The following is a 56,088-nucleotide window of genomic DNA, read 5'->3' on the forward strand; positions in this document are numbered from 1 at the left end:
GGTCGTGCGTTCGGTCCTGCGCTCGTCCGTCCGCGAGGGAGCGCCCGACGAGGCGGTGAGCCGCACCGCGACGGGCCTCGACGTGGGCCTGGACGCGCCCGCCACCGAACAGTTCACGACCTGCTTCCACGTGCACGTCAGCGTCGACGGGATCGCGCGTTGGGTCGACGCCGGGCACGGCCTGACCCTGCTGCTCCGTGCGGACGGCAGCCACGAGTGGCTCCGGAGCGTCGACCTGCCGATCGGTGTCGGGACGTCCTGGACGACGCAGGAGACGGTGCTCCGTCCGGGCGACGTGATCCTCAGCGTCAGTGACGGTGTCCTCGACCTGTTCGGCGACGGCCTCGACGCCGTCGACCGGTTCGCGGAGTTCGCCGTCGCCGACCCGGACCCCGACCACCTCGTCGAGCGGCTCGAGGAGCGCGGTCGCGCCGGCCACAACGAGGACGACGTCACCGTGCTCGCGATCCGGTACGACCCGGAACTCGAGGTCTCCCGGTCCTAGGCACCACCCGGACCGGCCTGCGCCCCGGACCGGCCAGCGCACCGGACGGCTGCGCCCCGGACCGGCCAGCGCACCGGACCGCTCGGTGCCGGCGGCCCTGCGCGGTCAGACCGTGGTGCCCCCGCCGACCCGGGCCCACCGGAGCGCCTGCACCACGAGCAGCCCGTGCCGGTGCGCCCCGAGCTCGTCGAGTGGCACCCACCGCGCCATGTCCGTCGTCCCCACCGCTTCGTGGCGCAGCGCTCCCCCGACCACCCGAGCCCGGTGCACCACCTGCACCGCCTTCATCGGTCGACCGTTCTGGTGCTTCCGACGCTCCGACGGCACGACGTGCGACCGGATCCCGAGCAGCCCCTCGACCACGACGTCGTACCCGGTCTCCTCGCGGACCTCACGGACCGCACCCTCCTCGACCGTCTCGTCCAGCTCGACCCCGCCGCCGGGCAGCGTCCAGAGCCCGGCGTCCGGCCAGCTCAGCCGTGCGAGCAGCACCCGGTCGCCGTCGGTGACCACGGCGTAGGACGCCAGCCGGGTGTCGTAGTCCGTGTACTCCATGACCCGACCATCGCAGCAGGCGGGCCGATGCCGGCGAGCCGCGCCGTGCCTCCCGTCCAGCGGATCGTGGCTGGTCCGGCGGCACGACCGCCGCCGCCTGCATCGGAGGATGCAACCTCCCCGGGTCCCACCCTTCGGCCCTCGGCCGCGAGCGCTCGCGTTCCTAGCGTGGACGACGCACGCCGTCCCGCACCGTCCTCGTCAGGAGTCCTCGTGTCCACAGTCCTCTCACCCGCCCGCACCAGCACCGCCGTGCACCTCGACCGGGTCACCAAGACGTACCCGAACGGCCCGTCGACCGTGACCGCGCTCGACGGCGTCTCGCTCGACATCGCCTCCGGCAGCTTCACGGCCGTGATGGGTGCGTCCGGGTCCGGCAAGTCCACGTTCCTCAACTGTGCCGCCGGTCTCGACACCCCCTCGAGTGGCCGGGTGGTCATCGGGGGCGTCGACCTCGGCGCGTTGCGCCCGGACGCCGTGACGCGGTTCCGCCGCGACCACGTCGGCTTCGTGTTCCAGGGCTACAACCTCGTGCCGCACCTGACCGTCGGCGAGAACGTGCGGCTGCCCCTGACACTCGCCGGGACCCGCGCCGACGAGCACCGGATCGCGGAGCTGCTCGACGCCGTCGGCCTGGGGGGCATGACCGGCCGCCTGCCCGGGGAGCTGTCCGGCGGCCAGGCGCAGCGCGTCGCCATCGCGCGCGCCCTCGTCGCCGGGCCGGACGTCGTGTTCGCCGACGAGCCCACCGGTGCGCTCGACACCGCGACCGCGGAGCGGATCCTGCAGCTCCTGCAGCACGCGGTGCGGTCACTCGGGCAGACCCTCGTGCTCGTCACCCACGACCCCCGGGCCGCGGCCTTCGCCGACCGGGTCGTGTTCCTCGCCGACGGTCGGGTGCGCGACGAGCTCCACTCCCCCACGCTCGAGTCGGTCACCGCCCGCGTCCTCGGCCTGGGGCGTTGAGCCGTGCGCGCCGCTCTCCGCTCCCTGCTCGTCGTCAACCGCGCGGCCGTCGTCGGCGCCGGTGTGGTCGTCGCCCTGGCTGCCGTGCTCCTCGCGGTCACGGGCGCTTGGCTCGAGGCCGGCATCCGGCATCCGGACGCCCCGTTCCTCTCCACCGTCGCGGGCTCCTTCGCCGGGACACTGCTGCTCATCACGGTGTTCATGGTGGCGAGCGTCTTCGCGGGGGTCCTCCGCGAACGGCGCCGCGAGTTCGCCCTGCTCCGGGCGATCGGTGCGACCGCCGGGCAGATCCGCGGCACGGTCCGCACCGAGGTCCTGGTCCTGCTCGCACTCGTCGCCCCGCTCGGTGCCGTCGTCGGCACGTTCGTCGCACCGCTCGTCACGCCGCTGCTGGCGTCGAGCGACCTCGTCCCCGCGGGCTTCACCCTCGCGCCGACGGTCGTCCCGCTGCTCAGCACGCTGGTCGTCCTCGTGCCGACCGGACTGCTGGCCGCGGCGATGGCCGCGCGCGCAGCGACCCGCCCGAGCCCGACCGACGCCGTCCGTGCGAGCACGACCGACGTCCCCACGCTCTCGCGCGGTCGACGGATCGCAGCCGGGGTCACCGCGCTCGTCGGCCTCGCGACCGCGACCACGCCCTTCTTCACCCCCGGCCTGGTCGGCAGTGCGACCGGCGCCACCTCCGCGATCGTGCTCGTGGTCGCGGCGGCCCTCGCCGGGCCGCTCCTCGTGCAGTGGGGTGCGCGGCGCGCCCTCCGCGGGGCCTCCGGACCGGCGGCCACGCTCGCGCTCCTCAACGCCCGCGGGGCCTCCCGCCGGCTCAGCGCCGCGGTGGTGCCGCTCGCGCTCCTCGTCGCGCTCGGGACGGTGCAGACCGGGACGGACGCCGCCGTCCAGCGTGCGACGGGGGACCAACTGGGGGCGGGCCTCCAGGCCGACCTCGTCGTGATCGGAGCGGACGGCGTGACCGCTGCCGAGGCGGACCGGATCGCGGCGATGCCGGGCGTCCGCGCGACGACGACGATGCGGGACACCGCCGGCTCGGTCCAGATCGAGCAGGCCGACGAGGACCTCCCCGCCCTCGGCGACCTCGAGTGGGAACCGACCGTGATCCGTGCACTGTCGGGCGACGACGGTCGCGTCGACCCCGCCGTCCGCGCCGGTTCCCTCGACGCGCTCGACGAGCCGGGCACCGTCGCGGTGAGCACCGACGTCATCGCCCTCACCCCGACCGGCCTCGGGGACACCATCCGGATGCGGACGGGTGACGGACCGGCGACCCCGGCGCGCATCGTCGCGGTCTACGACCGCGGCCTGGCGTTCGGTGACGTCCTCGTGCGCGACCGGACGAGCCGCCCGGCTGGCACGCTGCTCGTCGACACGGCCGCCGGTGACCGTGCCGCCGTCCGGGAGGCCCTGCTCGCCACCGGCGTCGGCGTCACCTCGGTCGACGGGTACGTCACGACCGCCCTCCGGTCAGGGGACGGCGACCGGCGACTGTCCCTGGTCCTCGTCGTCGCCCTGCTCGCCTTCGTGGCGGCCGCCGCGGGCAACACATTGCTCACCGCCACCCGGGGTCGGCGGGACGAGTTCGGGCTGCTGCAGCGGACCGGTGCCACCCGCGCCCAGCTGCTGCGGATGGCCGGGGTCGAGACCGCCTACACCGCGGTCGCAGCCGTGGTCATCGGGACCGTCGCCGTCTTGCCGGCGCTGGTCGGCGTCGGGTACGGCCTCGCCGGTGCTCCGGCGGCCGGGTTCGACCTCGCGTCCTGGGCCGGGTTCTCGCTCGCGGCGGTCGTCGTGGCGGTCGTGGGGGTGCTGCCGGTGGCGGGGCGGATCGCGCGGGGGCGGTGACGGGTCAGCGGGAGTGCGGCGCTGCCCCGGACGTGACCGGGGCAGCGCCGCTGGCATACTGACGGCATGACGATGGCGCAGCCCGTCATCGGGCGCGAGCGGGAGATCGCGGCCCTCCGCACCGCGATCCGGGACGTGGACAGCGGTGGTTCGGCGTTCGTGGTCGACGGCGAGGCGGGGATCGGCAAGTCGTCGCTCGTCGCCGACGTGGTCGAGTACGCGGACAGCCGCGGCGTGCGGGTCCTCACGACGACCGGCACGCTCGACGAGTCGGCGGAACCGTACGCCGCCCTCCACATGCTCCTGTACCCGCTGCGTGCGGGCATCCCGAGCCTGCCGGCACCGCAGCGGCGGGCGTTGGACGTCGCGTTCGGGGTCGAACCGGGCGTGCAGCCGTCACCGCTCCTCGCGACGGGTTCCGTCAAGCCCCGGCGAACCGCGCCGACTTCTTCCGTGCGGTGGCCTCCGGCCCCTTCTACGGCTACAACCGTCCCGGTGTGACGCCGTCGGAACCGGTCATCGACAACTGGTGGCGTCAGGGCATGACGGGCAGCGCCGTCGCGCACTACGAGGGCATCAAGGCGTTCTCCGAGACGGACCAGACCGAGGACCTCCGCGCCATCACCGTGCCCGTCCTCGTCCTGCAGGGCGACGACGACCAGGTCGTGCCGTACCAGGACGCCGCCGTGAAGCAGGCCGAACTGCTCAGCGACGCCACGTTGAAGATCTACGAGGGCTACCCGCACGGGATGCTGACGACCCACGCGGACGTCATCAACCCCGACATCCTCGCGTTCATCCGCGGCTGACACCGCTCGCTGCGTCCGCAGCGGTCCGGACTGGAGGCGCGGTGCAGGAGGGCCGACCGGCTCACCCGCACCGCGCCTCCCGTCGCGTACCGCCAGGACGACGACCCCGACGCGTTCAGTGCTGCTGCGCCGGCAGGCCGGACCCCGGAGTTGCGAGGCCCGGCCACGCGGTCACGCGACCAGCGCTCGTGCTTCGTGGTCGAGTCGCTCGAGACGCCAGTCCGCGACGAGGACGAACGCACGCCGGAACACGACCAGCAGGGCTCCAGCGTGTTCGAACGCGTGCGTGACCACGGACGCCCCGTCCGCTGTTCGGTCGATCAGCCACCGCCCGGTCTCCTGCGCGCCGGCTCCCTCGAGCCGGTACTCGACGGCGGTCTCGTCGACGCGTGTGAAGGTCACGACCGCGGGGAGGAACCCGCGGATGACCGTCCGGTACGGCCTCCCGACGACGACACGGGCGTCTGCCGGACGGATGGGCCCGAGCGCTGGGTTCCAGGCAGCGAGTGACCGCGCATCGGAGAGGACCCGGACGACCACGGCCGGCGAGACCGCGATGCGTCGTTCCGCTGTGTGCATCACGACAGCAGGGCCCGTCGATCGGGTGTCGGGCGCGAGCGGAGGTACGACAGGCACTGGGCCAGGTCACGCTCGACGCGGCTCTTCGTGGTGCCCGGGGCGATCAGCGCGAACATCACGTGTCCCGGGAGGCGGAGGTCGGCCGAGGGATCAGCGCTGTCGAAGGTGACCGGTGGTCGCAGGAGGGAGGGGTGTGCCGTCCACCGTTCCTTCTGCTCTGCAGCGAACGTCTCCCCGCGACGTCGGGTCTCGTACGGGAGCCAGTCGTAGTGGTCGACGCAGACCTCGACCGGGTCGGCGGCGTTCTGGCCGTCGGGCGGGGAAGTGGGGAGCTCGTTCGCCAGTGCTTCCACCCGGATCGGCTCATCGGTGGTGATGACGAGCGAAGTCCCCCCGTTGTCGAGATGCGTCTGCAGGGCTCGGCGTTCCTCGATGTCGGGCCAGGGGTCACGGAGGATCCAACCGGTGGTGGTCCGCCGCCACCGGATCCGGGAGACGTCGTCGAACACCACGGCGACGTCCTCGATGAGCACCAGACTCTCTGCGTTGACGGTCGCCCTCATCGTCGACCTCCGACGAGCGCCGAGGACTCCACACTGCCCTCCGTCTTCAGTGTCGACAGCCGTGCGCGCGCTCGTTCGACTCGCGCGGCGTCCCGAGTCCCCGGTTCAGCGCCGATGTCGCAGAGGGTGCGGAGGGTGCGAACGAGGTCGTCGGTACGTCCGAGAGCGGCGTACGCCTCTGCGAGGCCGGCAAGCGCCCTGGTGTCCCCAGGAGACGATGCGGCAGTGCTGGCGAGGAACGCGTCCACTGCCACGAGGGGACTCCCCCCGAGGGCACTGGGCATGCTCAAGTGCCACCGGCCGAGCAGGTAGTTCGCATCCCGGTGCGACGGGTCGTGGTGCAGAACGGCCTCGGCCGTGCGGCGGACCGACCGGGCGGGCAGCGGGCGCAGTACCGCGGGGAGCGCGAGCAGCCGGAGTCCGAGCAACCGAGCCCGTTGCACGCTGATGTGGTGCGGCCGCGTCTCGAGCGGCGCAAGCAGACTCGTGAGGAGCCGCATCCGCCGGTGTGCACTGCGGCTGAGCTGCCCGTGCTCGTCCAGCGCACCCGTGATCCGCCCGTCGAGGAGCCGAGTAGCGGCCTCGAGTGCCGTGTGCGGCGCGCCGAGGTCCCTGCTCGCCTCGGCGCGTTGCACCAGGTCCTCGATCGAACGGCGTGCCTCAGCGGCCATCTCGTCGGCAGCCCGCTGTTTCCCGGCCGACCGGTCCACGACCAGGGGCGTGCCGAAGACCAGGTGCACCCGGCCACTCGACCGGAACCATCTGCGCCCCTTCGGCAGGACCTCGTCCGTCCCGGTGATGCCGACCGGGATGACCGGTACGTCTGCGGCGAGCGCGAAGCGGAACGCCCCGCTCTTGAACGGCAGGAGCGCGCGATCGGTGTTCCGCGTGCCTTCCGGGTAGACGCAGAGGACGTCACCGCCGGTCAGCACGCGCTTGACGGTCCGGAGGGTGTCCGGTGCGGGAGCGTCGCGGTCCACCGGGATGCCGTACCAGGCCCGCGTCCACAGGCGGGGCAGCGTCCGGTCGAAGCTCTCCCGCTTGGTGAGGAACCAGACGGGACGTCCGGTCACGGCGCCGACGAGTATCTCCATCACGAAGTGGTCGAAGTAACTGCGGTGGTTCGGGGCTAGGACGAAGGGTCCGGTGGTCGGGAGGTGCTCGAGTCCATCGACGGATCGCAGGTGGCGGCGGACGCGCCCGGCGACGAAGGCGTGTGAGACCGACCGGACCGTGTTCTCTCCGCGCATGTCACGCCACCGCGGATGCGAGATGCTGACGGAGGAGTTCGATGCTGGTCATCACGAGGCCGTGGTGATCGGCGAACAGTCGCAGGCCGTCGCGCCGCAGCATCTCCCCGTCCGGTCCGATGATCTCCACGATCACTCCGGCCGGGCGGCACCCGGCTGCTCGCGCGAGGTCCACCGATGCCTCGGTGTGGCCGACGCGGGACAGCACCCCTCCGGCTCGCGCGATGAGGGGGAAGACGTGACCGGGGCGTTGGAGATCGCCGGATCCTCCCGACATCGCGATCCCGATCGTCTTCGCTCGTTCCGCTGCAGAGATCCCCGTGGTCACCCCGTGGGCCAGAGTCGCGTCGATGCTCACCGTGAAGGCTGTGCCCATGTGGTCCTCGTTGCGCGGGATCATCGGCGGCAGCGCGAGTTGCTGCGCGCGCTCCTCGGTCAACGCCAGGCAGACCAAGCCCCGTCCGTGGGTGATCATGAAGTTGATCGCCGCCGGGGTGACGTGATCGGCGGCGATGATCAGGTCGCCTTCGTTCTCACGGTCCTCGTCGTCGACCACCACGACGATCTCACCTCGTCCGATGGCGGCGATGGCGTCCGCAGCGGGCGAGAGGAGTTGCTGCTCGCTGATGGCACTGGTCCTGTCGATGTTCAGAGTCATGGTCCCGTTCCCCGTCCTCGTGGACCGATCGAGCGATCAGCCCCCCAATTGCATGCGATAGCACTACATGCTGTCGCATCTACTGCGACAGCACCGAAAGTACGGCCAGGGACCCAACGGGTCAAGACGTGGGATCGCGATATTCGAGGTTGTTACCTGCCGTACACATGACGCAACATCCGTGTTGTAGCATGTGTGTTACGTCACGATTTGGAGGACCCCATGCGACGTCTGCTCGACGTACCGATCCGCTTCCCTCGCGTAGTCATCGCCGTGTGGTTGGCCTTGTTCGTGGCGGGAGGGGCGCTCGCACTGCACCTCGATGCCGCCCTGTCAGGGGGAGGCTTCACGAACCCGCGAGCACAGGCACTCGTGACGCAGGAGGTGGTCGAGGAGCGCTTCGCCCAGTCACCGAACCAGCTGGTCGTCGTGCTCGACGGGGCCACGACGGTGACGGACGGGACGATCTCCCGGGTGGTCAGCATCCTCCGCCAAGAGGGTGCCGATTCCGTCACCACCCCGGAAGACGACCCCGACCTCGCCTCGGAGGACGATCGCGCGGCCGCGGTGATCGCTGGTTTCGACGGGAGTGCGACCGCTACCCAGAACCTCGTGCCCGGTCTGCAGGAACAACTGGAGGACGCCCGGCTGGTGGATGACGTGTACGTCACCGGCCAACCAGCGCTCGACTTCCAGCTCAACGCACACTCGAAGGCCGACGCCACACGAGCCGAACTGATCGTGTTCCCGCTCCTGATCGTCGTCCTGCTGTTCGTCTTCCGATCGGTCGTCGCGACCGTCCTCCCGCTGCTCGTCGCGGGTTCGTCACTCGCCCTGGCCCTGGGCATCGGCTTCCTGCTGACCCGCGTGACGGAGGTGTCGAACCTCTACACGAACATCGTGTCCATGATCGGTCTGGCCGTCGCCGTCGACTACTCCCTGTTCATCATCAAACGGTTCCGGGAAGAACTGGCGACGGGCAAGGCCACCCCGGTCGCCGTGCGAGCGGCCATGTCCACCGCCGGGCATTCGGTCCTCTTCAGCGGCGTCGCAGTGGTCCTGGCCCTCGCGGCGTTGCTCATCCCCCGGGTGATGGCGCTGACGAGCATCGCTCTCGGTGGCATCGTCGTCGCGGTGGTCGCGCTCGTCATCACGATGCTCGTCCTGCCTGCCGCGCTCACCCTGATCGGACCGAGGATCGACCGCTTCGCCGTCCCGTTCCTGCGCCCTGCGGCGCCTCGAGCCGTCCGCACGGTGCGGTCGCGCATCCGGCGCCCGGCACTCGTCGGCACGGTCGGGATCCTCGCACTCGCCGCGTGCGCCGTCCCGATCGCCGGCCTCTCCCTGCAGTCCCCCGTGGCGAGCGCCACCGTCCTGCCCGCTTCCGACCCGGCCCGACAGGGACTGGAGACCCTCGACGAGCGGATCGGTCAGGAAGGACTGTTCCCCGTCGATGTCGTCCTCACCCTCCCAGCTGACGTCGGGACCGCGGCGGCGCTGGAACAGGTCGAACGTGCCAGCACCTGGCTCGCACAGCGGCCCGGTGCCGATGACGTCACCTCTGTCACCGCCCTCGGACTCCCCGCGGGACAGCTCACCACCCTGCTCGACCAGGCGGACACACCCGGTGACCTCCGGAAGCTGTGGGACGCACGGGACGACGTGATCACCGCGCGGGTGTTGGTCACCACGGCCCAGGGTCCGGACTCCGTCAGCGCTCACGACCTGGTCGAGGAGGTCCGCGCGGACCTCCCTGCCGAACTGACCGACGGCACGCGCGTGGCGGTCACCGGCGCGACCGCTCAGGGCGTGGACTTCGACACCACCATCGTCCGCAGCATCCCGTTCGTCGCAGCGGTCGTCCTGCTCCTGACGTTCGCCATGCTCGCGTTCGCCTGGCGCTCGGTCGTCCTGCCGGCTCTCGCGCTCCTCTTCAACCTCCTCGTCGTCGGCGCGAGCGTCGGATCCCTGACCCTGGTGCAGCACGCCGTCTCGGACGCCCCGCTCAACTCCGTGACCCCGATCCTGCTGTTCGCGGTGATGTTCGGCCTGAGCATGGACTACATGGTCATCATCATGTCCCGCATGCAGGAGATGTACCGGGCCGGCATCCCGTACGAGCAGGCCGTCCTCGGGGGCGCGGACCGGACCCGCAGCATGATCAACAGTGCGGCGCTGATCATGGTCGCCGTGTTCCTCTCCTTCATGACGGCGCAGATCAGCATCGTCCGCGAGATCGGGATCGGACTCGCGATCGCCGTCGCGCTGGACGCGGTCGTCATCCGCATGGTCGTGATGCCGAGCGTGCTGCGCGCCATCGGTCCGCGGGCCTTCGGCCGAGCACGACCCGCGCCGGACACGACGGTGGGCGAGCCGTCGTCCGAGACGCCGGCGGAGTCCGGGGCGCTCATCGGTACCTGATCAGCCGCCCGTGCCCAGGGCCCGCAGACCGATCGCAGGCCCTGGGCGACGACCTGACAAACTGGACGGGAGCAGCATCCTCTGCTCCCGTCACGACTGGATCGCACATGACCACTCCGGTACCAGCGCACACTCCCACTGCGCCGACGCTCGCGCAGTTCGAGCTGCGCTACCTGGTCCTCGCGGCGCAGCGGGAGGGCAACCGGGCGCTCGGCCGACAGCTCGCCGACCTGGGACTGACGACCTCGCAGTTCGAGATCATCCTCGTCCTCTCCCAGTACGGACCCATCACGCTCAAGGAGCTCGGCGAGCTCATCGTGTGCGAGACAGCGAGCCCCAGCCGCATCGTCGACACACTCGTCCGTCGGGGTTACATCGAACGCTCCACGCACGCGTCGGACCGGCGAGCCGTCGCACTCCGGTTGACCGACGAAGGCCACGAACTCGTCCCGCGTCTCCGCGAGATCGAGAAGGTCATGGACGACGGCGCACGAGTGATGTTCGACGGGAGCGAGATGACCGGTCTGGTCAGCGCGCTCCGGACCTACCTCGACGGAACCGAGAGTGGCGCGGTCCTCGAGCGACGGTTCGCCGGCGATCGGCTCCCACTGGACTGAGGCGCTGCTGGCAGAGTTCGTCAGCGGACGCGGTCGGTGGACTCGGCGAAGCGCGGCCGGCACTGACGTCGTCCCGGAGCGCATCCACCTCGGCCGCGGCAAGCCGGAGGAGTCCGAGCCGAGCTGCTGCCGCAGTGGCCCGTCAGGCCAAGGCTCTCCGAGCGGGAGCAGGCGGACGCTCCCGCCCTCGGCGCGGCGCTCCGACAGCCGCACGCCTCCGGGTAGCGCGGTCAGACCAGCGCGACCGCACCCCATCCGGCGCGCATCCGGGCGACGGCCCGGTCCCAGCCGGAGAGGAGGTCCGCGTCGTCCCGGAGCATGGCCTGTAGCTGCAACCCCTCGTACAGGGCGACCAGTTGCTCGGCAGCGTGTCGCGGGGACGTCCCGCGCGGTTCGCGTCCGGCCACGACGTCGCGGACGAGGGCCAGGGTGACGTCGTCGAACGCGTGCTCGTACTGGGTGTGGAACCACCCGGCAGCGGGGTGTGACGGCGCGGAGGCGGCGCTCAGCGTGGCGATGCGCATCCGGACGAGCGCGGGGTCGGCGAGACCGGACTGCAGGCGTGCGCGGAGGTAGGCGGCTGCCCCCTGTTCCTCGGCCAGGTGCCACAGTCGCCGGCGGTCCCCGTTGTCCCAGCGGTCCATGACGGCGACGACGAGCAGCTCCCAGACCGGGTACGCGTCGGTGACCTGGGCGACGGTGACGTCGGCGAGCGCCGCGACCTCGGCCGGTCCGACGCTGTGGAAGTCCGACCGCCGGAAGGCCTCGACCGCTGCCGTGACGATGCGGTGGCGGAGATCGGCGTCGGGCATGAGGACGATCATCCGTCGCGGGCGGCGACGGCGCGACCGCCAGTTCGAGGGGGGCGGCGGGTCAGCCCCGGTCGAACGTCAGCGTCTCGTCGTCGGCGACCGTGACGCGTCCGGTGCGGGCGAACTCCGCCCAGACCGCGCGGATCCCCGGACCGCGCCGCTCCACGGCCGCCCAGTCCCGCTCCGGCACGAAGCGGCTGCCGGCCCAGGCCTGACGGTCGCCGAGCAGCAGCGGCACGTCGCTCATGTGCACGGCCCCGGTCGGTCGGACCGTGACCCCGCGGTGCAGCCGGTAGACGACGGCACGGCCACCCGCGGCGCGGTGTCGTGCGGCGAACGCCCGGGCGTCCCGGCCGTAGATGACCGCGGTGAGGGGTCGGACGAGCAGCCAGCGGACGAGCGCACGGCCGGCGCGCGTCCGGCAGAGCGCCGCCAGGCCGGGGATCATCGGGATGTAGAGCGCGGCTTCGTCGGAGGCGGACCCGATCAGGACCTCGACGTGCGGTGCCGCCCGGCGCCAGGCCGCGTCGAGGTGGCGCTCGGCCGGCAGCGGCGCGTGCCCGTACTGCGTGCCGAACGGCATCCCGCCGCGGAGGCCGTACGGCAGCGCGACCCGCTCCGCCGCCGCCTGCAGCGCCAGCACCTCGTCGAGTCCGGTCTCCGGCCCGACCGTGCGGACGGCCCGGACCATGGCGCGGTTCATCCGGGCACGCCGCCGGGACAACCCGAGCGGCGCGCTCTGCACGATCACCCGGCGGAAGAGCCCGGCCGTGCCGTCCGCCGCCATGAGGTGGGCGATCGCGTCGCCGCCCGCGGACTGGCCGAACAGGGTGACGGACTCCGGATCGCCGCCGAACGCCGCGATGTTCCCACGCACCCACCGGAGCGCCTGGACGATGTCGAGCAGCCCGAGGTTCGCCGGTACCCGCTCCCCGTCGCCGAGGAACCCGAGCACCCCGAGCCGGTAGGTCACGGCCACGACGACCACGCGCTGCTCCTCGACGAGGGCGCGCGGGTCGTGGATCGGGATGTCCCCGCCGCCGACGACGTACGAGCCGCCGTGGATCCACACCATGACGGGCAGCCGCTCGTCGTCGCGGACGTCCGCCGGCACGGTCACCGACAACGCCTGGCACTGCTCGGAGACCTCGGCCTCGATGGGGTGGATGAGCGCCTCGAGCACGGGCGTCGACGGTTGCGGCGGCACAGGGGCGGGGGTGTCGGCGACGAAGTCCTCCGTGGACGGCGGCACCGGCTCCGGACGCGCGAACCGCTCCGACCGGGCGTACGGGATGCCGAGCGCGCGGACGACCGCGCCGTCGTGGTGGCCGACGATCCGGCCGACGGCGGCGGTGAAGGTGCGGGTCGGCGCGGTGGTCATCCCGCAACCGTACGACGGACGGGAGGCCCGTGGCCGCGTGGCCGCCGGGCCCTCGCCGGCTGGTCCCGGACCGACGCGCCAGCGGCGAGACGGCCGTGACCGGTGGGGAGCCTCCCGTCCGGTCCGGGTCGCGTCAGCGGACCCGCTTGATCGGCAGCACCACCAGTGCGCCGATGATGGCGACGCCTCCTGCCGCCCAGCACATGAGCTCGTAGTTGTCGGGCGTGCCCCCGGTGCCGAACTTCAGGAAGAACAGCGCCGCGGCGGGAGCGAGGGACTGCGGCAGTGCGTTCGCGATGTTGATGACGCCGAGGTCCTTGCCCGGCCGGTCGGCGTTCGGCAGCACGTCGACGACGAGCGCGGTGTCGATCGCGGAGTAGATGCCGTAGGCGAAGCCCATGATGACCTCGGCCACGTAGAACCCGTTCACCGTCTCGGCATGGGCGAGGACGATGAGCCCGACGGCGAACAGCGCGGTGGAGCCGGCGACGAACACCTTGCGGCGCCCGAGCCGGTCGGAGGCCCAGCCGGACAGGGCAGCACTGACCAGGAGCGCGATCGTGTAGAGCAGGACGCCGAACGCGACGGCGGCGGTGGCCTCGGCGTCGCTCGACAGGCCGATGTGCTCCTTCATGTAGAGCAGTCGGTACGTGGTGAACATGAACGTCGCGAAGATGATGAGGAAGCGAGACCACCACGCGAACGCGAAGTCCGGGTTCTTGACCGGGTTCGTCCAGAACGACGCGATCAGGTTCAGGAACGTGAACTTCTTCAGCGGGTACGTCGGCAGTTCGTCCCGTGCGACGACGGCGTAGACGACCACCAGGACGATCGCGAGGATGCCCGGCGCGATGAACAGCACGGGCAGGTTCGCGACGAAGAACACGGACAGGTACGTGCCGGCCAGGACCGCGATGTTCTGGGCGAGCGCGATGATGCTCGACGACCTGCCGCGCTGGAACTCGGGCACGTTGTCCGCGAAGCTCGCGGTCAGGGTGGAGAGCACGGTGTTGGCCGCGAGCTGCGCGAGCAGCCACCCGAGCGTCAGCTGCAGGGTGTCCGGCGCGTACGCGATCCAGGCGAGGGCGACCGCGAAGACGACCACGCCGGTGAGCATCCACGGACGCCGCCGACCCCAGCGCGTCCGGGTGCGGTCGGACAGCGCGCCGGCGAGCGGGTTCATGATGAGCGCGCCGAACGCGCCGATCGGCAGCACCGAGCCGATGACGTTCGCGGCGTCGCTGCCGACGAGTGCCTCCGCCTTGAGCTGCATGCTCACGTAGACCGGCGCCATGAGGGCCACGAACAGGCCGAACTGCCCGAGGAACAGTGCGATCTGGTAGCCGACGCTGACACGCAGGGTGCTGACCGGCTGGGTGATCCCCTGCTCCGGGTGGACCAGCACCGGGGTCTCCGCGGGTTCGGGTGTGCTCATGACGCCTCCTTGAGTCGATGAAAACCATACCTCGCACGGTTTTTCGAGGGCGAGCATACATGCCACCGCGAACTCCGCGACAGCGAAAACTACACACCGGGTGGTTTCTGCGGTAGCGTCGTCATCGTCTCGCCGTGGAGCAGTGTCTCCGTCGGCCGCACACCAGTCAGGATCGAAGGAGCCTCTGCAATGCCCACCACCTCTGTGCAGCTCTACTCACTGCGCGACGCCATCGCCGAAGACCTCGACGCGGCCATCGCGCGGGTCCGCGAGATCGGCTACGAGAACGTCGAGCCCTACGCGTTCGTCGAGCGTGCCGCCGACCTCGAACGTGCCTTCGCCGCCACCGGCCTGCACGCACCGTCGGGTCACGTCGCCGTGATCGACGCCGAGGACACCGCGCCGATCTGGGACGCCGCCGAGCGCCTCGGCATCCGCACGGTCATCGACCCGTTCATCCCGACCGACCGCTGGCAGACCGCCGACGACGTCAAGGCCATCGCGGAGCGCGTCAACGTCCTCACCGCCGAGGCCGCCGCTCGTGGCCTGCAGTTCGGGTACCACAACCACCAGTGGGAGTTCACGAACAAGGTCGACGGCCGCACCGCCTACGACCTCTTCGTGTCGCAGCTGTCCCCGGAGACCGTCCTCGAGGTCGACACCTTCTGGGCGACCGTCGGCGGTGCGGACGCCCCCGCCGTGCTCCGCGGTCTCGGCGAGCGCGTCGTCGCCATCCACGTCAAGGACGGCAAGGTCGACGGTGACATCCGCACCGCGCTGCCCTCGTCCGAGAGCGCACTCATCGTGCCCGAGGCCCTCCAGCGGGCCTTCGAGAACCAGACGCCGGCCGGCCAGGGCGACGTCGACGTGGCGGGCATCCTCGCCGCGGCGCCGCAGGCCATCCGCGTCGTCGAGTTCGACGCGTACAAGGGCGACGTCTTCGAGGGCATCGCCGAGTCCCTCACCTGGCTGCAGGCCAACGACACCGCCGGGGCCGCCGCGTGAGCCGTGTCGGGGTCGGCATCATCGGTGCCGGCAACATCTCCACCCAGTACCTCGAGAACCTCACGCAGTTCGCCGACGTCGAGGTCCGCTTCGTCGCCGACGTCCTGACCGACCGTGCCGCCGCCCAGGCCGCGGCGTACGGCGTGGGCGCGTCCGGCACCGTCGAGGAACTCCTCGCCCGCGAGGACATCGCCATCGTGATCAACCTGACGATCCCGGCCGCGCACGCCGAGGTCGACCAGCAGATCATCGACGCCGGCAAACACGTGTGGAGCGAGAAGCCGATCGCGACCGACCACGACTCGGCCGCTGCCGTGCTCGCGTCGGCGCAGGCGAAGGGCCTCCGCGTCGCGACCGCCCCGGACACCGTGCTCGGCGCCGGGATCCAGACGGCGCTCCGGGCCATCGCCCGCGGCGACATCGGTGAGCCGCTCACCGCGACGACGCTGTTCCACGTGCCCGGACCCGAGGCGTGGCACCCGAACCCGGACTTCCTGTTCGCCACCGGTGCCGGCCCGCTGTTCGACATGGGGCCGTACTACGTCACGACCCTCGTGCACGCCTTCGGCACCGCCAGCCGCGTGCAGGCCGTGTCGTCGAAGTCACTCGACCGCCGCACGATCGCGTCGGGTGACCGCGCCGGTGAGACGTTCCCCGTCGAGGTCCCCACCCACCACGCCGCGCTCATCGAGTTCGCCGGCGGGCAGTCCGCCCAGTCGACGTTCTCGTTCCAGCACGCGCTGCCGCGGATGGGCTTCGTCGAGATCAACGGCACGCTCGGCACGATCTCGCTCCCGGACCCGAACACGTTCGAGGGGTCCTCGCAGCTCTGGCGTTACGGCCAGGAGGAGCCCGAGACGCTCGAGGCCGTCGGCTCCACCTGGGGCCGTGGCACCGGGGTCGTCGAGCTCGCCCGCGCCATCGCCGAGGACCGCCCGGAGCGCGCCTCCGGTGCCGTCGCGCTGCACGTCCTCGACGTGCTGCTCGGCATCCGTGACGCCGCCGAGTCGGGGTCGGCCGTCGAGATCACGTCGTCCGTCGACGCGGTCCCGCCGCTGCCGGAGGACTTCGACCCGGCCGCCGCGGTCCTCACCGCGTAGCACCACCGCTCCTCGACGCCAACGGCCGGCTCCCTCCGGGGGCCGGCCGTTCCGCGTTCCACGGCCCGTCGACCCGGAGCAGGACGACGGCCGTCGAAACCGGTCAGCGCGGTGCCTGCTCCTCCACATCACCCGCGGGCACGATCCGCTCGAGCAGGCGCAGCACCCGCTCCCCGTCGACGGCGTCCGGGTCGAGCAGCCACTGCACCTGCAGCCCGTCCGAGGCCGCGATGCTCAGGCTCGCCAGGTCCTCGGGGTCGAGGTCGTCGCGGATCCGGCCGGCGGCCTGGTCCCGGCGGATCAGCTCACTCAGGTCGGCGCGTAACCGGGTGAACCGGTCACGCATGAACTCGCGCGTGGTCGGGTGCCCTTCCTGCACGGCGTCGGCGGAGAGGGTCGTGTAGAGCTGCACGAGTCCGGGGACGGCTCGGTTGCGGGCGGCGCTCTCCCGCATGTCGCCGATCGCGGACTTCATCCGTTCCGGAGCACCCTGCTCGCGGACCTCGTGCTCGCGGTAGACGGCGAGGAGCAGGTCGTCGCGGCTCGGGAAGTAGTGCCGGAGCGCCGCGTGCGTGATGCCGAGGGCGTCCGCCACGGACCGGAGCGAGGACGCGTCGACGCCCTGTTCCGCGACCATCCGGATCATCTCGTCCAGGATCTGCGCACGTCGCTCGGTGCCCTTGCGGTACCCGCCGCGACGCGGCGGAGCCGCGTCGTCCTCGTCGGCGGGGTGGGTCATCCTGCCAACTTACCGCTGGAAGGTTTTCGCGGCCAGTGCCGGTCGGGAGGCCCGGATCACCACGGGTGCCGGGCCTCCCGTCCGGTGCGTGTCAGGAGCCGTCGTCCGCCGTCGGGTCCGGCAGGGAGCGGACGGCGACCCCGTCGACCGTGTACTCGTCCACCGGTCTCGGCGCACCCGCGTCGAGCGCTGCCGTGATCTGACCGAGGCACCGGGTCAGGACCTCGTTGTCCTCGGCGGAGAGGTGGTCGATGACCTCGACGACCGCCTGGTGGAAGGTCTCGTACGACACGTCGATCTTGCGCGCCGCCTGCACGGTCGGCTCGAGCACCTGTGCACGACGGTCGGTCGGGTGTGGCGACCGGACGAGGTCGCCCTTCTCGACGAGCCCGTCGACGATCTTCGTCACCGAGGCGTTCGACACCCCGAGCATGACGGCGAGGTCCTTCGGTCCCATGCTCCGGCCGTCGCGGTGCGCCTGGAGCATGTAGCGGACGGTGAGGAACTCGTTCTTCGTCAGGCCACTCTCGACCCGCGCGCGTTCGAGCTGGTCCTCCTCCGCGTGCTGGAGGCGGAGGAGCGCGTCGACGGCGGTCTTCGCGGACCGGGTGCGCGGCTCACGGGCGTAGAGGTGGACGTGTTCACGTCGGACGACGGTCAACGGCATGGGTCGTGGTCTCCCTCACCCACTCGGGCGGTCGTGCTGGTGCTCCGTGCTCGGCTCAGGCGGCCGGTGCGACGAAGAAGTCGGCGTACGAGACCTCCGAGCGGCGGGACAGCAGCGACGGGTCCTGGATCCGTCGGGCGACGTAGGCCTCGATCACGGCCGGGTCGGTCAGGCCCACGCGCGGGTGGGAGCCGCCGAAGCGAGTGTCGAGTGACGTGGTGTGGTACGTGCTCTGCATGATGGCGCCTTCCTCGTCGAGAGACTGCTGTCCGTCTGGACGAGGAAACTCTTTCACACCGTGAACTATGTGGTCAACGAACTTTTCGGTTCGTTGTACATTTCGCGCGCCGAACCACCAGACGACCTGGTGGAACGACACGAGCCCCTCCTCGTGGTGAGGAGGGGCTCGTGCTCGGACCGGGTTCGGACTACTCCTTGTTGAGCTTGTCCTGCACCGTGCCGGCGATCTTCTCGATCGTGTTCGGCAACTCGGTCGTGCCGTAGAAGCGCGAGTCCGGGTGCGTGGGCGGCGGCATCGGCGACGACGTGGTGGGGCCGTCGTGGTACGAGTACTCGCCCTTGCCGTCGAACGAGGGGCCGCTCGCCCAGGGGCCGTTCTTCGCCTCGGCACCGTCGGAGAAGTTGAGGTACTGGTAGTTGACCTCCTGGTTCTCCTTGTGCTGCGGGAAGTTGCTCGGCACCGGCATGGTCTCGAGACCGGACTCGCGGAGTTCCGCAGCCGCGGTCGCCCACATGTTCTGGTGCATGGTGTCGCGGGCGATGAGGAACTTCAGCAGGTCCCGCACGCCGTGGTCGTCGGTCATGTGGTAAAGCCGGGCAGCCTGGACGCGGCCCTGCATCTCGGCGTTCTCGTTCGCCGTGAAGTCGGCGAGCAGGTTGCCGCTGGCGGTGATGTACGAGCCCTGCCAGGGGTTGCCCATGCTGTCGACCGGACGCGCACCGGCGCCGGCGACGATCGCGTGCTGGATGTCGGTGCCGCCGAGGACCGCGGCGACCGTCGGGTCGTCCTGCACCGCGTCGCCGGTGATGCCGAGCGGAGCCTTCTCGAGCAGCTGCGCGATCATCGTCGCGAGCATCTCGACGTGGCCCATCTCCTCCGCGCCGATGCCGAACACCATGTCGCGGTACTTGCCCGGGATGTGCATGTTCCACGCCTGGAACTGGTACTGCATCGCGACGGAGATCTCGCCGTACTGACCTCCGAGCACCTCCTGGAGCTTGCGGGCGTAGACCGCGTCGGGCTTGTCGGGGGTGGACTTGAACTGGAGCTCTTGCTTGTGGAAGTACAAATCGTTCTCCTGTTTCTGTGTCGGTTCTGGTGGGCGGTCAGAGGATCGGCGTACCGCCGGTGACGGCGATCCGCGCACCGGAGACGTAGCTGCCGTCGTCGCTCGCGAGCAGGACGTACACCGGGGCCAGCTCCGCCGGCTGTCCGGCGCGACCGAGGGGCGTCTGCTTGCCGAACTGCTCGACCTGCTCGGGCGGCATGGTCGCCGGGATGAGCGGCGTCCAGATCGGACCCGGGGCGACGCTGTTCACGCGGATGCCGCGCTCCCCGACGAGCTGCGCGAGCGCGGCCGAGAAGTTCGCGATGCCGGCCTTCGTCACGTCGTACGGCAGGAGCGTCGGCACCGGGTTGTCGGAGTTCACCGAACTGGACCCGATGATCGAGGCACCCGCGGTCATGTGCGGGAGTGCCGCCTTCACGAGGTGGAAGTACGCGCTGAGGTTCGTCGCGAGGGTGTGGTCCCACTCCTCGTCGGAGATCTCCTCGAGCGTCTCGTGGGTCATCTGGTACGCCGCGTTGTTGACGAGCACGTCGATGCCGCCGAGTTCGGACACCGCGGTCTCGATGATGCTCCGGCAGTACGCCGGGTCGCTCACGTCGCCGGGGAACAGCACGGCCTTCCGGCCCGCTTCCTCGATCCAGTGCTTGGTCTCCTGCGCGTCCTCTTCCTCCTCGGGGAGGTAGGAGATGAGGACGTCCGCTCCTTCACGGGCGTAGGCGATGGCGACCGCCTTGCCGATGCCGCTGTCCCCGCCGGTGATGACGGCGCGCTTGCCCGTGAGCTTGCCCGAGCCGGTGTAGCTCGTCTCGCCGTGGTCCGGCTTCGGCGTCATCGCCTGCTCGGAACCCGGAGGTTGCTGCTGCTGGTCGCTCATGTCGCTCCCTCGTGACGGATGTGGTTCGTCGTACGAGGGCGATGGTCGGCCGGGCTCGCTGTGTGCCCGTCAAGGGTGTTCAGATCACGCGGCCGGGGCAGCGGTCAGTACAGCGTGGAGATCCCCCGCGCGTCCCCCGCGCCGAGGGTGCGCTGTGCGACGTCGCACGTCGTCGCCGACGACTTCATGACCTGGCCGGTCGCCTGGTCCACGTGCCCCAGGCCGTACGCGTGCCCCCACTCGTGGGTGGCGACACCGCGGAAGTCGTACCGGTTGCCGGAGCAGGTCGCGGTGGAGGCCCAGAGGTACCGGGTCGAGTACCGCTGGTCCATCTCGACCGCGACACCGGACCGGGACCAGACGCAGGTGACGCCGAGGGTTCCGGTCGGGAGCGCGCCCCACCCGGTGACGCTGTAGCGGTTCGCCGCACCGCAGCCACCCTGGTCCGTGAGCGCCGGTGCCTGCTTCGCCGTCCCGAGGTACTGCTCGGCCGCCGTCGAGGTCACGGTCCGCCCGCACGAGGTGATCGACCCCGTCCACGCGTCGGCACCAGCCCGGAGCGCCGACACGTTCGACGCCTTCGCGTTCGCGGGGTTGTACCGCCACTCGATCGCCCCGGCCCAATGGTGCCCGGTGAGCGAGTACGCAGTGCTGCCACAGCTCGCCGTGGCACCCGCACCCGTGGTCACCGCACCCGGCGCGGCCACCGTCGCGCCCAGCACCCGACGCTGCAGTGAGGCGCGTTCACGGGTCACGGCGGCCGGCGAACCCGACCAGGCCCCCTCGGTCCGCACCGCGACGCCGGCGGCGCCCGCGTTCGCGACGACCAGGTCGCCGGGGTCCTCGGCGCCCGCGACGACCACCGGGGCGACGGTCAGGGTCGTGCCCGGCGCGGGGACGACCACCGTCCGGCCGTCCGGCAGCGCGAGCGTGGTGCCCGGGTCGACCGTGCACCCGGTCGACAGGTCGGCCGTCGACAGCATCGCGCCGGAACACACCGCCGCCGCATCCGCCGCACTGGCCGGTACCGCGGCGAACCCGGTCATGGTGATCGCCAGTGTGGCCACGATCGCGGCCGTCGTCGTCCGACGCATGCTGCTGCCCCTCGTCCCGCGCCGGCACCCCTGATCGACACCCGCGACCCCGACAGTGTGCGGAACGGGCACGAACCAGGTCAACCACCCCTGCGGGGGACGGCGGCACCGTCCGCGCATCCGCAGGACGGACGTGCGGCGGCGGTCGGACGCGGCGGGGCCTCCCGTCCGTACCGGCCTCCCGTCCGTCCGCGGGCACCGCGGCGTAGCGTCACGCTCGTGGACCTCCAACTGCAGGACCGGGTCGCCCTCGTCGTCGGCGGCGCCGGGTACATCGGATCAGCCGTCGCCGACCGTCTCCGTCGTGAGGGTGCGACGGTGGTCGTCGCCTCGCGCACCGCGACGGACGGCGTGACGGTGGACACCACGGACCAGACCTCCGTCGACACCGCCGTCGCCACGGTGTTCGAGCAGCACGGCCGCATCGACGTCCTCGTCGTGACGGCGGCACCGGCCGCCGGCACCCTCGACCCGGAGCGACGCTCGGACCCCGACCAGGTGGCGTCCGCGATCGACGGCAAGGCCCTCGGCTTCCTCCGCGTCGCGAACGCCGTCCTGCCCCTGCAGCGGGCCGCGGGCTTCGGCCGGGTCGTCGTCGTCAGCGGACAGAACGCCTACCTGACCGGCAACATCACGACCTCGCTCCGGAACGCCGCGACGAACGTCATCGCGAAGAACCTGGCCGACGAGCTCGCCGGCACCGGCGTCACGGTGAACGTCGTCAACCCCGGCGCGGTCACCGACACCCCGAGCGCGGAGGTCCGGCCGGGTGCCGGTGGTGCGTCCAGCCCGCAGCAGATCGCGGACCTCGTCGCCTTCCTGTCGTCCCCGCTGTCGGTCGTCTCCGGGGAGTCGATCTCCGTGGCGCACCGTGTCCTCGGGAGCGCCACGGTCTGACCAGGGCTCGCGCGTCCTCGGACCCTGCCGCGGGCTCGCCCGTCCATCGCGATGCGGGAGACTCGTCGTGCAGCGACGTGCTGCCGTCCCGGAAGCAGAGGAACTGACGATGTCCTCGAACTCCCAGGACGGGACACCCGCCCCGTACGGAGACCGTCGTCCAGCGGCGACCGACGGCGGTCGAGCCGCGCCGTGGCGTGGCCGCGCCCTGGGCTTGCTCGTCGTCGCCCTGGCGTCGTTCCTCGGCGCGGCCGTCGCCCTGGTGGTCATGGTGGTCCGGGTCTGGACCACACTCGCCCAGGACACCGGCGTCGACATCGCCACCGGCCTCGTCGTGATCGTGTTCCTGGCGCTGGTCCTCTCGGGCTGCGCCATGACGAGCGCGGCTCTCGCCGAGCGGCGGCGCTGAAGCCGGCCTGACGAGCTGAAGCCGGCCTGACGAAGCTGAGCGACCGGCCCGATGAGGCTGGCGGGAACGACGAAGGCCCCGGTCTCCCGACCGGGGCCTTCATCGTGCTGCTCTCCATCGGAGAGCCCTGGTGCGCGAGGGGGGACTTGAACCCCCACGCCGTTTCCAGCACACGGACCTGAACCGTGCGCGTCTACCAATTCCGCCACTCGCGCCAGCGACGAGAACACTACCACGCACAGACGGCCCCCGGAGCCAACCACTACCATGCAGTGGTCAGCGACCGAGAACGTGGAGACCATGGGCCTACTGGACAACTTCGAGCGAGGGTTGGAGCGCGCCGTCAACGGTGCATTCGCCAAGACCTTCCGCTCCGGTGTGCAGCCGGTCGAGATCGCTGCGGCCCTCCGACGCGAGCTCGACACCAAGGCGGCCGTCGTCTCGCGCGAGCGCATCCTCGTGCCGAACGAGTTCACGGTGCGCCTGGCTCCGCCGGACCACACGCGCATGAACGACGTCGGACGTCCCCTGATCGACGAGCTCACGCAGCGGGTGCAGCAGCACGCCGTCGCACAGAACTACTCGTTCTCCGGTCCGGTCACGATCCGCCTCCAGCAGGACGGCACGCTGTCGACGGGGATCCTCGAGATCGACTCCACCACGGTGCAGCGCGACGTCGCGTGGGTGGCCGTCCTGGACATCGGCTCCCAGCGGCACCGACTGCACCGCGGACGCACGGTCATCGGGCGCGGCACGGACGCCGACATCACGGTCGCCGACACCGGGACCAGCCGGAAGCACGTCGAGGTGCTGTGGGACGGCAAGCACGCGCAGGTCAACGACCTCGGCTCGACGAACGGGTCGAAGCTGAACGGCGAACGCTTCCAGCAGGCGATCCTCGAGCCGGACTCCACCATCGAGATCGGTCGTACCCGTATGGTGTTCCGGGTGATCCCGGAGAACGACGGAGGTGCGCGATGACCACAGGCCTGACCCTGCTCGTGCTGCGCTTCGCGTTCCTCGCGGTGCTGTGGCTGTTCGTCTTCGTGATCGTCTTCGCGCTCCGGAGCGACCTCTTCGGCCAGCGCGTGCGCGCGATCCCCACCGACCCGAAGGCCGGCCCCTCCGGGCCGACCACGCCGCCGGTTCCCGCCGGGACCGGTGCTGCCGCCGCCCGGAACAGCTCCTCCGCCAGCGCGTTCACCGAGCTGATCGGTCAGACAGGAGGCCCGGCCGCCCCCGCCGCGTCCGTCGCCACCCGCCTCGTCATCACCGAGGGCGCACGCGAGGGCATGGAGATGCCGCTCGGCGGCGGTCCGATCACGATCGGCCGCTCGAGCGAGAGCAACGTCGTGATCCGCGACGACTACACGTCGACCAACCACGCCCGGCTCGACCTGCAGGGCGGGGCATGGGTCCTCACCGACCTCGGATCGACCAACGGCACCTTCGTCAACGGACAGAAGGTCACTGCCCCCACCACCGTCGCGGAACGCACCCCGATCACCATCGGGACGACGACGTTCGAGCTGCGGCGGTAGGCCCGGATGCCGGCTCGCACGCTGAGCGCCGCTGTGTCCCACGTGGGGCGCATCCGCGCGAACAACCAGGACTCCGGTTACGCCGGGCAGCACCTGTTCGCGGTGGCCGACGGCATGGGCGGGCACGCCGGCGGTGACGTGGCATCGGCGATCGCGATCCGTCGCATCCGCGAGGTCGACCGCGAGTTCACGTCCGCGCACGACGCCGAGTTCGCCCTGCAGTCCGCCCTGATCGCCGCGAACCAGCTCATCACCGAGACCGTGTTCGAGCACCAGGAGCTCACCGGCATGGGCACCACGGTGAGCGCCATGATCCGCGTCGGCGACCAGCTCGCGATCGCGCACATCGGCGACTCGCGGATCTACCGCTGGCGCGACGGCGAACTGCAGCAGATCACGTCCGACCACACCTTCGTGCAGCGGCTCGTCGACAGCGGCCGGATCACGCCCGAGGAAGCCGCCGTGCACCCCCGGCGCTCCGTGCTGATGCGCGTCCTCGGCGACGTCGACGCGGCGCCCGAGGTCGACACGGCGGTCATGGACATCCGCCCCGGCGACCGCTGGCTGCTCTGTTCCGACGGCCTGTCCTCGTACCTGGCCGAGGAGCGCATCCGGCACGCCCTCGCGTCCTCGATGGACGCGAACCAGGTGACGCAGCGCCTCGTCAAGGAGACGCTCGACCACGGCGCGCCCGACAACGTCACCGTCGTCGTGCTCGACGTCACCGACTCCGAGCCCGGCGAGGACGACGACGCGGCCACCACCGTCGGGTCCGCCGCGGCCCCGCTGACGTTCGAGGCGCCCACCGGCCGGAAGCCGATCCGCCTCCCCACGATCCTGCTGCACCCGCTCAAGGTCTCCACCGCCCCGGAGGACTCGCACTTCGAGCCCGAGTCGGACCAGTACTTCGCCGAGCTCATCGCCGAGGACCGACGTCGCCGCATCCGCCGTCGCATCTCGTGGTCGGTCGCGCTCGTCGTGGCGGTCCTGGTCCTCGTCGGAGCGGTGTTCATCGGCTACCGCATCGTGCAGGACCACTACTACGTGGGCACCGACGGCGGCTCGGTCGCGATCTACAAGGGCGTGCAGCAGACCATCGGGCCGGTGTCCCTGTCCGAGGTCTACGAGGACACCGACATCGCGATCGCCGAACTCCCCGACTTCACGCGCGACAACGTCCGCTCCACGATCAACGCGACGTCCCTCGACGACGCCCGCGAGATCGTCGAGCGACTGCGCACCGCGGCCGAGACCGGCCAGGACCAGAGCGGCACCGGCGGCTCCGGCGACCGTCCGTCGTCCTCACCTTCGGCCAGCCCGTCGTCGACGCGCAGCCCGTCGCCGTCCCCCTCCCCGTCCAGGAGCGCACGATGAGCGCCACGACCGCACCGTCGCTGACCCAGGCGATCACGATCAAGCTCCGCGAGCCCGCGCGCGCCCGGAACCTCGAACTCGTGCTGCTCGTCATCGCGTGCGGCATCTGCGCCGGCGCGATGGTCCTGGTGCAGCTCGGCACGAAGGGCAGGGTCTTCGACACGTCGGTGTTGTGGACCGGTGCGGCGATCCTCGGGCTCGCCCTCGTGATGCACGTCGTGCTCCGGGTCGTCGCGAAGAACGCCGACCCCTTCGTCCTGCCGGTCGCACTCGTGCTCAACGGCATCGGGATCGCCGAGATCTACCGGATCGACATCCACAACGGCGACACCGGGTGGGACGCGATCGGTGTCAAGCAGATCGTCTGGACCCTGCTCGCCATGGTGCTCGCCATCGCGACGCTGCTGCTCGTCCGAAACCACCGGTTCCTGCAGCGCTACCGCTACATCTTCATGCTGCTCACCATCGCGCTGCTCCTGCTGCCGATGCTGCCCGGGATCGGCACGAACATCGGCGGGGCCCGCGTCTGGATCCAGATAGGACCGTTCTCGTTCCAGCCCGGCGAGCTCGCGAAGATCACGATGGCCCTGTTCTTCGCCGGTTACCTGGTGACCGCGCGGGACAGCCTGTCGATCGTCGGCAAGAAGTTCCTCGGGATGACCTTCCCGCGGGCCCGTGACCTCGGCCCGATCCTCATCGTCTGGGGCGCCGCCATGAGCGTGCTGGTGTTCCAGCGCGACCTCGGCACGGCGCTGCTCTACTTCGGCCTGTTCCTCGTGATGATCTACGTCGCGACGGCTCGCCTCGGCTGGGTCGTCATCGGGCTCGGGCTGTTCATCGGCGGTGCCCTCGCAGCGGCGAGCGCCCTCGTGTACGTGCAGGGCCGGTTCGAGCAGTGGCTCGACCCGTTCGACCAGCAGATCTTCCTGCGGCAGACCCAGGGCAGCTACCAGCTCGTGCAGGGGCTCTTCGGCTTCGCGAACGGCGGCATCACGGGCACCGGCCTCGGCCAGGGCCGCCCGTACATCACGCCGGTCGCCAACGCCGACTACATCATCGCCTCCCTCGGCGAGGAGCTCGGGCTCATCGGGGTCTTCGCGATCCTCGGGCTCTTCGTGGTCCTCGTCTCCCGCGGCATCCGCGTCGGGTTCATGGCGCAGGACGACTTCGGCAAGCTGCTCGGGATCGGCTTCGGGTTCACGATCGCCCTGCAGGTCTTCGTGGTCGTCGGCGGCATCACCCGGATCATCCCGGTCACCGGCCTCACGACGCCGTTCATGGCGGCCGGTGGTTCGTCCCTCGTGGCGAACTGGATCATCGCGGCGATGCTGCTGCGGCTGACCGACTCCATCCCCGCCGAGCAGCGCATCCAGCAGGGTGCGGTCGCCGAGCGGGGCGACACCGGCCGCCGCCGACCCAGGAAGGAGCGCCGATGAACCGCCAACTCCGCGGCGTCTCGACCGTGATCGTGCTCATGTTCGTGGCCCTGTTCGTGTCGACGACGTCGATCCAGTTCTTCTCGGCGGACTCGCTCCGTGCGGACTCCAGGAACTCTCGAACCATCCTGGACAGTTACTCGACCAAGCGTGGTGCGATCCTGGTCGACGGCAAGCCCATCGCGCAGTCCACCGCGGTCGACGACCAGTACCAGTACCAGCGCGAGTACACCGACGGGGAGCTCTACTCCGCTGTCACCGGGCACTTCACGATCGGCCAGGGCAACACCGGCATCGAGAGCGCCGAGAACGCCGTCCTGTCGGGCAACTCCGACGAGTCCTTCTTCCAGAACCTCAACGCGATCCTGACCGGCCAGGACGTCCGGGGCGACAACGTCAACCTGACGATCGACCCGGACGTGCAGCAGGCCGCGTACGACGCCCTCGGCGCGAACACCGGCGCGGTCGTCGCGATCCAGCCGAAGACCGGCAAGATCCTCGCGATGGTGTCGAAGCCCGGGTACGACCCGAACACGCTGACCTCGCACGACACCGACGAGGTGATCGCGCGGTACCAGGCACTCGAGGCCGACGCGTCCAAGCCGCTGCAGAACCGTGCGATCGCCGGTGACCTGTACACCCCCGGGTCGGTCTTCAAGCTCGTCGTGGCCTCGGCCGCGCTGGCGAGCGGGGACTTCACCCTCGACTCGACGCTGCCGAACCCGTCGACCCTGACGCTCCCGGGCACGAGCTCGCGGATCAACAACGCCGAGGGTGGCAGCTGTGGTGGTGGCGACGAGGTGAAGCTGCGCGTCGCGATCCAGTACTCGTGCAACATCCCCTTCGCGGAACTCGGTCAGAAGCTCGGGTACGACACGATCAAGAAGACCGCCGACGCCTACGGGTTCGGCGACGTCATCGACATCCCGACCTCGGCCACACCGAGCCAGTACCCGGAGCCGGAGTCCACCGCGCAGCTGATGCTCAGCGCGTTCGGCCAGGCCAACGACCGGGTGACCCCGCTGCAGATGGCGATGGTGGCCTCCGGGATCGCGAACGGCGGTCGGGTGATGAAGCCGTCGCTCATCGAGTCGATCGAGACGAGCGACCTGAAGACCGTCGAGTCGTTCACCCCCCAGCAGTTCAGCGCTCCCCTGTCGTCCGGCCAGGCGGCCGACCTCACCGAGGCGATGCAGAGCGTCGTCGCCGCCGGGACGGGAACGAATGCGAAGATCGACGGAGTCGACGTCGCGGGCAAGACCGGCACCGCCGAGGGCGGCACGGGTGACCCGTACACACTCTGGTTCACGGGCTTCGCCCCGGCGAAGGACCCCGAGGTCGCGGTCGCCGTGGTCGTCGGGAACGGCGGCGGGCTCGGGCAGTCCGGGGTCGGCAACACGGTCGCGGCTCCCGTCGCGAAGAAAGTCATGGAGGCGGTGCTGAACAAATGAGACCCACCAGCGGACTCACCTTCGGTGGGCGGTACCAGCTCTCGTCCCGCGTCGCCATCGGCGGCATGGGAGAGGTGTGGCAGGCGACCGACCTGGTCATCGGTCGCACCGTCGCCCTGAAGATCCTCAAGGACGAGTACCTCGGCGACCCCGGGTTCCTCGAGCGGTTCCGCGCGGAGGCCCGGCACGCCGCACTCGTCAACCACGAGGGCATCGCCAACGTCTTCGACTACGGCGAGGAGGACGGCAGCGCCTACCTCGTGATGGAGCTCGTCCCGGGCGAGGCGCTCTCCACGATGATCGAGCGGGAGCACACCCTCCCGGTGGACAAGGTCCTCGACATCGTCGCGCAGACGGCGAACGCGCTGCAGGCCGCGCACGCGGTCGGACTGGTGCACCGCGACATCAAGCCGGGGAACCTGCTCATCACCCCGGACGGCCGCGTGAAGATCACCGACTTCGGGATCGCCCGCATCGCGGACCAGGTCCCGCTGACGGCCACGGGCCAGGTCATGGGCACGGTCCAGTACCTCTCGCCCGAGCAGGCGAGCGGTCACCCCGCCTCCCCCTCGACGGACATCTACTCCCTCGGCATCGTCGCGTACGAGTGCCTGGCCGGACGCCGGCCCTTCACGGGCGAGTCGCAGGTCGCGATCGCGATGGCGCACATCAACGAGCAGCCGCCGGCGCTCCCGGGCACGGTCCCGGAGCCGGTGGCGGCGCTCGTGATGTCCTGCATCGCGAAGAAGCCCGCCGACCGTCCGGCCACGGCCGCGAACCTCGCGCGGGCCGCCCAGGCCCTCCGTCGCGGTGACGTCGCCGCGGCGACCGTGGCCGTGCCCGCCCTCGCCGGCGCCGGGACCGTCGCCTTCAACCCGCCCGCCGGGAACGACGACGCCACGGCCCTGATCGGCACCCAGCCGAACACGCCCGTGGTCGGCGGCGCCCCTCTGACGCCCGTCGGGCCGGAGGACGAGGACGCCGAGCGGAAGAGCCGCGCCTGGATCTGGTGGGTCATCGCGGCCGTGGTCGTCGCGGCACTCGTCATCGGCGGTGTCGTGTTCGCGAACCGGGACCAGGACGCCGGTCCCGATCCCGACCCGACCCCGTCGTCGGCGCCCAGCCGGACGAGGACACCCAGTCCGGAACCGACCACGGCACCCCAGCCGACCGTGGTGCGGACGACGATCAACCCCGGCGACTACGTCGGACGTCCGACCGCCGAGGTCCGCTCGGAGCTCCAGGGGCTCGGCTTCGACGTGCAGGTGCAGGACGGCGACCCGGCCGCCGCCGCCGAGCAGGCGAACACCGTGCAGTCGATCAGCCCCACCGGGAGCCTCGCCGAGGGCGCGCTCGTGACCCTGCGGGAGTACACCGCACCGCCGTCGGTCAACAAGCCGAACACGCCGAGCGCGGGCGCTGTCTCGGCCACCGGCGCCGTGACGTTCAGCTGGTCCACCGCGACCTGCCCGACCGGGTACACCGTCTCGAAGTACTCCTGGACGGTCTCGGGCGGCAAGGACGGGTCCGGCGCGACGAGCGGCGACACGTCGGAGACGTCCGTCGACATCCAGGCCGACCAGCCCGGCAACGACGTGACGCTGTCGTACACGGTCACCTGCGGCAACCTCGCCGCGTCCAGCAGCTCGGACCCGGCGACCGCCACGTGGGTGCAGCCGCAGGAGCCGACCGACGCGCCGACGCCGACGGAGACGCCGCAGGACTGACGCGACGGAAGAGCCGTTCCGAGGCCCCGACACGATCCGTGTCGGGGCCTCGCCACGTTCCGGTAACGGTTGACTCCGGGGGGCCGCCGGCCAGGGTCTCACCAGAAACCCCTGCCGTACACTTGCCCGGACGGACATTCGGAGGAGTACGTGCCAGAAGGTGTGACCGCGGGGATCACGCTCCTCGCCAACCGCTACGAGATCGGTGAGGTCATCGGTCGAGGGGGCATGGCCACCGTCCACGTCGGGACCGACACTCGACTGGGTCGGCGGGTCGCCGTGAAGTTGCTCAAGCCGAGCCTCGCCAACGACCCCGCCTTCCGCACGCGGTTCCGGCAGGAGGCCCAGGCGGCTGCCCGCATGGCGCACCCCACCATCGTCCGCGTCTACGACGCCGGCGAGGAGACCGTCCGCGAGTCCACGGGCTCGGAGGTGCAGGTCCCCTTCATCGTCATGGAGTTCGTCGAGGGGCGTCCGCTCAGCGAGATCGTGGCCGAGGGTCCGGTCGTGCAGGAGGAAGCGGCCCGCATCGTCGAGGGCATCCTGACCGCCCTCGAGTTCTCGCACCGGGCCGGCGTCGTCCACCGGGACATCAAGCCCGCGAACGTGATGATCACCCACTCCGGCCAGGTGAAGGTGATGGACTTCGGCATCGCCCGCGCCATCACGGACACGTCGGCCACGGTGGCGCAGACCACGTCGATCCTCGGCACCGCGTCGTACTTCTCACCGGAACAAGCGCGCGGCGAGCTCGTCGACGCCCGGACGGACCTCTACTCGACCGGCATCGTGCTGTTCGAGCTCTTGACCGGCCGGCCGCCGTTCCTCGGGGCCTCACCGGTCGCGGTCGCGTACCAGCACGTCAGCGAGCAGCCGGTCGCGCCGTCGACCATCACGACCACCGTGTCACCGGCGCTCGATGCCGTCACACTGCACGCCCTCGTGAAGGACCGCACCCGACGCTTCCAGAACGCGGCGGAGTTCCGTCGCGACCTGCAGCAGGCGGCCGCTGGTCACGTGCCCACCTCGTCGAAGAAGCTCGCCGCGGCCGCTGCCGACGACGCCTCCCTGCTGTTCGGGGTCAACCCGCGAGCGGCGGCCACCGCCGACGTGGCGTTCCGTGAGCTCGACGAGACGCAGGAACGGCCGCCCCAGCGCACCCAGAACCGCCCGCCGGTGGCGTGGATCTGGCTCGGCATCCTCCTGACGATCGCCGTCATCGCAGCGGTCGCGTACTTCGTCGTGAACCTCGAGCCGGGCAAGCCCCCGGTCAGCTCCTCGATCAAGGTGCCGTCCGTCGCCGGGCAGACCTACAAGGACGCGCGCCAACGACTCCTCACGCGCGGGTTGACACCGGTGGGTGTCGGGGAGTCCTCCGACGACGTCCCCAAGAACGACGTCATCCGGTCGGAGCCCGGATCGGGGACGTCGGTCGCCCGCAAGCAGGAGGTCCGCGTCGTGTACTCGACCGGCCCCGAGGAGGTCACCGTTCCGGACGTCGGCTCGGCCGCGCAGGACGCCGCGACGGAGCAGCTCGAGGACGCCGGGTTCGTGGTCGGTGCCGTCACCTCCGACTACTCGGCCACGATCCCCGAAGGCACCGTCATGAGCACGGACCCGGCTTCCGGCGGCACGCTCCCGAAGGGCTCGGTCATCGACCTGGTCGTGTCGAACGGCAAGGTCCAGCTCCCCGACGTGACCCAGCAGCCGTTCACCACGGCCGACTCGACCCTGCGCGGCCTCGGCCTCACGGTGCAGGGGTCGCCCACGAACGTCTGCGCGGGCAACACCGTCACGCAGCAGAGCGTCCCGCGCGGCGACGTCCCACAGGGCAGCACGGTCGTCCTGACGTACTGCGCGGCGTCCGTCCAGCCCACCCGTCGGCCGGACGTACCCGCGGCACCGTCGGGCGGCGACGACGGTGGGAACGGCGCCGGGTTCCAGGGCGACGACGACGGGGACGACTGACCGCCCGGTCTGACTAGCGGCCCGTGATCAGCGGTCCGAGCCCGGCTGCACGCTCCGCTGCGCCGCCGAGGCCGGTCGTCTCGAGCCAGTTGCCCACCATGCGGTAGCCGCCCTCGGTGAGCACCGACTCCGGGTGGAACTGCACGCCGTACACCGGGGCGCCGCGGTGTTGCACGCCCATGATGACGCCGCCGGCGGTCCGTGCCGTCACGGTCAACTCGTCCGGGACGGTGCCGTCGACGATGGCCAGCGAGTGGTACCGGGTCGCGGTGAAGGGGTGCGGGACACCCGAGAACAGCAGACTGTCGTCGTGGTCCACCTGCGAGGTCTTGCCGTGCATGAGCTCCTCGGCGTGGGTGACGGTCGCTCCGAGCGCCTCCGCGATGGCCTGGTGCCCGAGGCACACGCCGAGCAGGGGCTTGTCGGCGGCGATGGCCGCACGGACGGTCGGGATCGAGACGCCCGCGTCCGCCGGGGTGCCGGGGCCGGGCGACAGCAGGACGCCGTCGTACTCGGCGATCCGGTCCGCGATCTCGTCCTCCGGGAAGGCGTCGTTGCGCACCACGTCGGTGTCGGCACCGAGCTGCTGGACGTAGCCGTTGAGGGTGTACACGAAGCTGTCGTAGTTGTCGACGACGAGGATCTTGGTCATGGGCCGTTCACCGTACTCGTGGGGGATGTGAGCAGCCTCCGTCGGCCCGCGCTCACGCCTGGTGACGGTAGGATACCGGCCATGGCCATGGACAAGGACCGCACCAAGCCCGCCCGGACGACCCGAGCCGACTCGGTGGACACCGCGGGGGACCAGCCCAACCCCGTGTGGTTCAAGCCGGTCATGTTCGGCTTCATGCTCGTCGGCCTCGCGTGGGTGATCGTCTTCTACGTCTCCGGCGGCACGCTCCCGGTCCCGACGCTGAACTCCTGGAACATCCTCATCGGCTTCGGCATCATGTTCGTCGGCTTCCTGATGACCACGCGGTGGCGCTGAGCGCCACTGCCCGATCGACGCCCGTCGCACCCGCTGGTGCGGCGGGCGTCGTCGTTTCTCCACAAGCTCGTCGCTCTTCACGCGCCGGACGGGAGGCTCGGCAGTGCTTCTCCACAGATCAGCCGGTTCTCCACACATCGCTCCACACCCCCGTCAGGGAGTTGTCCACAGCCTCTTCCACAGTGGGGATAATCACACCGCTGTAACTCACTGGTTTGTCCACACCTGTGGAGAAGTCCTGCGGATGGTGTGGACAACCGCGGCATCCCGTCCCTCCGCAGAAGTGCGCCGGGCAGGACCGCCGGCAGCGAACGTGAGAACGCCCCGTCGCCGAGGCGACGGGGCGTTCTCCAAATGGTGCCGAGCTGTGTCAGGCGGAGGTGAGTGCGTACCCGACGAAGCAGAGCGCGATGGCGACCACGGCCTCCAGGCCGAGCAGGGTGGCCTGCAGCCCACGCTGGCGCACGTTCCGCGTCCGCGCGAAGACGAACCCGGTGACGAAGCCCGCCAGGACGCCGCCGACGTGCGCCTGCCAGGAGATGTTGGTCCCGGGCAGGAACCCGATCACCAGGTTCAGGCCGATGATCACGAGCAACTGGACCGCGTTGTTGCCCAGGCTGCGCTGCAGGACGAAGAACGCCGCGAACAGACCGAAGACGGCGCCCGACGCGCCCACCACCCACGTGCCGGGAGCCAGGAACGTCACGAGCATCGACCCGGCGATCCCGGAGATGACGTACAGCGCCAGGAACCGCCACGTGCCGAGCATGTTCTCGAGCATCCGTCCGAAGATGAACAGCGCCCACATGTTGAACAGGATGTGGAAGACACCCGAGTGCACGAACAGCACAGTGACGATGCGCCACGGCTGCGTCGGCAGGAGCGCCGAGTTGTACGCGAGCCACTGCGCCAGGAAGCCCCCGGACAGCCGGTCGAGCAACCAGACGACCACCGAGACGGCGATCAGGACGACCGTCGCCTTCTGGTCGAGCATCGCGAAGCGGCGCCGCGCGACGGTCAGGCTGCTCGGGCCGGAAGCCCGACGGTTCTCCGTGAACTTCGCCCGCTGCTCACGGACGCACTCGGGGCAGTGCACCCCGACCGCCGCCGGCGTCTGGCACTCCGGGCAGATGGTCCGCCCGCAGCGCTGGCAGAGCACGAAGCTCTGCCGATCGGGATGCCGGTAGCAGGTGTTCGACGACGCCGAGGTGGGATCGGTCACTCGGGTCAGACGTCCTCGACGTCGATGCTCTGGATGACGACGTCCTCGACCGGCTTGTCGCGGCCGTCCGTCTGGACGCCCTCGATCGTGTCGACGACCGCGCGGGACTCGTCGTCCGCGACCTCGCCGAAGATGGTGTGCTTGCCCTGGAGCCAGGGGGTCGCCACCGTGGTGATGAAGAACTGCGAACCGTTGGTGCCTCGGCCGCCCTGGATGCCGGCGTTCGCCATGGCGAAGATGTACGGGTTCTGGAACGTGAGCTCCGGGGAGATCTCGTCGTCGAAGCGGTACCCGGGCCCGCCGATGCCCTGGCCGAGCGGATCGCCGCCCTGGATCATGAAGTCCTTGATGATGCGGTGGAAGACGACACCGTCGTAGAGCTTGTCGGTCGACACCTTGCCGGTGCCGGGGTGCGTCCACTCCTGCGTACCGGTCGCGAGACCGACGAAGTTCTGGACGGTCTTCGGAGCGTGGTTACCGAAGAGGTTGACGCGGATGTCGCCCTTGTTGGTGTGGATCGTTGCGACAGCGGTGTGCAGAGACATGACCCGATTCTCGCATGTGCCGCTGGATGTGCACGGGACGCACAGCCGGTGATCTGTGACCTGTCAGGCGTCCTGGTGGCAGGATGGGTGGCACGTCGACCCATGGAGGTACCGAATGTCGATCGAGATCCCGCGCAAGCGTCGGAAGCAGATCAAGAAGCTCAAGGGCAAGACCGCCACGCTCCTCGGTGAGCAGCGGAAGGTCCTGGAGCACGCGAACGCGATCCTGGCCGAAGCCCGTGGCCACGCCGCAGATGCTGCCCGGAAGGACCTCGCTCCCCGCGTCCAGAACGCCATCGACAACGGGATCCGTCCCGCGGTGGCCTCCGGTGTGCACGCCGCGACCTCTGCAGCGCAGAGTGCCTCGCACCGGTTCCAGTCGGAGGTCGTGCCCGGCCTCATCTCGACCGCGGGCTCCGTGCTCAGCGTCGGCGACCTGGCGAAGGACCCGCGCGTGCAGAAGATCGTGCAGGAAGCACAGAAGCGCGGCGGGAAGTTCCTCAAGCAGGCTCCCGTTCCGGAGAAGAAGGGCATCGGGTTCGGTGGGGTCGCCCTCATCGTCGTCGGTGTCGTCGCGGTCGCGGGCGCTGCCTACGCCGCGTACCAGACGCTCCGTGCGGACGACGACCTCTGGGTCGCCGACGACGCGGACAACGCGGGCAAGCCCGCCGCCTGACCTCCTGGTTCGTTCGAAGGGCCCCGGCACTGCGCCGGGGCCCTTCGTCGTTCCCGGAGGCCCGGGTCGGGCTCCGCGCCGACCCGAGCCAGCCCCGAGGTCGCACAACACGCCGCCGCCTCAACGTCTAGGTTCCACAATTCGCGCATCCGGAGCGCCGAGAGCAGCACATCCTGGAACCTCGACGGACAGCGCGCGGCACGGCACGACGCGCCGCAGGAGCGGCGGCGCGGACCGGCACGACGGCCGACCGCGGCAGAGCGCGGAACGAGGAACGAGGAACGAGGAACAGAGCTCACGCAGAGAGAGTGGAGCCTAGGAGATTCGAACTCCTGACATCTGCCTTGCAAAGGCAGCGCTCTACCAACTGAGCTAAGGCCCCGGAGCGACCGGACCGGTCGCGACGTCGAGACTTCCGACGCGGGAGTTGAGTTGTGGTGGGGCTACAAGGACTTGAACCTTGGACCTCTTCGTTATCAGCGAAGCGCTCTAACCGCCTGAGCTATAGCCCCTCAGACCGGATGAAAGCCTACCCCACGATCGCGCTGGAGCGAAATCGAGGCGATGGGCGCCACCCGGACCGGATCAGTTGTTGGTGAAGCCCACGAGCACGCCGCCCGTGATCCGCACGCTGAGGTTGTACAAGACGCTGACGATCGCGCCGAGCACGGTCCCGACCACGACGTTGAGGATGCCGACGACGATCGAGAAGCCGAGGACCTGGCCCAGCGAGAACTGGTCCATGATCGAGTAGCTGTTCTGCCCCGTGACGTCTTTCAGCAGGCTGTCGATCTGCTCGAACACCCCGGTCTGGTTCAGGATGATCCACACCAGCGCCGTGGCCACGACGATCACGATCGAGCCGGCCAGGGCGATGAGGAAGGAGAGCTTCACCATCGACCAGAAGTCGACGTAGACCAGACGGAGTCGCACCTGACGAGTGCCGACGGGCCGCTTCGCCTTCCGCTGGAGCTTCTCGGCGACACTACTCATTGCTTGACTCGTCCTCTCCGGCCTCGGCAGGCTCGGCGTCGGTGGGCAGTGCGTCCGCGGAGACTTCCTCCACGAGCTCTGCGTCGGCGGCGTCGGCGACCGCGTCGTCCGGGCTGACGGTCTCGACCGGGCCGGCGGGCTCGATCTCGGCGTCCTCCTGGTCGTCCAGGTTCCGCTCACTGTTCCGGGCCACGGCGATGATCCGGTCGTTCTCCGCGAACCTCGCGAAGACGACCCCCATCGTGTCGCGTCCCTTGGCGGGGACCTCGGCCACGGCAGACCTTACCACCTTGCCCGATTGCAGCACGACGAGCACCTCGTCGTCAGCACCGACAATGAGCGCACCGACCAGGTCGCCGCGATCGGCGGCCAGACGGGCGACCTTGATGCCGAGTCCGCCGCGTCCCTGGATGCGGTACTGGTCGACGGACGTGCGCTTGGCGTAGCCGCCCTCGGTCATCACCCAGACGAAACCATCGTCCGAGACGACCGAGGCCGAGAGCAGGGTGTCGTCGCCGCGGAAGGACATGCCCTTCACGCCGGACGTCGACCGACCCATCGGCCGGAGTGCGTCGTTCGTGGCGGTGAAGCGGAGCGACATGCCGTGCCGGGACACGAGCAGCAGGTCGTCGTGCTCGTCGACGAGCAGCGCCGAGCGTAGCTTGTCGCCCTCGCGCAGGTTGATCGCGATGATGCCGCCGGTGCGGTTCGTGTCGTACTCGGTGAGCGCGGTCTTCTTCACGAGACCCTGCTCGGTGGCGAGCACGAGGTACTGCGCCGCCTCGTAGTCGCGGATGTCGAGCACCTGCTGGATCTGCTCGTCCGGCTGCATGGCGAGGAGGTTCGCCGAGTGCTGGCCCTTGGCGTCCCGCCCGGCCTCCTGCAGCTCGTACGCCTTCGCCCGGTAGACGCGGCCCTGGTCGGTGAGGAACAGGAGCCAGTGGTGGGTCGTCGTGACGAAGAAGTGCTCGACGACGTCGTCCGCGCGGAGCTGGGCGCCGCGGACGCCACGGCCACCGCGGTGCTGCGAGCGGTACTGGTCGCTCCGCGTGCGCTTGACGTAGCCGCCGCGGGTGATGGTGACGACGACCTCTTCCTCGGGGATCAGGTCTTCCATGCTCATGTCGCCGTCGAAGCCGAGCATGATCTCGGTCCGACGGTCGTCACCGAAGCGGTCGACGATCTCGGTGAGTTCGTCGATGATGATCGAGCGCTGGCGCTCCGGGCGGGCGAGGATGTCCTCGAAGTCGGCGATCTTGAGCTCGAGCGCCTCGGCCTCCTCGTGGATCTTCTGACGCTCGAGTGCGGCCAGACGACGCAGCTGGAGTTCGAGGATCGCGCGGGCCTGGATCTCGTCGACGGACAGCAGCTCCATCAGGCCGTTGCGGGCCTCCTCGACGTCGGGCGACCGACGGATGAGGGCGATGACCTCGTCGAGGGCATCGAGCGCCGCGAGGTACCCGCGCAGGATGTGCGCTCGCTTCTCGGCCTCGCGCAGGCGGAACCGGGTCCGCCGGACGATGACCTCGATCTGGTGGTCGACCCAGGCGGAGATGAACCCGTCGAGCGCCAGTGTGCGGGGCACGCCGTCGACGATCGCGAGCATGTTCGCGCCGAAGTTCTCCTGCAGCTGCGTGTGCTTGTACAGGTTGTTGAGCACGACCTTGGCGACCGCGTCACGCTTCAGCACGATGACCAGGCGCTGCCCGGTGCGGCCGGAGGTCTCGTCACGGATGTCGGCGACGCCGGCGAGACGGCCGTCCTTGACGAGCTCGGCGATCTTGATCGCGAGGTTGTCCGGGTTGACCTGGTACGGCAGTTCGGTGACGACCAGGCAGGTGCGGCCCTGGATCTCCTCGACGTTGACGACCGCCCGCATCGTGATCGATCCGCGACCGGTCCGGTAGGCGTCGACGATGCCCCGGGTGCCGAGGATCTGCGCGCCGGTCGGGAAGTCGGGACCCTTGATGCGCTGCATGAGCGCCTCGAGGAGTTCCTCGCGCGAGGCGTCCGGGTGCTCGAGCGCCCACACCGCGCCGGCGGCGACCTCGCGCAGGTTGTGCGGCGGGATGTTCGTGGCCATGCCGACCGCGATGCCGACCGAGCCGTTGACGAGCAGGTTCGGGAAGCGCGACGGCAGGATCGACGGCTCCTGCGTGCGACCGTCGTAGTTGTCCTGGAAGTCGACGGTCTCTTCCTCGATGTCCCGCACCATCTCGAGCGCGAGCGGGGCCATCTTGGTCTCGGTGTACCGCGGGGCCGCGGCGCCGTCGTTGCCCGGGGACCCGAAGTTGCCCTGACCGAGCGCGAGCGGGTACCGGAGCGACCACGGCTGCACCAGTCGGACGAGTGCGTCGTAGATGGCGCTGTCACCGTGCGGGTGGAACTGGCCCATCACGTCACCGACCACGCGTGAGCACTTCGAGAAGGCCCGGTCCGGTCGGTAGCCGCCGTCGTACATCGCGTAGATCACGCGGCGGTGCACGGGCTTCAGGCCGTCGCGGACCTCTGGCAGGGCACGTCCGACGATGACGGACATCGCGTAGTCGAGGTACGAGCGCTGCATCTCGAGCTGCAGGTCGACCTGCGAGATGCGGTCACCGGAGACGACGATGTCCCCGCTCGAGCCGTGCACGATCTCGGGCTCGTCGGCGCCGTTCTCGTTGTCGTCAGCCATGTGCTTGCGTTGCCTTCCTTGACAGCCTGGAGGCTCGTCGTCCGTTGGTCACGCCGGGCGCGACCACGAGGTGTCGGGACGGGTCGACGCGGCGTCCGCCGCGCCTCCCGGCCTAGATGTCCAAGAAGCGGACGTCCTTCGCGTTCTGCTGGATGAACTGGCGACGGGACTCGACGTCCTCGCCCATCAGCGTCGCGAAGACGCTGTCCACCGCGGCGGCGTCCTCGAGCGTGACCTGCAGGAGCGTGCGGGTGTCCGGGTTCATCGTGGTGTCCCAGAGCTCCTTGTAGTCCATCTCGCCGAGGCCCTTGTAGCGCTGGATCCCGTTGTCCTTCGGGATGCGCTTGCCTGCGGCGATGCCGGACTGCAGCATCGCGTCGCGCTCCCGGTCGCTGAACACGTACTGGTCCGCGGCGTTCGACCACTTCAGGCGGTACAGCGGCGGCTGCGCGAGGTACACGTAGCCGCGCTCGATGAGCGGACGCATGTAGCGGAAGAGGAGCGTGAGCAGCAGCGTGGTGATGTGCTGGCCGTCAACGTCGGCATCGGCCATCAGCACGATCTTGTGGTACCGGGCCTTGTCCGGGTCGAAGTCCTCGCCGATGCCGGCACCGAACGCCGTGATCATCGACTGGATCTCCTGGTTGGCGAGGGCTCGGTCCAGGCGGGCCTTCTCGACGTTGAGGATCTTGCCGCGCAGCGGCAGGATCGCCTGCGTCATCGGGTTCCGACCCTGCACGGCGGAACCGCCGGCGGAGTCACCCTCGACCATGAAGATCTCCGACAGCGTCGGGTCCTTCGACTGGCAGTCCTTGAGCTTGCCCGGCATGCCGCCGGACTCCAAGAGGCCCTTGCGGCGGGTGGTCTCGCGGGCCTTGCGGGCGGCGAGACGCGCCTGCGAGGCCTGGATCGCCTTGCGGACCACGTCGCGCGCCTGCGACGGGTTGCTCTCGAACCAGTGCACGAGTTCCGTGCCGACCACGCGCTGGACGAAGGACTTCGCCTCGGTGTTGCCGAGCTTGGTCTTCGTCTGGCCCTCGAACTGCGGTTCGCCGAGCTTCACGGAGATGACGGCGGTCAGGCCCTCGCGGATGTCGTCACCCGTCAGGTTGTCGTCCTTCTCCTTGATGATCTTCGTCTCGCGCGCGTAGCGGTTCACGAGGGTCGTCAGCGCAGCGCGGAAGCCCTCCTCGTGCGTGCCGCCCTCGTGCGTGTTGATCGTGTTCGCGAAGGTGTGGACGCTCTCCTGGTACGAGGTGTTCCACTGCATCGCGACCTCGAGCGCGATCTTGCGCTCCGGGTCCTCGGCCTCGAACCCGATGACGTCGGGGTGCACGAGGTCGGCCTTCTTCTGCGCGTTGAGGTACTCGACGTAGTCGGCGAGACCGCGCTCGTAGCGGAAGGAGTCCTTGCGCGCCTCTTCGCCCTCGGCCGGCGTCCGCTCGTCCACGAGGGTGATGCGCAGGCCCTTGTTGAGGAATGCCATCTGCTGGAACCGGGTACGGAGGGTCTCGTAGTCGAACTCCACCGACTCGAAGATCTCGGCGTTCGGCCAGAACGTGATGGTCGTGCCCGTCACGTCGGAGGCCTCGTCCTGCGAGAGCGGCGCGACCGGCACCCCGTCCGTGTAGCTCTGCCGCCAGACGTGGCCCTGCCGACGGACCTCGACGTCGAGTTCGCTGGACAGGGCGTTGACGACAGAGGACCCGACACCGTGCAGACCACCGGAGACGGCGTACCCGCCACCGCCGAACTTGCCGCCGGCGTGCAGGACGGTCAGGACGAGCTGGACGGTCGAGATGCCCTCGTTGGGGTGGATGTCGACCGGGATGCCACGGCCGTTGTCGACCACGCGGACGCCACCGTCTTCGCGGATGGTGACGTCGATCGTGTCGCAGTACCCGGCCAGGGCTTCGTCGACGGAGTTGTCGACGATCTCCTGCACCAGGTGGTGGAGACCACGCGGACCGGTCGACCCGATGTACATGCCCGGGCGCTTCCGGACGGCCTCGAGCCCCTCGAGCACCTGGATCTGGTCTGCGCCGTACGATGGTTCGCTCTGCGGGGCCTGCGGCTGGGCCTCGTCGTTCTGCGGGTCTCGCTGGTCGTCGTCAGATTCAGATGTCATGTCGGGAGTGCTCCTGCCTGCGCGCGGAACACCCGCACACTGCACGTCCCAGTCTACCGCAGGGAGGGCTCCGTCCGGGGGCCGTACGCCTCGCAGAGCGACGAATCTCAGACGGATGGATGATTTCGTCTGGTCAGCCGTAGGTATCGCGGGGGCCGCGCCCCTGGACCGACCTGAGGCCGCGTTTCCATGTGGGGGCGTCCGGGCCGGAAACCCGGATCGACTCGACGCCCGCCGCGGGGTACCGCTGGGCGATGGTCGTCGTGACGGTCCCGCGCATGAGTCGGAGTTGCGTCGCCCACGCCGTCGAGTCGCACCGGATGACGAGTGCACCGTCCTCGATCGTCACCGGCGTGGAGTGCTTCGCGAGCTCGTCACCGACGACGCTCGGCCAGTCGACGAACAGTTCCGAGCGGGCCAGTGGCTCCGTCCATCCGAGCTCGGCGGTCAGCGCACCCATCACGTCGCCGAGGCCGGTGGGCTCCCGTCCCTTCCCGTACGGCACCGAGTCCGGGTCCTGTCCGGCGGCCCGGCGCCGACGCGCGTCGACCCCCCGCTTCGACGGGTCGCCGAACACGGCCTTGAAGTGCTGGTACACCCGCGAGGGCTCGGCCGGTCTCCAGGGCTTCGGCATCAGGGTGCCGTCCGGTCCACGGCGTCGGCCGACCGGGCGGGGTCGGCCGGAGCGGGATCGGCCGGAGCGGCGTCGGCCGGAGCGGCGTCGGCCGCCTCCGGCATATCCGGACGGGAGGCCCGACCCGCGTCGTCCGCGTCCCGCACGATCGCGCCCGCTTCGATCCGCACGGTGTGTGCCGCGAGCTGACCGGGCACGTCGCCGTGCACGGCGGCCGTGATGAGCACCTGCTCGTAGTCGGCGACCGCCCCGGCCAGGCGCTCCCGCCGTGACTCGTCGAGCTCCGCGAACACGTCGTCGAGGATGATGATCGGGTCGCCGAGGGATGACTCGGCACGCAGGATCGTCGCCGACGCCAGCTGCACCGCGAGCGCGAACGACCAGGACTCCCCGTGACTGGCGTACCCGCGGGCCGGTAACCCGTTCAGCTCGAAGAGCACGTCGTCCCGATGGGGCCCGGTGAGCGTCAGGCCGCGGTCCAGTTCGTCCCGCCGACGGCGCTCGAGCGCCACGCGGAACGCCTCTGCCGCGGACGCGGTCGTGACCGGTTCCTCGGGCGTCCCGAGGACCGGGTCGGTGGCCGCCGCGTCCTCCGGATCAGCACCCCGCACGCTGAGGACACCGGCGATCGACGCCTGGTGCCGCTCGCCCGCGACCGTCGCGTAGGACTCGGTGACGAACGGGGCGAGCCGCCGGGTGAGGTGGTCGCGAGCGGCGATGATCTCGGCGCCGAACGCCACGAGCCGGTCGTCCCAGACGTCGAGCGTCGAGAGCGCCCCGGCCTTCGCCCCGGTCGCGCGGGCCGACTTCAGCAGGGTGTTCCGCTGGCGGAGCGTGCGGTCGTAGTCGGCGAGCACGCCCTGCATGCGCGGGGCGATCTGGACGAGGAGCTCGTCGATCATCCGCCGGCGCCCCGACGGCTCGCCGCGGACGAGTGCCAGGTCCTCGGGGGCGAAGAGCACGCTGGTGCAGTAGCGCGGGAGCTCGCGGGGCTTGATCGCGGACCGGTTCACCTGCGCCCGGTTCGACCCCGTCCGGTTGATCTGCACCTCGGCGAGGATGCTGCGGTCCTCGTGCGCGAGCCGTGCCCGGACGATCGCCGAGTCACATCCCTGTCGCACGAGCGCCGCGTCGGTGGGGACGCGGTGCGACCCGAGGGTCGAGAGGTACCCGATCGACTCGACCAGGTTCGTCTTGCCCTGGCCGTTCCGACCGACGAACAGGTTCGGCCCGCGTGCGAAGTCGACGTCCGCCTCCCGGTAGTTCCGGAAGTCGGAGAGTTGCAGATGGTCGACGTGCACGCGGGCCGAAACGGGTCGAGGGGGTTACCCGACCGGCTACGCCTTCTTGACGGCGTGGCCGCCGAACTGGTTGCGGAGTGCCGCGACGGCCTTCATCGTCGGGGACGCGCTGCCCTGACGCGAGACGAAGCGCGCGAAGATGGACGCCGAGATCGCCGGCATCGGCACCGCGTGCTCGATGGCCTCTTCCAGGGTCCACCGGCCCTCGCCGGAGTCCTCCACGTAGCCCTCGATGGCGTCGAGCTTCGGGTCCTCGTTCAGCGCGAGGACCATCAGGTCGAGCAGCCAGGAGCGGACGACGGTGCCGCGCTGCCATCCGGCGAACACGGCGGGGACGTCCTTGATGATGTCCTTCGCCTCGAGGAGCTCGTAGCCCTCGCCGTACGCCTGCATGATCGCGTACTCGATGCCGTTGTGGACCATCTTCGCGTAGTGGCCCGCGCCGATGCCGCCGGCGTGCGAGAAGCCCTCTTCGCGCGGGCCCTCGGGGCGCAGTGCGTCGAAGACGGGCATCGCGAACTCGACGTCCTCGGCAGCACCGCCGACCATGAGGCCGTAGCCGTTGTCCTTGCCCCAGACACCGCCGGAGACGCCGACGTCCATGTAGCGGATGCCCTTGGCAGCCAGCTGCTCGGCGTGGACGGTGTCGTCGAGCCACTTCGAGTTGCCACCGTCGATGACGAGGTCGCCTTCGCTGAGCACGCCGGCCAGGTCGGTGATCACGTCGTCGGTGATCTTGCCGTGCGGGACCATGACCCACACGAGACGCTTGCTGTCGGTGAGGGCTTCTGCCAGGGCGCCGAGGTCGGCGACGTCCGAGACGGCGGGGTTGGCGTCGTACCCGACGACGTCGATCCCTGCGTTGCGCAGACGCGCACGCATGTTGTTGCCCATCTTCCCGAGGCCGACAAGACCGATCTGCATGATTTCCTCTTCTTCGTCGATGTCGCGCTGATGCTGGTGTCCACGCGTCAGCGCTGGATGGCTGTTGCGGCTAGCGCAGCAGCAGGTTGGGCTGCAACAGGTACCGGTACCCGTCCGTGGCAGCTTCCTCTCGCGAGGACTGCCCGGTGATCAGGACCGGTCCGGGCTTGTTCGGGTTCTCCGTCTTCGTGAAGGAGATCCGGACGAACTCGGAGTGCACCGCATTCAACCCGTCCAGGAGGAAGGCCGGTTTCAGGGAGACCACCGTTTCCTCACCGGTCAGCAACGCATCGATCGACTCTGACGCCTGCGCTTGTTCGGAACCGATCGCCTCGAGCGTGAGCCCGTCGACCGAGAAGGAGAAGCGGAGCGCGGCTTCGCGCTCCAGCACGAGGGAGACCCGTCGGACGGCCTCGACCAGTTCCGCGGTGTTGATCACCGCGTGGTCCTGGACCGTGTCGGGGAACAGTCGGCGGACCGGCGGGTAGTTGCCCTTGATGAGCAGCGACGTCACGGTCTTGTCGTCGGCCTGGAAGGCGATGAGCTCACGGTCGGAGCCACCGCTGATCGACACCGAGACGGTGGTGGCCGAGCCGAAGGTGCGGCCGACCTCCTGCAGGGTGCGGGCCGGGACGAGTGCGTGCAGCGTCGGCGCCGGCTCGGCGTCTCCGCCGGGACGGCCCGAGTCCCACTGGATGGTCCGGACGGCGACGCGGTAGCGGTCGGTCGCGATGAGCGAGACGTCGATCTCGCCGACCTCGAGCTGGACGCCGGTGATGACCGGGGTCACGTCGTCGCGGCTGGCGGCGACGGCCACCTGCGACACGGCTTCGGAGAACGAGTCGCCGGGGATGACACCGGTCTGCGGACCGATCTCCGGCAGCGTCGGGTACTCCTCCACCGGCATGGACAGCAGCGTGAAGTGCGCGGATCCGCAGGTGACGGTGATGCGGGAGTCCTCCGTGGAGAACGTGACCGGGGCGTTCGGCAACCGGCTCGCGATGTCGTTCAGCAGCCGGCCGGAGACGAGCACCGTGCCGGGGTCGTCGATCTGGGCGGCGATCGACGTCTGTGCGGAGACCTCGTAGTCGAACGACGAGAGCGTCAGACGATCACCGTCGGCGTGGATGAGCACACCGGACAGGATCGGGAGGGTCGTGCGCTGTGGGAGGAGCTTCACCGCGAAGGAGACGGCTTCGGAGAAGACGTCCCGGTTGACCTCGAACTTCACAGCGTGGACCCCTGTCGATCGGTTGACTGTCCGGCCGCCCCATTGTGGCACAGCAGCGGCAGACCGCCGATCCGTGTCATCCGCCGTCCCCAGGGGTTGGCCCAGGGAGAGGGAGAGAGAAGAGAGGAGTAATTGTCTTAACGCCTGTGCACACTGTGGACAACTCTGGGGATGCCGCTCGGCGACAGGGAACTACAACCGTGTCACTTGTTGGCGGCGTGTGGGCGGCCTATGGATGAGGGAAAATCATCTATCCACTTCCATCCCCAGTTTCCACAGACACCCCACCAGCTGTGAACAACGGAGCGGCGTGTCCTCCACAGTTATCCACAGGCTTTCCACACTGTGGGGAATCCGCCGCATGGAACCGTCTCAGATGGTGGACGCACGCAGAAGGAGGCCGATCCCGGGTCTGGGACGGGCCTCCTGGACGGGGGGTGGCAGCGGGATGCTCGCTACCGGTAGCGGCGGTCCTGCTTGATCCGACTGGTCAGTTCCGTGACCTGGTTGTAGATCGAGCGCCGCTCCTTCATGAGCTCGGCGATCTTCTTGTTCGCGTACATGACCGTCGTGTGGTCGCGGTTGCCGAACAGCTGGCCGATCTTCGGCAGCGACAGGCTCGTCAGCTCACGGCACAGGTACATCGCGATCTGTCGTGCGGTGGCGATCGCCTGCGACCGGGACGAGCCGTAGAGGTCGTCGACCGAGAGCTTGAAGTACTCCGCGGTGTGGTTGATGATGTCCGTCGGCGCGATGACGTTGTCCTCGTCGAGCGTGATCAGGTCCTTGAGGACCGTCTGCACCAGCGACATGTCGACGGCCGTCCGGTTGAGGCTCGCGAACGCGGTCACCCGGATCAGGGTCCCCTCGAGCTCCCGGATGTTGCTCGAGACCTTCGACGCGATGAACTCCATGATGTCGTCCGGCACCTGCAGGTGGTCGGACTGCGCCTTCTTGCGGAGGATCGCGATGCGGGTCTCGAGGTCCGGCGCCTGCACGTCGGTGATAAGACCCCACTCGAAGCGACTGCGCATCCGGTCCTCGAAGCCGGTGAGGTGCTTCGGGGCGACGTCCGACGTGATCACGACCTGCTTGTTGTGGTCGTGCAGCGTGTTGAACGTGTGGAAGAAGGCCTCCTGCGTGGAGTCCTTCCCCTGCAGGAACTGGATGTCGTCGATGAGCAGGATGTCGATGTCGCGGTACCGCTGCTGGAACTGGTTCGAGCGGTTGTTCGCGATCGAGTTGATGAAGTCGTTGGTGAACTCCTCGCTCGACACGTACCGGACGCGGATGCCCGGGTACAGGCTCTCCGCGTAGTGGCCGATCGCGTGGAGCAGGTGGGTCTTGCCGAGACCCGAGTCGCCGTAGATGAAGAGCGGGTTGTACGCCTTCGCCGGCGCTTCCGCGACCGCGACCGCGGCTGCGTGGGCGAAGCGGTTCGAGGCGCCGATGACGAAGTTGTCGAAGTTGTACTTCGGGTTGAGCCGGGACTCAGGGCGCCCGCTGGTGCCCGGGGAGTCGACCTGGCTCGGGACGAACGGCGCCTCGATGTACTGCCGAGGAGCGGCGCTCTGCTGCACCTGCTCCTGGACCGGTTCGGCGTAGGACGGCACCGCGACGGCGTCGACCCGGGGCTCGGAGGCCATGTCGGGGTTCACCGTGATCGCGAAGTTCGCCACCGAGTCGTCTCCGATCCGGGAGACCGCTTCGGTGATGGGGACCCGGATGCGCTGCTCGAGCATCCCGCGGGTGAGGTCGTTCGGTACTTCCAGGTAGAGCGTGCCGGCCAGCACGCCCTTGGGCTCGACGAGGTTGAGGAAGCCGTGGAGCTGCGGGGTGATCCGGTCGTCGTCGGACAGGATGCCGAGCACTGACGACCAGAGGTCCTCGACGGGGTCGGCCGGCGTCATGTCGCGCTCGTCTCCTGGTCTCGTTGCTCGGTTGCGGCTTCGGGTGTGGTCTCTCGCCCGTCGGGACGAGCGGTGGCGGCCACCGACCGACGACACGCGGGTGCGGGCGGAACCGCTCCCGCGTTCCGCGGACGGCTGGTGCGGTGGTGCGGGCGCTGGTCCGACGACGAGCTTCCCACAGGGTTGTCCACAGTGTCCTCCCCGGCTGGTCCACCGGAGACGAGTGAGGTACTCCCCCGCAGTACCGGGCATCCGGCCGTGCAGTGCCACAACTGTACGGGACCGCACCGTGTCCCACCGAACGGGAGTTGTCCCCAGTGTGGAGAACCCGGAGGCGTCACCGTGGGAGCGCGGACGGGGACGGGATCGTTTGACCTCCCAGCCGTCGTCACGTACCGTTGTCCAGTTGACTGCGGCCGTTCGGTCGCGCCATCCGCGTCAACCAATGCATACGTGACGGCTCGCCGCGAGCAGCCGTGTGGAGATCATCATGAGCAAGCGCACCTTCCAGCCGAACAACCGCCGCCGCGCCAAGAAGCACGGCTTCCGCGCCCGCATGCGCACCCGTGCCGGCCGCGCCATCCTCGCCGCACGCCGCGGCAAGGGGCGCACCGAGCTCTCCGCCTGATCCGCGGGGTCCTCGCCGTGTTGGCCCGAGCCAACCGCATCGTCCGAGGCGACGACTACCGATCGACCGTGCGTCGTGGCCGCAGGAGCGCCACGGCGCACGTCGTCGTGTCGGTGGTCCGTCGCCTCGATGACGACGGCGGTCCCACCAGGTTCGGGTTCATCGTGGCGAAGACCGTCGGGAACGCGGTCACGCGCAACCTCGTGCGACGCCGGCTGAAGGCGATCGCACACGGTCTGCTGCCGAGCGCTCCGCTCGGGTACGACGTCGTGGTGCGCGCACTGCCAGCCGCCGCGCAGGCCGGATGGCCTACCCTGCTCGGAGACATCACGCGTGCCTTCGCGCGGGGTGTGGAGAAGGCAGCATGAACCGGTTCCTCTGGGTCGTCGCGTTGCTCCCGCGCAACGCGTGCGTCGTCGTGCTCCGGGCCTACCGAGCGGTGATCTCGCCGCTCTACGGCAACGTGTGCCGGTACCACCCCTCGTGCTCCCGGTACGCACTCGAGGCGATCCAGCAGTACGGGGTCGTCCGCGGTTCGGCCATGGGAGCGTGGCGGATCGCACGGTGCAACCCCTGGGCCGCCGGTGGGATCGACGACGTCCGGGAACGTCGCCGCCCCTTCAACGTCAGTCGGTTCGGGTTCGTGCTCGCACCGAGCCCGCAGCAACAGCAGGACCCGGTCGGCATGATCCGCCCGGTGCTGCTCCCCCAGCGCACTCGAAAGGCGTGACCTCCTCATGGAGATCCTGAACACTCTCCTCTGGCCGCTCAAGTGGGTGGTGTCCGCGATCCTCGTCGGGTTCCACTGGCTCTTCGAGACCATGGGGATGGACCCGTCCGCGGGCATCACGTGGGTCCTGTCGATCATCTTCCTGACCTTCGTGGTCCGGGCCGCGCTGATCCCGATCTTCGTGCGGCAGATCAAGTCGCAGCGACGGATGCTCGAGGTCGCGCCGCAGCTGAAGAAGATCCAGGACAAGTACAAGGGCAAGAAGGACCAGTTCTCGCGCGAGGCGATGTCCCGCGAGACGATGGCGCTGTACAAGGAGACGGGGACGAACCCGCTGAGCTCCTGCCTGCCGCTGCTCATCCAGATGCCGATCTTCTTCTCGCTGTACTCCGTGCTGCACGAGGCGCAGATCAACAAGGCCGGCATCGGTCTGCTCACGAACGAGCTGGCGGCGGACTTCGGCAACGCTGCACTCTTCGGTGCACCGCTGCACGAGACCTTCACGAACGCGTCGGGCTGGGAAGTCCGGATCATCGCGGGCGCCATGATCGTCGTGATGACGGCATCGCAGTTCATCACGCAGCTGCAGCTCGTCGCCAAGAACATGTCGCCGGAGACCAAGGAGTCTCCGATGTACCGCCAGCAGAAGATGATGCTGTACATCCTCCCGCTGGTCTTCGTCATCTCAGGCCTGTCGTTCCCGCTGGGCGTCATGTTCTACTGGCTCGCCTCGAACATCTGGACGATGGCCCAGCAGTACTTCGTGATCCGCAGCATGCCGACGCCGGGCTCGGAGGCGGCCCTGGCGCGCGAGGCGCGTCTCGCCAAGAAGGCCCAGCGCCGCGGCACCCCGGCCACTGCCGGTGTCCTGACCGAGGCCGGTACGGGCGCCTCGGTGGCCGAGGTCGAGGCACGTGTCACCACCCAGCGCCAGCAGCCGGTCGGCAAGTCGCGCGCGAAGAAGAACGGGAAGAGCAAGTGACCGAGCAGGACACCACGGCCGTCGTCGACGCGACCGAGGACGAGCAGGTGCTCGGCCAGTCGAGCGAGCAGGGCGGCGACGACGAGAGCCGCGACGAGGCGGACATCGCCGCCGACTACATCGAAGAGCTGCTCGACATCTGCGACCTCGACGGGGACATCGAGATCGAGGAGCGCGCTGGACGTGTCTACCTGACGGTCTCGGACGACGGTGAGGCGCTGCGCGTCCTCGCGAAGCCCGACACCGTGTCCGCCCTGCAGGAGCTCACGCGGATCGCCGTCCAGGCCGAAACCGGTGAGTTCAGTCGTCTGATCCTCGACATCGGGGGCTCCCGCGACGCTCGGGCGACCGAGCTCCAGCGGCTGGTCGACACCGCGATCGAGCGCATCGAAGCGGGATCGACGACTGCGGCGCTGCCGCCGATGTCGTCGTACGAGCGGAAGCTCGTCCACGACCTGGTCTCCGAGAAGGGCTTCCGCTCGGAGTCCGAGGGCGAGGGTCGGGACCGTCACACGGTCATCACCCGATGACGGAAGCGGGCTCCGCTGACGCTCCGGTCCTCGAGACCGAGCCGGCGGTCGCAGCGACGCTGTTCGGAGACCGCCTCGAGGTCGCCCGGTCCTTCACGAACGAGCTGGCGCGTCGTGGCGAGGAACTCGGGCTCATCGGTCCCCTTGAGCTCCCGCGACTGTGGACGCGACACATCCTCAATTCTGCGCTCCTGGCTCCGCTCCTGCAGACGGGCGGAACGGTCGGCGATGTGGGATCGGGTGCGGGCCTGCCCGGCCTCGTGCTGGCGATCGCACGACCGGATGTCTCCATGACGCTGATCGAGCCGATGGAGCGCCGCGTGGAGTGGTTGCGAGGCGAGGCGGAACGGCTCGGTCTCGAGAACGTGGCGGTCGTCCGAGCCCGGGCCGAGGACGTCGCAGACGAGTTGGTGCTCGACCAGGTCACGGCCCGAGCCGTCAGTGCGCTGTCGAAGCTGATCCCCCTGACCGTGCCCCTGGTCCGGTCCGGTGGGCAGCTCATCCTCATGAAGGGTGCGCGCGTCGACGACGAGGTCGCCGCAGCCCGGAAGGTCATCCTCCGCAAGCGCCTCGAAGACGTCGAGGTGCTCGAGCTCGGAGTCGGAGTGGTCGAAGAGACCACCCGCGTCTTCCGGGCTACAGTTGACTGACGCTCCCGGTCCGGTCTGACCGGGGATCCGCGCCCTGCGCCGGACGAGGCGTTCGGGTCGCGGCCCATGTTCCACGTGAAACACCGACCGGGGAAGAGGCACTCGTTGAGTTCATCGACCGACTACGACTCTTCGACGCCCCTGGCGCGCGAGATCGCTGACCTGAACCGACGGCGCCGGGCGATCGCGACGCAGCAGTTTCCGCTTCCGGACAAGACCCGCGTGTTCACGGTGTCGAACCAGAAGGGCGGGGTCGGGAAGACCACGACGACGGTCAACCTCGCTGCGGCCCTCGCGCACGGCGGAGCTCGTGTGCTCGTGATCGACCTCGACCCACAGGGCAACGCGTCGACCGCACTCGGGATCGACCACCAGGCCGAGGTCGCGAGCATCTACGACGTGATCGTCGACGAGGCACCGATGGCGGACACGGTCCAGCGTTCCCCCGAGTCGGAAACGCTCTGGTGCGTGCCGGCCACCATCCACCTTGCTGGCGCCGAGATCGAACTCGTTTCCCTGGTGGCTCGAGAACAGCGTCTGCGGACCGCTCTTGACCAGTACCTCGCTTCCGTCGACGAGCCGTACCACTACGTGTTCATCGACTGCCCGCCGTCGCTCGGGCTGCTGACGATCAACGCCTTCGTGGCAGCGAAGGAGGTGTTGATCCCGATCCAGTGCGAGTACTACGCGCTCGAGGGGCTCAGCCAGCTCCTTCGCAACATCGAGCTCATCGAGCGTCACCTCAACCCGAACCTCGCGGTGTCGACGATCCTGCTCACCATGTACGACGGTCGGACGAACCTGGCCAACCAGGTGGCCAACGACGTCCGGACGCACTTCGGCGATCAGGTCCTGAAGGCGATGATCCCCCGTTCGGTCCGCGTCAGCGAGGCACCGAGCTACGGACAGAGTGTCGTGTCCTACGACGTCAACTCCAGCGGGTCACTCTCCTACCTGGAGGCTGCTGCCGAGATCGCAGAACGAGGAGCGAAGCACTGATGGCACCCAAGCGAACCGGACTCGGGCGCGGTATCGGCGCCCTGATCCCCACCGCCAACGAGCAAGAGCGTCCCGTCGACGTGTTCTTCCCGACCGGAGGCACCTCCGCCGCCGATGCGAATGCCGCCTCGGGACAGTCGGCAACGGCGGAGGAGCTCCTCGCGGTTCCCGGAGCTCGTCTCGCCAACCTCAACCCGTTGGACATCGTCCCGAACGCGCAGCAGCCCCGCAAGGAGTTCCGTGAAGAGGAACTCCAGGAGCTGATCCACTCCATCCGGGAGATCGGACTCCTGCAGCCGATCGTCGTCCGCCCGATCACCGGTGCAGCTGGCACCGAACCGCAGTACGAGCTGATCATGGGTGAGCGCCGTCTTCGTGCGACGAAGGAGCTCGGGCTCGCCACGATCCCGGCGATCGTCAAGGACACCCCCGACGACGCGATGCTCCGCGACGCGTTGCTCGAGAACCTCCACCGCGCGCAGCTCAATCCGCTCGAGGAGGCTTCGGCCTACCAGCAGCTGCTCGCCGACTTCGGCATCACGCAGGAGCAGCTCGGGCAGCGGATCGGGCGCTCCCGCCCCCAGATCACGAACACGATCCGTCTGCTGCGCTTGCCCTCCCCCGTACAACGGCGCGTGGCCGCCGGTGTGCTCTCGGCCGGGCACGCACGCGCGATCCTCGCGGCGCCGGACGCGGAGGCGATGGAGTACCTCGCCGAGAAGATCGTGAACGAGGACCTGTCCGTGCGGGCGGCGGAAGCCATCGCTCAGCAGATGTCGACGAAGGCGCCGGCGAAGACGCCGTCGCAGCCGTCGAAGCGGCAGGTGCACTTCAACGACATGGCGGAGCGACTGGGCGACCGGTTGAACACCCGCGTGAAGATCGCGGTCGGTGCCCGGAAGGGATCCGTGACGATCGACTTCGCGACTGCCGACGACCTCAACCGCATCCTCGGCGAGCTCGGGATCGAGGACCTCGCGGGCTGACGGCCGCCGCCGGTCGCTTCTCCGTCGGATCCCAGGAGCACGCCTCCCCTGAGCGCTGTGTGGCGCCCTGAGCGGCGAGGAGCGCTACTGCTGGTTTGGAGGACGTATTCGTCCTTCTCGGGACGCAGAAGGGGCGTCAGACGCTGTCAGGAGCGTCTTGCGCTCATCCGGCCTGTGCACACGGGGAATGGCGCCGCGAGGATCGCGCCAGGCCGTCGCAACGTCCAACTGGCGGTTGGCTCGCCGGGCAGGTGAGCGGCCGACGATCGGCGGTCGGTACCGGTGCGTGGTGTGACCCCGCCGCCAATCTGCTCGGCCAGCTCTTGCTCCAGCACGACAAACCTGCCCCCGACGGTCGGAAGCCGAGACCTGGTCCTGCGGCTGATGGTTCACGCGCCCGGGATATCGGTCGTCGCTGGTCGGTGATCCTCTTCGGTACTCGGCGGCCACGGAGGAGCGATTGCGCTCGTCACACGTGGTCAGACGACGCGTCTCATCTTCCGGCGTCCTGCTGTCGTGCCCGGAGCGTGAGGCGCTCCGCCAATGACCAGGCGACGCCTCTGCCCCGCGGCTACTCGGCGGAGCGACGTCGAGGGCGCCCATGAGGCGAGCCCGATCGACACGGCAGAGACGTTGCTCCTCGATGTTGCGGCGACTTGGATCGAACCGAGGCCGCGGGGGTTGCATGCAAACTCGCGGTGCTCGCCGCACGCCTCGGGAAACGGTGGTCGTAGTGGTTTCACGTGGAACATGAGAGCCAAGGCTGCTTCGTGTGGCGCTGCGGTGGCCCGGAGCGCGTCAGGACACGGTGCCAGGCGGCCCGCCGGCGAGCGGGTCAATGCTCGGCACCACACGCGGTCGTGGGTCGTGCGGAACGCCAGGCGGCACTCTCCGTCCGATCGCAGGACGATTCCTGCGCGCCGTGCGAGAAGGACGTTCGTATCCGGAGCGACGGAGCGCCCGAACCCGCGAGAAGCCGGACGGGGCACCACGGTGTGTCTGTGCGCCACGACGGCAGGCGGGGCGCCGCGGGCATCACCACCGGGAGTCGCAACCGATTGCGAGGTTCCACGTGAAACGTCGGTTTCCACAACGCTGCTCGATCGGACATTACCGGCCCCATGGAGGAGTGATGCACCACGGCTAGGCCCAGAAAGAGCGAGTCGGCCATATCGCCAACGTGGTGCCGCCTGATGGGCTTGGTCCGCGCCGTGAGACCGCATACCGTTCTTCTCCCTCGGCTGCGACCTCGGAGTGCAGTATGCCCAGCTCAGCCCGCTTCGGTGGGGCCTCGATGCGAGCGGCGATGAAGGGCGCCTCTTTCGAAGTCCTGCTCACACCGCCTCAGCGAACGAGCCGTACTTCGGCTCCCCAGCGGGATGGTCGCACGTCGGCGGGTGGACAACGGCAGTCGGACTGTCCCCGCGGTGCCGCCTGCCGACGGCAGGGTGCTGATCGACCGACAGAGGGTGATGGTCGCGAGCGGGCGCCGTGGCTGCCGCTCAAACCACAGTGTCGGGCCCACGGGGACGGGCTCAGACGAGGCTCCCCGCCATGTCACGGGTTGGAAGGTCAACGTCCGCCCTCCCGGAGCTTCCACGCAGCGCCCGCCGCTGCGTAGCCCGAATTCCGTGGCCCTCCGCGGCAGCCGCAGGTCCAGGCGGGCTGACATGGACCGAGTTCGGTCGCCCGACGCGCATGCGCGAAGGGAATCGAGCCGCGGGTACGTCTGTGATCAGCACGCAGTAGCCCCGCCGGTGCCGAGGAGGAACAAGGCGTGCTCCAACACTGCGGTACCGGTGACGTGAACGGGCAGGTGGGCCGTTCGCACTCAGCCATCCACTGCCGGGCCGACTGGTCTCGGCAGCCAGGCGGATCACAGGCGGTAGCTGGGCCTCGCGACGCACCCGACCGCCCCGAGGCACCGGTTCTCCGCGTCAGGACGGCTGTCGCGTCTCGACCACCGCCAACACGATCGGTCGATGTTCCACGTGGAACGTCCGAACGTCGGGGGCCTTCCCCGCTCAGGCCGAGTGGTCCCGGATGGCTTGCTCCGCGAGTTCGGCGTACGTCCACCCGAGGTCGAATCCAGACGCCGACAGCGCCTGCGGCACGAGGGACGTCTCAGTGAGCCCCGGGAGCACGTTCGCTTCGAGGAACCACGGCGTCCCGGCTCCGTCGACGATGATGTCGACGCGGGACACGTGCCGCAGACCCAGAGCGCGGTGGGCGAGGACGGCCGCTGCCGATGCGGCGCTCGAGTGTTCCTCCGACAGGCGGGCGGGCGTGTAGAAGGTGGTCTCCCCCGCGTTGTAACGAGCCTCGTACCCGTAGATCCCGTTGCGGGGCACGATCTCCACCGGCGCCAGCGCGAGCGGCCCGTCGCCCGTGTCGATGATGCCCACGGCGATTTCGGTCCCGCGGATGAGCTGCTCGACCACGGCGTCCTCGCAGTACGTGTACGCAGCGACCATGGCACGAGGCAGATCGTCGACGTCCTCGACGAGGGTGACGCCCTGGGCACTCCCGCCACGGGCGGGCTTCACGGCGAGCGGTACGGGGTGCTCCGCGGCGATGGCCTGCAGCACACCCACGGCACCGAGTTCCCGGAACACGTCGTGCGACAGCGTGACGGAGCGGGGCGTCCGGACGCCAGCCCGAGAGACGAGCGCCGATGCGGTCGGCTTGTCCCATGCCAGGCGGGCCGACGTGGAGCGTGAGCCGACGTACGGGATGTCGAGGGCCTCCAGGATGCCGCGCAGCGCGCCGTCCTCACCGGACGCTCCGTGCAGCACGGGCCATACGACGTCCGGGCGGTCTGCGCTCAGCGCCGGCAGCAACGACGCGTCGGCGTCACGGAGGTCGACCTGCCATCCGTACCCGGCGAGCGAGTCCGCGACGCGTCGTCCGGACCGCAGAGAGATGTCGCGTTCGTGCGAGATCCCCCCGGCGACGACGACGACGTGACGGCGGGCGAACTCAGCCATGTGTGTTCCTCTGCGAAGGGTACGGTGTAGCGAAAATGCCTGATCAGGACAGGTTCGGCGGCGGCGAGCTGACCGTGGAGCGGCTGACGGACGAGGCGGTCCGCGCCGTCGGGCCGAACGTCTCGATGAGCTCGAGCTCGTCGTTCACCACGGAGGCCAGGCGCTTGACGCCGACGCGGATCTGGTCAGAAGTGGGGTAGCAGAACGACAGGCGGATGTTGCCGGCTCCGCGACCGTCGGCGAAGAAGGCCGTGCCCGGTGTGTAGGCGACGAGCTCCTTGACGGCGCGCGGGAGCATGCCCTTCGAGTCGAGCGAGTCCGGCAGGGTCAGCCACACGAAGAAGCCGCCGTTCGGCACCGTCCAGTGCAG

Annotated in this window: 54 protein-coding genes, 3 tRNA genes and 1 pseudogene (2 of these 58 running past the window's edge); 28 read left to right on the forward strand and 30 right to left on the reverse strand. The window is 69.7% G+C overall.

Features of this window, described 5'->3' with window-relative positions; translation table 11 throughout:
• Nucleotides 1-505 carry the final stretch of a PP2C family protein-serine/threonine phosphatase gene (locus DEI95_RS05980; RefSeq protein WP_110825740.1) on the forward strand. It extends 815 nt beyond the left edge of the window, so only the last 505 of its 1,320 coding nucleotides appear in the window; its start codon lies off the left edge, out of view; it ends in the stop codon at nt 503-505.
• Between the two features lie 105 nt (nt 506-610).
• Here the strand turns inward: DEI95_RS05980 and DEI95_RS05985 are convergent, their stop codons facing one another.
• The gene (locus DEI95_RS05985; protein ID WP_111059682.1) at nt 611-1,060 is read right to left on the reverse strand and encodes an NUDIX hydrolase; all 450 of its coding nucleotides are present in this window, start codon (nt 1,058-1,060) and stop codon (nt 611-613) included.
• Between the two features lie 213 nt (nt 1,061-1,273).
• Between DEI95_RS05985 and DEI95_RS05990 the strand changes: the two genes are divergently transcribed.
• From DEI95_RS05990 to DEI95_RS06005, 4 genes and pseudogenes are all read left to right on the forward strand, one after another.
• Nucleotides 1,274-2,026, forward strand: coding sequence for an ABC transporter ATP-binding protein (locus DEI95_RS05990; protein ID WP_258367494.1), 753 nt, complete (start codon nt 1,274-1,276; stop codon nt 2,024-2,026).
• A gap of 3 nt (nt 2,027-2,029) precedes the next feature.
• Nucleotides 2,030-3,880, forward strand: a complete 1,851-nt coding sequence (locus DEI95_RS05995; protein ID WP_111059684.1) for an ABC transporter permease — start codon at nt 2,030-2,032, stop codon at nt 3,878-3,880.
• Nucleotides 3,881-3,952: 72 nt separating this feature from the next.
• Nucleotides 3,953-4,381: an AAA family ATPase gene (locus tag DEI95_RS06000; RefSeq protein ID WP_258367500.1), complete on the forward strand. Its 429-nt coding sequence runs from the start codon at nt 3,953-3,955 to the stop codon at nt 4,379-4,381.
• Nucleotides 4,288-4,689: pseudogene (locus DEI95_RS06005) on the forward strand (alpha/beta fold hydrolase); the annotation flags it as partial. The gene DEI95_RS06000 and the pseudogene DEI95_RS06005, both read left to right, overlap by 94 nt.
• A gap of 171 nt (nt 4,690-4,860) precedes the next feature.
• Here DEI95_RS06005 and DEI95_RS06010 read toward each other — a convergent pair.
• Genes DEI95_RS06010 through ribB form a run of 4 tightly spaced genes read right to left on the reverse strand, consistent with a single transcriptional unit; the run spans nt 4,861 to nt 7,739 of the window.
• Complete coding sequence (locus DEI95_RS06010) at nt 4,861-5,268, reverse strand: SRPBCC domain-containing protein (RefSeq protein ID WP_146234099.1); 408 nt, start codon at nt 5,266-5,268, stop codon at nt 4,861-4,863.
• Nucleotides 5,268-5,831 carry a hypothetical protein gene (locus DEI95_RS06015; RefSeq protein WP_146243608.1) on the reverse strand — a complete coding sequence of 188 codons (564 nt, stop codon included), beginning with the start codon at nt 5,829-5,831 and terminating at the stop codon, nt 5,268-5,270. The genes DEI95_RS06010 and DEI95_RS06015 overlap by 1 nt, the downstream gene beginning before the upstream one ends.
• Nucleotides 5,828-7,081, reverse strand: a complete 1,254-nt coding sequence (locus DEI95_RS06020) for a lysophospholipid acyltransferase family protein (protein ID WP_111059687.1) — start codon at nt 7,079-7,081, stop codon at nt 5,828-5,830. Before DEI95_RS06020 ends, DEI95_RS06015 begins: the two co-directional genes overlap by 4 nt.
• 1 nt (nt 7,082) lies before the next feature.
• Entirely contained in the window at nt 7,083-7,739 is a 657-nt protein-coding gene (gene ribB, locus DEI95_RS06025; RefSeq protein WP_111059688.1) for a 3,4-dihydroxy-2-butanone-4-phosphate synthase, read from the reverse strand.
• 222 nt (nt 7,740-7,961) lie between these two features.
• Between ribB and DEI95_RS06030 the strand changes: the two genes are divergently transcribed.
• The gene (locus tag DEI95_RS06030) at nt 7,962-10,160 is read left to right on the forward strand and encodes an MMPL family transporter (protein WP_111059689.1); all 2,199 of its coding nucleotides are present in this window, start codon (nt 7,962-7,964) and stop codon (nt 10,158-10,160) included.
• A 107-nt stretch (nt 10,161-10,267) separates the two neighbouring features.
• Nucleotides 10,268-10,777 carry a MarR family winged helix-turn-helix transcriptional regulator gene (locus DEI95_RS06035; protein ID WP_111059690.1) on the forward strand — a complete coding sequence of 170 codons (510 nt, stop codon included), beginning with the start codon at nt 10,268-10,270 and terminating at the stop codon, nt 10,775-10,777.
• Nucleotides 10,778-11,007: 230 nt separating this feature from the next.
• Here DEI95_RS06035 and DEI95_RS06040 read toward each other — a convergent pair whose 3' ends face one another.
• From DEI95_RS06040 to DEI95_RS06050, 3 genes are all read right to left on the reverse strand, one after another.
• Nucleotides 11,008-11,589, reverse strand: coding sequence for a TetR/AcrR family transcriptional regulator (locus tag DEI95_RS06040; protein WP_146232829.1), 582 nt, complete (start codon nt 11,587-11,589; stop codon nt 11,008-11,010).
• A gap of 61 nt (nt 11,590-11,650) precedes the next feature.
• Entirely contained in the window at nt 11,651-12,970 is a 1,320-nt protein-coding gene (locus DEI95_RS06045) for a carboxylesterase family protein (protein ID WP_111059691.1), read from the reverse strand.
• Between the two features lie 133 nt (nt 12,971-13,103).
• Nucleotides 13,104-14,405 (reverse strand): MFS transporter, encoded by a 1,302-nt coding sequence (locus tag DEI95_RS06050; protein WP_111059692.1) that lies wholly within the window; start codon nt 14,403-14,405, stop codon nt 13,104-13,106.
• 189 nt (nt 14,406-14,594) lie between these two features.
• Between DEI95_RS06050 and DEI95_RS06055 the strand changes: the two genes are divergently transcribed.
• Complete coding sequence (locus tag DEI95_RS06055; protein ID WP_181436213.1) at nt 14,595-15,410, forward strand: sugar phosphate isomerase/epimerase; 816 nt, start codon at nt 14,595-14,597, stop codon at nt 15,408-15,410.
• A complete protein-coding gene (locus tag DEI95_RS06060; RefSeq protein ID WP_111059694.1) occupies nt 15,407-16,510 on the forward strand; it encodes a Gfo/Idh/MocA family protein in 1,104 nt (367 codons plus the stop codon). Before DEI95_RS06055 ends, DEI95_RS06060 begins: the two co-directional genes overlap by 4 nt.
• A 103-nt stretch (nt 16,511-16,613) precedes the next feature.
• On the opposite strand, the gene DEI95_RS06065 is transcribed toward DEI95_RS06060, so the two are convergent.
• From DEI95_RS06065 to DEI95_RS06090, 6 genes are all read right to left on the reverse strand, one after another.
• Nucleotides 16,614-17,249 carry a TetR/AcrR family transcriptional regulator gene (locus DEI95_RS06065; protein WP_111059695.1) on the reverse strand — a complete coding sequence of 212 codons (636 nt, stop codon included), beginning with the start codon at nt 17,247-17,249 and terminating at the stop codon, nt 16,614-16,616.
• Nucleotides 17,250-17,340: 91 nt separating this feature from the next.
• A complete protein-coding gene (locus DEI95_RS06070; protein ID WP_110825751.1) occupies nt 17,341-17,916 on the reverse strand; it encodes a MarR family winged helix-turn-helix transcriptional regulator in 576 nt (191 codons plus the stop codon).
• Nucleotides 17,917-17,971: 55 nt separating this feature from the next.
• A complete protein-coding gene (locus tag DEI95_RS06075; RefSeq protein WP_110825752.1) occupies nt 17,972-18,154 on the reverse strand; it encodes a hypothetical protein in 183 nt (60 codons plus the stop codon).
• 190 nt (nt 18,155-18,344) lie between these two features.
• The gene (locus tag DEI95_RS06080; RefSeq protein ID WP_110825753.1) at nt 18,345-19,226 is read right to left on the reverse strand and encodes a manganese catalase family protein; all 882 of its coding nucleotides are present in this window, start codon (nt 19,224-19,226) and stop codon (nt 18,345-18,347) included.
• A gap of 37 nt (nt 19,227-19,263) precedes the next feature.
• Nucleotides 19,264-20,100, reverse strand: a complete 837-nt coding sequence (locus tag DEI95_RS06085; protein ID WP_110825754.1) for an SDR family oxidoreductase — start codon at nt 20,098-20,100, stop codon at nt 19,264-19,266.
• Nucleotides 20,101-20,204: 104 nt separating this feature from the next.
• The gene (locus tag DEI95_RS06090) at nt 20,205-21,194 is read right to left on the reverse strand and encodes a matrixin family metalloprotease (protein ID WP_111059696.1); all 990 of its coding nucleotides are present in this window, start codon (nt 21,192-21,194) and stop codon (nt 20,205-20,207) included.
• Nucleotides 21,195-21,413: 219 nt separating this feature from the next.
• Between DEI95_RS06090 and DEI95_RS06095 the strand changes: the two genes are divergently transcribed.
• Entirely contained in the window at nt 21,414-22,091 is a 678-nt protein-coding gene (locus DEI95_RS06095; RefSeq protein ID WP_111059697.1) for an SDR family NAD(P)-dependent oxidoreductase, read from the forward strand.
• A gap of 109 nt (nt 22,092-22,200) precedes the next feature.
• Nucleotides 22,201-22,500, forward strand: coding sequence for a hypothetical protein (locus DEI95_RS06100; RefSeq protein ID WP_111059698.1), 300 nt, complete (start codon nt 22,201-22,203; stop codon nt 22,498-22,500).
• Between the two features lie 128 nt (nt 22,501-22,628).
• On the opposite strand, the gene DEI95_RS06105 is transcribed toward DEI95_RS06100, so the two are convergent.
• Nucleotides 22,629-22,715: transfer RNA gene (locus DEI95_RS06105), tRNA-Leu, on the reverse strand.
• Nucleotides 22,716-22,800: 85 nt separating this feature from the next.
• On the opposite strand from DEI95_RS06105, the gene DEI95_RS06110 reads away from it, so the two are divergent.
• From DEI95_RS06110 to pknB, 7 genes are all read left to right on the forward strand, one after another.
• A complete protein-coding gene (locus DEI95_RS06110; protein ID WP_110825816.1) occupies nt 22,801-23,481 on the forward strand; it encodes a DUF3662 and FHA domain-containing protein in 681 nt (226 codons plus the stop codon).
• The gene (locus DEI95_RS06115; RefSeq protein ID WP_110900778.1) at nt 23,478-24,041 is read left to right on the forward strand and encodes an FHA domain-containing protein; all 564 of its coding nucleotides are present in this window, start codon (nt 23,478-23,480) and stop codon (nt 24,039-24,041) included. Before DEI95_RS06110 ends, DEI95_RS06115 begins: the two co-directional genes overlap by 4 nt.
• 6 nt (nt 24,042-24,047) lie before the next feature.
• Nucleotides 24,048-25,415: a Stp1/IreP family PP2C-type Ser/Thr phosphatase gene (locus DEI95_RS06120; RefSeq protein ID WP_111059699.1), complete on the forward strand. Its 1,368-nt coding sequence runs from the start codon at nt 24,048-24,050 to the stop codon at nt 25,413-25,415.
• The gene (locus DEI95_RS06125; protein ID WP_110825759.1) at nt 25,412-26,851 is read left to right on the forward strand and encodes an FtsW/RodA/SpoVE family cell cycle protein; all 1,440 of its coding nucleotides are present in this window, start codon (nt 25,412-25,414) and stop codon (nt 26,849-26,851) included. The genes DEI95_RS06120 and DEI95_RS06125 overlap by 4 nt, the downstream gene beginning before the upstream one ends.
• Complete coding sequence (locus DEI95_RS06130; protein WP_111059700.1) at nt 26,848-28,302, forward strand: penicillin-binding protein 2; 1,455 nt, start codon at nt 26,848-26,850, stop codon at nt 28,300-28,302. The genes DEI95_RS06125 and DEI95_RS06130 overlap by 4 nt, the downstream gene beginning before the upstream one ends.
• Nucleotides 28,299-30,029 carry a serine/threonine-protein kinase gene (locus tag DEI95_RS06135; RefSeq protein ID WP_111059701.1) on the forward strand — a complete coding sequence of 577 codons (1,731 nt, stop codon included), beginning with the start codon at nt 28,299-28,301 and terminating at the stop codon, nt 30,027-30,029. Before DEI95_RS06130 ends, DEI95_RS06135 begins: the two co-directional genes overlap by 4 nt.
• Nucleotides 30,030-30,179: 150 nt before the next feature.
• Nucleotides 30,180-31,997 carry a Stk1 family PASTA domain-containing Ser/Thr kinase gene (gene pknB / locus DEI95_RS06140; RefSeq protein ID WP_258365842.1) on the forward strand — a complete coding sequence of 606 codons (1,818 nt, stop codon included), beginning with the start codon at nt 30,180-30,182 and terminating at the stop codon, nt 31,995-31,997.
• A 13-nt stretch (nt 31,998-32,010) separates the two neighbouring features.
• Here pknB and DEI95_RS06145 read toward each other — a convergent pair whose 3' ends face one another.
• The gene (locus DEI95_RS06145; protein WP_111059702.1) at nt 32,011-32,649 is read right to left on the reverse strand and encodes an aminodeoxychorismate/anthranilate synthase component II; all 639 of its coding nucleotides are present in this window, start codon (nt 32,647-32,649) and stop codon (nt 32,011-32,013) included.
• An 81-nt stretch (nt 32,650-32,730) separates the two neighbouring features.
• Between DEI95_RS06145 and DEI95_RS06150 the strand changes: the two genes are divergently transcribed.
• Nucleotides 32,731-32,985 carry a cell division protein CrgA gene (locus tag DEI95_RS06150; RefSeq protein WP_111059703.1) on the forward strand — a complete coding sequence of 85 codons (255 nt, stop codon included), beginning with the start codon at nt 32,731-32,733 and terminating at the stop codon, nt 32,983-32,985.
• Between the two features lie 370 nt (nt 32,986-33,355).
• Here DEI95_RS06150 and DEI95_RS06155 read toward each other — a convergent pair whose 3' ends face one another.
• Both DEI95_RS06155 and DEI95_RS06160 read right to left on the reverse strand, forming a co-directional pair.
• A complete protein-coding gene (locus tag DEI95_RS06155) occupies nt 33,356-34,207 on the reverse strand; it encodes a rhomboid family intramembrane serine protease (RefSeq protein ID WP_110825765.1) in 852 nt (283 codons plus the stop codon).
• Between the two features lie 5 nt (nt 34,208-34,212).
• Complete coding sequence (locus DEI95_RS06160) at nt 34,213-34,752, reverse strand: peptidylprolyl isomerase (RefSeq protein ID WP_110825766.1); 540 nt, start codon at nt 34,750-34,752, stop codon at nt 34,213-34,215.
• 115 nt (nt 34,753-34,867) lie between these two features.
• On the opposite strand from DEI95_RS06160, the gene DEI95_RS06165 reads away from it, so the two are divergent.
• Complete coding sequence (locus DEI95_RS06165) at nt 34,868-35,428, forward strand: hypothetical protein (RefSeq protein WP_111059704.1); 561 nt, start codon at nt 34,868-34,870, stop codon at nt 35,426-35,428.
• Nucleotides 35,429-35,737: 309 nt separating this feature from the next.
• Here the strand turns inward: DEI95_RS06165 and DEI95_RS06170 are convergent.
• The 10 genes from DEI95_RS06170 to dnaA all read right to left on the reverse strand — a co-directional run bounded on the left by DEI95_RS06170 (nt 35,738) and on the right by dnaA (nt 47,226).
• A tRNA-Ala gene (locus DEI95_RS06170) sits at nt 35,738-35,810 on the reverse strand.
• Nucleotides 35,811-35,863: 53 nt separating this feature from the next.
• Nucleotides 35,864-35,940, reverse strand: a tRNA-Ile gene (locus DEI95_RS06175).
• 73 nt (nt 35,941-36,013) lie between these two features.
• A complete protein-coding gene (locus DEI95_RS06180) occupies nt 36,014-36,421 on the reverse strand; it encodes a DUF3566 domain-containing protein (RefSeq protein ID WP_111059705.1) in 408 nt (135 codons plus the stop codon).
• Nucleotides 36,414-39,098 carry a DNA gyrase subunit A gene (gene gyrA / locus DEI95_RS06185; RefSeq protein WP_181420299.1) on the reverse strand — a complete coding sequence of 895 codons (2,685 nt, stop codon included), beginning with the start codon at nt 39,096-39,098 and terminating at the stop codon, nt 36,414-36,416. Before gyrA ends, DEI95_RS06180 begins: the two co-directional genes overlap by 8 nt.
• A 112-nt stretch (nt 39,099-39,210) precedes the next feature.
• A complete protein-coding gene (gyrB, locus tag DEI95_RS06190; protein WP_110825769.1) occupies nt 39,211-41,226 on the reverse strand; it encodes a DNA topoisomerase (ATP-hydrolyzing) subunit B in 2,016 nt (671 codons plus the stop codon).
• A gap of 133 nt (nt 41,227-41,359) precedes the next feature.
• Entirely contained in the window at nt 41,360-41,860 is a 501-nt protein-coding gene (locus DEI95_RS06195) for a DUF721 domain-containing protein (RefSeq protein WP_110825770.1), read from the reverse strand.
• Nucleotides 41,860-43,161: a DNA replication/repair protein RecF gene (recF, locus tag DEI95_RS06200; RefSeq protein WP_258367497.1), complete on the reverse strand. Its 1,302-nt coding sequence runs from the start codon at nt 43,159-43,161 to the stop codon at nt 41,860-41,862. Before recF ends, DEI95_RS06195 begins: the two co-directional genes overlap by 1 nt.
• A 36-nt stretch (nt 43,162-43,197) precedes the next feature.
• Nucleotides 43,198-44,085 (reverse strand): phosphogluconate dehydrogenase (NAD(+)-dependent, decarboxylating), encoded by an 888-nt coding sequence (gene gnd, locus DEI95_RS06205; protein ID WP_110901863.1) that lies wholly within the window; start codon nt 44,083-44,085, stop codon nt 43,198-43,200.
• Between the two features lie 70 nt (nt 44,086-44,155).
• On the reverse strand, nt 44,156-45,316 hold the full coding sequence (gene dnaN / locus DEI95_RS06210; RefSeq protein WP_111059706.1) for a DNA polymerase III subunit beta: 1,161 nt from the start codon (nt 45,314-45,316) through the stop codon (nt 44,156-44,158).
• Between the two features lie 455 nt (nt 45,317-45,771).
• The gene (dnaA, locus tag DEI95_RS06215; RefSeq protein WP_111059707.1) at nt 45,772-47,226 is read right to left on the reverse strand and encodes a chromosomal replication initiator protein DnaA; all 1,455 of its coding nucleotides are present in this window, start codon (nt 47,224-47,226) and stop codon (nt 45,772-45,774) included.
• A 490-nt stretch (nt 47,227-47,716) separates the two neighbouring features.
• Between dnaA and rpmH the strand changes: the two genes are divergently transcribed.
• From rpmH to DEI95_RS06255, 8 genes are all read left to right on the forward strand, one after another.
• Nucleotides 47,717-47,854, forward strand: coding sequence for a 50S ribosomal protein L34 (rpmH, locus tag DEI95_RS06220; RefSeq protein WP_043595303.1), 138 nt, complete (start codon nt 47,717-47,719; stop codon nt 47,852-47,854).
• Nucleotides 47,855-47,871: 17 nt separating this feature from the next.
• Nucleotides 47,872-48,222, forward strand: a complete 351-nt coding sequence (gene rnpA, locus DEI95_RS06225; protein WP_110889426.1) for a ribonuclease P protein component — start codon at nt 47,872-47,874, stop codon at nt 48,220-48,222.
• On the forward strand, nt 48,219-48,584 hold the full coding sequence (yidD, locus tag DEI95_RS06230) for a membrane protein insertion efficiency factor YidD (RefSeq protein WP_110825776.1): 366 nt from the start codon (nt 48,219-48,221) through the stop codon (nt 48,582-48,584). The genes rnpA and yidD overlap by 4 nt, the downstream gene beginning before the upstream one ends.
• A gap of 7 nt (nt 48,585-48,591) precedes the next feature.
• Nucleotides 48,592-49,566 carry a membrane protein insertase YidC gene (gene yidC / locus DEI95_RS06235; protein ID WP_110825777.1) on the forward strand — a complete coding sequence of 325 codons (975 nt, stop codon included), beginning with the start codon at nt 48,592-48,594 and terminating at the stop codon, nt 49,564-49,566.
• Nucleotides 49,567-49,613: 47 nt separating this feature from the next.
• Nucleotides 49,614-50,096, forward strand: coding sequence for a R3H domain-containing nucleic acid-binding protein (locus DEI95_RS06240; protein ID WP_111059723.1), 483 nt, complete (start codon nt 49,614-49,616; stop codon nt 50,094-50,096).
• Nucleotides 50,093-50,746, forward strand: coding sequence for a 16S rRNA (guanine(527)-N(7))-methyltransferase RsmG (rsmG, locus tag DEI95_RS06245; RefSeq protein WP_110825778.1), 654 nt, complete (start codon nt 50,093-50,095; stop codon nt 50,744-50,746). The genes DEI95_RS06240 and rsmG overlap by 4 nt, the downstream gene beginning before the upstream one ends.
• Before the next feature lie 66 nt (nt 50,747-50,812).
• Nucleotides 50,813-51,745, forward strand: a complete 933-nt coding sequence (locus DEI95_RS06250) for a ParA family protein (RefSeq protein ID WP_111059708.1) — start codon at nt 50,813-50,815, stop codon at nt 51,743-51,745.
• The gene (locus DEI95_RS06255; RefSeq protein ID WP_110901866.1) at nt 51,745-52,731 is read left to right on the forward strand and encodes a ParB/RepB/Spo0J family partition protein; all 987 of its coding nucleotides are present in this window, start codon (nt 51,745-51,747) and stop codon (nt 52,729-52,731) included. The genes DEI95_RS06250 and DEI95_RS06255 overlap by 1 nt, the downstream gene beginning before the upstream one ends.
• A 2,024-nt stretch (nt 52,732-54,755) precedes the next feature.
• Here the strand turns inward: DEI95_RS06255 and DEI95_RS06260 are convergent.
• Nucleotides 54,756-55,718, reverse strand: coding sequence for a D-alanine--D-alanine ligase (locus DEI95_RS06260; RefSeq protein WP_111059709.1), 963 nt, complete (start codon nt 55,716-55,718; stop codon nt 54,756-54,758).
• Nucleotides 55,719-55,761: 43 nt separating this feature from the next.
• On the reverse strand, nt 55,762-56,088 hold the end of the coding sequence (locus DEI95_RS06265; protein WP_110889421.1) for a PLP-dependent aminotransferase family protein. 975 nt of this gene lie beyond the right edge of the window; the window shows 327 of its 1,302 coding nt (coding positions 976-1,302); its start codon lies off the right edge, out of view; the stop codon is at nt 55,762-55,764.

It is taken from the genome of Curtobacterium sp. MCBD17_008 (assembly GCF_003234475.1).
Lineage (GTDB): Bacteria > Actinomycetota > Actinomycetes > Actinomycetales > Microbacteriaceae > Curtobacterium.

Excerpts from the sequence above, each read along its gene's own strand:
- DEI95_RS05985 (WP_111059682.1), bottom strand. The coding sequence starts at position 1,060 with ATGGAGTACACGGACTACGACACCCGGCTGGCGTCCTACGCCGTGGTC.
- DEI95_RS06000 (WP_258367500.1), top strand. The coding sequence starts at position 3,953 with ATGGCGCAGCCCGTCATCGGGCGCGAGCGGGAGATCGCGGCCCTCCGC.
- DEI95_RS06010 (WP_146234099.1), bottom strand. The coding sequence starts at position 5,268 with ATGCACACAGCGGAACGACGCATCGCGGTCTCGCCGGCCGTGGTCGTC.
- DEI95_RS06015 (WP_146243608.1), bottom strand. The coding sequence starts at position 5,831 with ATGAGGGCGACCGTCAACGCAGAGAGTCTGGTGCTCATCGAGGACGTC.
- DEI95_RS06020 (WP_111059687.1), bottom strand. The coding sequence starts at position 7,081 with ATGCGCGGAGAGAACACGGTCCGGTCGGTCTCACACGCCTTCGTCGCC.
- ribB (WP_111059688.1), bottom strand. The coding sequence starts at position 7,739 with ATGACTCTGAACATCGACAGGACCAGTGCCATCAGCGAGCAGCAACTC.
- DEI95_RS06030 (WP_111059689.1), top strand. The coding sequence starts at position 7,962 with ATGCGACGTCTGCTCGACGTACCGATCCGCTTCCCTCGCGTAGTCATC.
- DEI95_RS06035 (WP_111059690.1), top strand. The coding sequence starts at position 10,268 with ATGACCACTCCGGTACCAGCGCACACTCCCACTGCGCCGACGCTCGCG.
- DEI95_RS06040 (WP_146232829.1), bottom strand. The coding sequence starts at position 11,589 with ATGCCCGACGCCGATCTCCGCCACCGCATCGTCACGGCAGCGGTCGAG.
- DEI95_RS06045 (WP_111059691.1), bottom strand. The coding sequence starts at position 12,970 with ATGACCACCGCGCCGACCCGCACCTTCACCGCCGCCGTCGGCCGGATC.
- DEI95_RS06050 (WP_111059692.1), bottom strand. The coding sequence starts at position 14,405 with ATGAGCACACCCGAACCCGCGGAGACCCCGGTGCTGGTCCACCCGGAG.
- DEI95_RS06055 (WP_181436213.1), top strand. The coding sequence starts at position 14,595 with ATGCCCACCACCTCTGTGCAGCTCTACTCACTGCGCGACGCCATCGCC.
- DEI95_RS06065 (WP_111059695.1), bottom strand. The coding sequence starts at position 17,249 with ATGACCCACCCCGCCGACGAGGACGACGCGGCTCCGCCGCGTCGCGGC.
- DEI95_RS06070 (WP_110825751.1), bottom strand. The coding sequence starts at position 17,916 with ATGCCGTTGACCGTCGTCCGACGTGAACACGTCCACCTCTACGCCCGT.
- DEI95_RS06075 (WP_110825752.1), bottom strand. The coding sequence starts at position 18,154 with ATGCAGAGCACGTACCACACCACGTCACTCGACACTCGCTTCGGCGGC.
- DEI95_RS06085 (WP_110825754.1), bottom strand. The coding sequence starts at position 20,100 with ATGAGCGACCAGCAGCAGCAACCTCCGGGTTCCGAGCAGGCGATGACG.
- DEI95_RS06090 (WP_111059696.1), bottom strand. The coding sequence starts at position 21,194 with ATGCGTCGGACGACGACGGCCGCGATCGTGGCCACACTGGCGATCACC.
- DEI95_RS06100 (WP_111059698.1), top strand. The coding sequence starts at position 22,201 with ATGTCCTCGAACTCCCAGGACGGGACACCCGCCCCGTACGGAGACCGT.
- DEI95_RS06110 (WP_110825816.1), top strand. The coding sequence starts at position 22,801 with ATGGGCCTACTGGACAACTTCGAGCGAGGGTTGGAGCGCGCCGTCAAC.
- DEI95_RS06115 (WP_110900778.1), top strand. The coding sequence starts at position 23,478 with ATGACCACAGGCCTGACCCTGCTCGTGCTGCGCTTCGCGTTCCTCGCG.
- DEI95_RS06120 (WP_111059699.1), top strand. The coding sequence starts at position 24,048 with ATGCCGGCTCGCACGCTGAGCGCCGCTGTGTCCCACGTGGGGCGCATC.
- DEI95_RS06125 (WP_110825759.1), top strand. The coding sequence starts at position 25,412 with ATGAGCGCCACGACCGCACCGTCGCTGACCCAGGCGATCACGATCAAG.
- DEI95_RS06130 (WP_111059700.1), top strand. The coding sequence starts at position 26,848 with ATGAACCGCCAACTCCGCGGCGTCTCGACCGTGATCGTGCTCATGTTC.
- DEI95_RS06135 (WP_111059701.1), top strand. The coding sequence starts at position 28,299 with ATGAGACCCACCAGCGGACTCACCTTCGGTGGGCGGTACCAGCTCTCG.
- DEI95_RS06145 (WP_111059702.1), bottom strand. The coding sequence starts at position 32,649 with ATGACCAAGATCCTCGTCGTCGACAACTACGACAGCTTCGTGTACACC.
- DEI95_RS06150 (WP_111059703.1), top strand. The coding sequence starts at position 32,731 with ATGGCCATGGACAAGGACCGCACCAAGCCCGCCCGGACGACCCGAGCC.
- DEI95_RS06160 (WP_110825766.1), bottom strand. The coding sequence starts at position 34,752 with ATGTCTCTGCACACCGCTGTCGCAACGATCCACACCAACAAGGGCGAC.
- DEI95_RS06165 (WP_111059704.1), top strand. The coding sequence starts at position 34,868 with ATGTCGATCGAGATCCCGCGCAAGCGTCGGAAGCAGATCAAGAAGCTC.
- DEI95_RS06180 (WP_111059705.1), bottom strand. The coding sequence starts at position 36,421 with ATGAGTAGTGTCGCCGAGAAGCTCCAGCGGAAGGCGAAGCGGCCCGTC.
- gyrA (WP_181420299.1), bottom strand. The coding sequence starts at position 39,098 with ATGGCTGACGACAACGAGAACGGCGCCGACGAGCCCGAGATCGTGCAC.
- gyrB (WP_110825769.1), bottom strand. The coding sequence starts at position 41,226 with ATGACATCTGAATCTGACGACGACCAGCGAGACCCGCAGAACGACGAG.
- DEI95_RS06195 (WP_110825770.1), bottom strand. The coding sequence starts at position 41,860 with ATGCCGAAGCCCTGGAGACCGGCCGAGCCCTCGCGGGTGTACCAGCAC.
- gnd (WP_110901863.1), bottom strand. The coding sequence starts at position 44,085 with ATGCAGATCGGTCTTGTCGGCCTCGGGAAGATGGGCAACAACATGCGT.
- dnaA (WP_111059707.1), bottom strand. The coding sequence starts at position 47,226 with ATGACGCCGGCCGACCCCGTCGAGGACCTCTGGTCGTCAGTGCTCGGC.
- rpmH (WP_043595303.1), top strand. The coding sequence starts at position 47,717 with ATGAGCAAGCGCACCTTCCAGCCGAACAACCGCCGCCGCGCCAAGAAG.
- yidD (WP_110825776.1), top strand. The coding sequence starts at position 48,219 with ATGAACCGGTTCCTCTGGGTCGTCGCGTTGCTCCCGCGCAACGCGTGC.
- yidC (WP_110825777.1), top strand. The coding sequence starts at position 48,592 with ATGGAGATCCTGAACACTCTCCTCTGGCCGCTCAAGTGGGTGGTGTCC.
- rsmG (WP_110825778.1), top strand. The coding sequence starts at position 50,093 with ATGACGGAAGCGGGCTCCGCTGACGCTCCGGTCCTCGAGACCGAGCCG.
- DEI95_RS06250 (WP_111059708.1), top strand. The coding sequence starts at position 50,813 with ATGTTCCACGTGAAACACCGACCGGGGAAGAGGCACTCGTTGAGTTCA.
- DEI95_RS06255 (WP_110901866.1), top strand. The coding sequence starts at position 51,745 with ATGGCACCCAAGCGAACCGGACTCGGGCGCGGTATCGGCGCCCTGATC.
- DEI95_RS06260 (WP_111059709.1), bottom strand. The coding sequence starts at position 55,718 with ATGGCTGAGTTCGCCCGCCGTCACGTCGTCGTCGTCGCCGGGGGGATC.